Below are 57,671 nucleotides of genomic sequence, written 5' to 3' on the forward strand. Positions count from 1 at the left end.
CAGCAACACACGGGGGAAAGCACGGGGGATCACGGGGGAAGAAGCCGGTTGCTGCGGAGCCGTTCGCGGTGTCGCGGCGCCGGCGCCCCCTCACCCGCGCCTCCCGCCGTACGGGAGCCAGTCGGGACGGGGGCAGCATCGATGACCGAGTTCCTTTCCGCGGCCACCACCTTCCCGGCCGTCGTCCTCGGCGCCGCCCTGGTGGTCGTCGTCTGCTTCTGGCTGCTGGTGCTGGCCGGGGCAGCCGGGTCCGACTCCTTCGACACCGACCTCGACACCGAAGCGGTCGGCTTCGGCGGGGTGCCGGTCTCCGTCTCGGTGTCGCTGGTGGTCGTCCTCTCCTGGTTCACCTGCCTGACCGGCTCGGTCCTGGTGCTCCGCAGCGGAGCGACCGGCACCGCGCGGGCGTTGCTCCACCTCGCCGTCCTGGCGGGGGCACTTCTGATCGCCTGGGGGGTGGTCCGCATGCTGGTACACCGCTTCCGCCGGTTCTTCCCCGCGGAACCTCCACCATCCCTGCGGGACTTCGTGGGTCAGGTCTGCACGGTCCGCACGGGATCCGTCAGCGCCGACTTCGGTCAGGCCGAGGTCGCCGCCGCCGACGGGTCGACCGCGATCGTGCAGGTACGGCAGCCGCCGAGGCCGTCATCTCCGGGTGAGGTGCTCACCTCCGGCGCCACGGGGCTGCTCTACGCGTACGACGCCGAGGGCGAGTTCTTCTGGGTCTCGCCGTACGACGCGGCGCTCGCCCCCCGTCCTCTGCCGCGCAAGGCCGTCTGACCCGCCCTCCCTTCCTCCGGGCCCCCGGGCCCGTGGTTCCGCGTGCCGTCACACGGGCGCGCCTTCGACTCCGTACGTCCCACCAGCCGCCAAGGACTGTCATGGATGCCATCTCCTGGGGCATCGGCGTGCTCGTCGCCGTTGTCCTGCTCATCACCGTCGCTCTGCTCTTCGTCATCACCCGGCTCTTCCGCAAGGTCGAGCAGGGGAAGGCGCTGATCATCTCCAAGACCAAGAAGGTCGACGTCACCTTCACCGGCGCGGTGGTCCTGCCGGTACTGCACAAGGCCGAGACCATGGACATCTCGGTGAAGACCATCGAGATCCGCCGGACCGGGCGTGAGGGCCTGATCTGCCAGGACAACATCCGTGCCGACATCCACATCACCTTCTTCGTCCGCGTCAACAAGACCGTCGAGGACGTCATCAAGGTCGCCCAGGCGATCGGCACCGAGCGGGCGAGCGACAAGGCCGCCATCCAGGAGTTCTTCGCCGCCAAGTTCTCCGAGGCGCTGAAGACCGTGGGCAAGCAGCTCGACTTCGTCGACCTGTACACCAAGCGCGAGGAGTTCCGGGACCGGATCATCCGGGTCATCGGGACGGACCTGAACGGCTATCACCTCGACGACGCCGCGATCGACTTCCTCGAGCAGACGCCGATGGCCCAGCTCGACGGTGCCAACATCCTGGACGCCCAGGGCATCCGGAAGATCACCGAGCTGACGGCGATCGAGCACGTGCGGACCAACGAGTTCCAGCGCACCGAGCAGAAGGAGATCACCCGGCAGGACGTCGACGCCCGGGAGACCATCCTGGAGCTGGAGCGCCGGCAGGCCGAGGCCGAGATCAAGCAGCGCCGCGAGGTCGAGACGCTGCGGGCCCGCGAGGAGTCGGCCACCGCCCGGGTGCAGGAGGAGGAGCGGCTCGGCGCGCAGAGCGCGTTCATCCGTACCGAGGAGCAGCTCGGCATCCAGCGGGAGAACCAGGCCCGCGAGGTCGCCGTCGCGCAGAAGAACCGCGAGCGCGTCATCGCCGTGGAGAACGAGCGCATCGAGAAGGACCGGCTGCTGGAGGTCATCGGTCGCGAGCGTGAGACCGAGCTGAACCGGATCGCCGCGACGAAGGAGGTCGAGGCGGAGCGCCGTGAGGTCGCGGACGTGATCCGGGAGCGGATCGCGGTGGACCGCACGGTCGCCGAGCAGGAGGAGTCGATCCTGACGCTGCGGTCCGTCGAGGAGTCGGAGCGCACCCGCAGGTCCGTGATCATCGCGGCGGAGGCGGAGGCCCAGGAGAAGCTGGTCAAGGACATCAAGGCGGCGGAGGCCGCGGAAGCCGCGGCGGTCCACCTGGCGGCCGAGCAGCTGACGCTCGCGGACGCCCGGCTGAAGACGGCCGACCTCGACGCGCAGGCGAAGCTGCGGCTGGCGGAGGGCATCCAGGCGGAGAACGCGGCTGCCGGGCTCGCGGAGGTCCAGGTCCGGGAGGCGGAGGCCGAGGTCACCGAGAAGGCCGGTCTCGCGGAGGCGCAGGCCACGGAGGCACGGCTCAGGGCCGAGGCGGAGGGGGCGCGCCTGAAGGCCCTGGCGGTCGCGGAGGGCACGCAGGCCCAGGCCTCCGCGGACGCGGCGGTGATCGGCGAGAAGCTGAAGGCCGAGGCGGAAGGGCTCACCGAGAAGGCCGCGGCGATGGCGGCGCTCGACGACGCCTCGCGGGGCCACGAGGAGTACCGGCTCCGGCTGGACGCGGAGAAGGAGATCCGGCTCGCGGAGTTCGACGTGCGGCGCCAGGTCGCGGAGGCACAGGCGACCGTGCTGGCGACGGGGCTGGAGAACGCCGACATCGACATCGTCGGAGGCGACTCCGTCTTCTTCGACCGGCTGGTGTCCTCGGTCTCCCTGGGTCGGAGCGTGGACGGCTTCGTGGAGAACTCGAAGACCGTGCAGGCGCTCGCCGGGCCCTGGCTCGACGGCCGGGGGACGTTCACGGAGGACCTGACCCAGGTCCTGGGGTCCCTGAACTCCGGGGACGTGCAGAACTTGACGGTGTCCGCCCTGCTCACACGGCTGATGCGGTCGCCGGGCGCGGCCTCGGGGCAGGTGAAGCAGCTGCTCGCCGCGGCGGAGGAGCTGGGACTGGCGGGCATGACGGTCTCGTCACTGAGGGGGGCGCCCTCGGTGAACGGGACGGCACCGGCACCGCCCGCGCACAACGGGGCTGCCGCCGTGTAGGGCGGGTCCGTCCGGTGGCCGGGGGGTCCCCGGCCACCGAAGGGCCGGGGGCCGGGGGACCGGCCCCCGGGAAGGGGGCCGCCGACGCCGGGCGGGCGGCCCGGGTCGATGAACGTCATCTCGTAGGGAGCAGTGCGCATGGACCGCGACATCACCTTCACCGATGCCGACGCGGACGCCTACGAGGTGCTCAGGCGCAGGCTCCGGGAGCAGGCGGACGAGCTGGTGCGGCGGGCCGAGGCGCTCGACGCGCGGCGGACCGAGGAGTTCGGGTCCACCGGGCTGCACCTGCTCGCCACCGAGCAGGTGTCCACGGAACACGCCTCGGTGGCCCGTGACCTCGTCCCCGTGGGCGGGCGCCTGCTGTTCGGCTTCGAGCGCGGCCCCGGCGCACGCGGGGAGGCGGGCGTCGGCGACGTACTCGTCCTGCGTGAGCCCGGTCTGGAGGAGACGGACGCGGGGCTGCTGGACGACGAGGCCTTCGTACGCGAGTTCGCCGGCCTGCACCGTTACTACCGTGACGCCCGGCTGCTCCGGTTGCGACGGGTCAACGGCCGTCTGCTCGCCGTGTTCCGCACCGGGGAGACCGCCGAGGACATCCGCGTCCTGCGCTGGGCGCTCGGCCCGGACGGTGCGCCCGGGGCGTTCCTGGACGCCCGGGGCGAGCGCGACCACGTCTTCCCTCCCTCGCACGACTTCACGTGGACGCCGGTGGGCCGGGACGCCCACAGGCCCGGCCGGCATCCGCACATCGCCGTCCTGGACACCGTCTTCGTGGACACGCTGAGCGGCACCCTGACCGTCAAGGCGGTGGACGACACCGAGTCCCCCGAGGGGATCCACGAGGAGCCCGTCGACGAGCCGCTGCAGTCCCTGGCGGACGCCGCCGTCGAGTACGCCGTGGCGGGTCCGCTGATCCTGCTGCGGGTGCGCCCCTACAAGGAGGAGGCCTGGCGTCACCTGGTCTTCAACACCCTGCTGTCGACCGTGCTGCGGCTCGACGCGATCGGCCCGTCCTGCCTCCGGCTGCCCGAGGACCAGGGGATCATCTTTCCCGGCGGCTACCACCTCACCACCGGCAGGACCAAGACCTTCGACACCGCGGGGGAGTTCGGTGACCCCGTCCTCGAAGGCACCGTCCGCTCGCCCAACGGCGAGGACGTGCTCTACGTCTTCCGGTCCCGGGACGAGGACCGCACCCTGCTCCTCCCCTACAACCTGATCCGCCAGGAGGTCGCCACCCCGCTGCTCGGCCGGGGGCACGCCCTCCTCGACGACGGCACGCTGTTCCTGCTGAAGGACGGCGCCGACGGGCCGGCGCGGGTGCACCACCTGCAGCGCTGGCAGACCCCCTACGTCTCCGACACCTACGCCGCGTCCCGTCCCCCCGGCACGGGCCCGATCGCCCGGACCGGCAACGCCGACCTGGTGCGCGGGATCTCCGACTGCCTGGCCCTGGCGCACGGCGTACGGGACATGACCCCGACGACGGCGGTGTACAGCAGGCTCGTCGCCGACTGCACCCGCGCGGGGGACCGTTACCACTGGCTCGCCGATCCCGCACTGGGCGCGCTCACCGAGCCGTTGGAGGCCCTGGGGGCCACCGCCCGTCAGGTACTGGCCGAGTTCGAGACGGTCCAGGAGCTGACCGGGCAGGCCGCCGCCGCCCTCGACGAGGCCGTCGCCGGGCTCACCGCCCTGGTCCGCCGCATCCGGGGCGAGGCACCGCGCTCGGCGGCCGCGTGGGTCGAGGGGCTCACCGAACTGCGCAGGTCCCACGGACACCTGGCGACCCTGGCGGACATGCGGTACGCCGACACGGACCGCATCGCCGCGCTCCGCGAGGAGACCGGACGCGATCTGGAGACGGCCGCACAGCGGGCGGTCGCCTTCCTCGCCGGGGAGGACGCGTTCGCCGGGTACCACGAGGACCTCGGGCGGATCACCGCGGCCGCCGGCGAGTCGGAGACCGTCGCCGAGGCCACGGCAGCCGGGGACCGGCTCACGGAGATCACGGACGGCCTCGGGACGGTCACCGAGGTCGTCGCCGGGCTGGACATGGGCGACGCCACCGTCCGCACGTCGGTCCTGGAGCGGATCGCCGAGGTCCTGGGGGGCGCCAACCGCGCCCGGGCGACACTCGACGCCCGGCGCAGGGAACTGGTGGCCCGGGAGGGACAGGCCGAGTTCGCCGCGGAGTTCGCCCTGCTCGGCCAGGCCGTCACCGGGGCCCTCGCCTCGGCGGACTCCCCCGACTCGTGCGACGAACAGCTGGCCCGGGTCCTGCTCCAACTGGAGAACCTGGAGTCGCGCTTCGCCGAGTCCGGCGACTTCCTGGCGCGGCTCGCCGAGCGCCGAACGGAGGTGTACGAGGCGTTCTCGGGCCGGAAGCAGACGCTGCAGGAGGCCCGTGCCGGGCGTGCGGAACGGCTCGCGGAGTCCGCGGTCCGGGTCCTGGAGACCGTCTCGCGTCGGCTGGCCGGACTGGAGGACCTGGACGCCGTCCACACGTACTTCGCCTCCGACCCCATGGTCGCCAAGGTCCGCCGCACCGCGGACGAGCTCCGCTCCCTCGGCGACCCGGTGCGCGCCGACGAGCTGGACGGCCGGCTGAAGGCCGCCCGTCAGGAGGCGGGGCGCGCCCTGCGCGACCGGAGCGAGCTGTACGCGGACGGCGGTTCCGTGATCCGGCTGGGAAGCCACCGGTTCGCGGTGAACAGCAGGCCGTTCGACCTGACCCTGGTCCCGTCCGGGGACGGGATCTCCTTCGCGCTCACCGGCACGGACTACCGGGCTCCGGTCACCGACCCCGAGTTCGCGGCGACCCGCGCGCACTGGGGCCGACTGCTGCCCTCGGAGACGCCGGACGTCTACCGCGCCGAGCACCTGGCCGCCCGGCTCCTCGACGAGCACGGCGCGGACGCCCTGGCCGGCGCGGATCTCGCCACGCTCGTGCGGGAGGCGGCAGCGGCGGCGTACGACGAGGGCCATCAGCGGGGTGTCCACGACGAGGACGCCCTCGCCGTCCTGACCGTCCTGCTGCGGCTGCTCGCCGGCGCGGGCCTGCTGCGCTTCCCGTCGTCGGTGCGCGCGGCGGCCCAGCTGTTCTGGGCGCACGAGGCCGACGAGGACCTGCGGACGTCCTGGACACGGCAGGCCGCCTCACTGGCGCGCGCCCGCGACACCTTCGGCCTCGCTCCGGCCGTCGCCACCCTCCAGGCGGAGTGGGCGGCGGCGATGGGGGCGCCGCACGAGGTCGCCGCGTACCTCTTCGAGGAGCTGGCGTGCGGCCCCGCCGGTTTCGTCACGAGCGCGTCGGCCCGCACACTGCTGGACAAGTTCCGCCGCGCGGTCGGCACACCGGCGTACGACGAGGACCTGGCCGCACTCTCCGGGGACCTCCCGGCCAGGCGCGGACTGGTGGAGGGCTGGCTCACCTCCTACGCCGCGGCGAGCGGCCCGGACGTGGACGCCGGGGACCTCGCCGAGGCGGTCGCCGTGGAGCTCTGCCCGGAGCTGGAGCGGTACGACTGCGACGCGCCGCTCACCGCGACCGTGGAGGGGCTCCTCGGTGACCACCCGCGCGTGGAGCGGGGACGGCTGCCGGTCCGGCTGGACGAACTGCTCGCCCGGACGGCCGAGTTCCGCGCCCGTACCGTGCCGTCCTTCCGCGCCTACCAGCGACTGCGCACCACCCTGGTCGCGGCCGAACGCTCCCGGCTGCGGCTGGAAACCCTGCGGCCGCGCGCCATGGCGGCGTTCGTCCGCAACCGGCTGCTGGACGAGGTGTACCTCCCGCTCATCGGCGACAGCCTGGCCAAGCAGCTGGGCACCGTGGACGCGGACCGGCGCACCGACTCGCAGGGCCTGCTGCTGCTCATGTCGCCGCCCGGCTACGGCAAGACGACCCTCGTGGAGTACGTCGCGGAGCGGCTGGGGATGGTCCTGGTCAAGGTCAGCGGACCGAATCTCGGCCACGAGGTGACGTCGCTCGACCCGGCGCTCGCGCCCGGCGCGACCGCCCGCCAGGAGGTCGAGAAGATCAACTTCGCTTTCGAGGCGGGCGGCAACACGCTGCTCTACCTGGACGACATCCAGCACACCTCGCCGGAGCTGCTCCAGAAGTTCATCCCGCTCTGCGACGCCACCCGTCGCGTCGAAGGGGTGTGGGACGGGCAGCCCCGGAGCTACGACCTGCGGGGCAAGCGGTTCGCCGTGGTGATGGCGGGCAATCCGTACACCGAGTCCGGTGCCAGGTTCCGGATCCCGGACATGCTCGCCAACCGGGCGGACGTCTGGAACCTCGGCGACGTCCTGAGCGGCCGGGACGAGGTCTTCGCCCTGAGCTTCGTCGAGAACGCCCTGACCGCCAACCCGGTCCTCGCCCCGCTCGCCGCCCGCTCCCGGGGCGACCTCGACCTGCTGGTGCGGCTGGCCGCCGGCGGTGTCCCCGCCGCGGGGGCCGCACAGCTGGAGCATCCGTACGCTCCCGCCGAACTGGACCGGATCCTCTCCGTACTGCGTCACCTGCTGACCGCCCGGGAGACGGTGCTCGCGGTGAACGCGGCGTACATCGCCTCGGCCGGGCAGTCGGACGCCGGGCGTACCGAGCCGCCGTTCCGTCTGCAGGGCTCGTACCGCGACATGAACAAGATCGCGCAGCGGATCGTGCCCGTGATGAACGACGAGGAGCTCGCCGCCGTCATCGACGACCACTACGCCGGTGAGGCCCAGACACTCACCACGGGCGCCGAGTGGAACCTGCTCAAGCTGGCCGAGCTCCGGGGCACGTCGACCCCGGCCCAGGCGGAGCGCCGGCAGGCGGTCGTCTCCGCCTACCTGCGCGTCCAGGCCCTCGGCGGCCCGGAGGGCGATCCCGCCTCGCGCGCGGTCGGGGCGCTCGGGCTGCTGGCGGACCGGCTCGCTGCGGTCGAGGCCGCCATCGAGCGGGCCGCGGGCCCCCGCCGCCCGGACACGGGCCCACGTCCCCGTCACGCGATGATCACCGACACGCCCGACTGAACCGGAGGTGGCAAGGCATGCTGGGTTCCGTGTCATCACTTCCTCAACAGCCCCAACGTCCCCCGAGCAGCGGCCACATGGTGGTCTGCGGCGACGACACCCTCGCCCGCCGGCTCGCGGTCGAGCTGCGCTACGTGTACGGGGAGCGGGTCACGCTCCTCGTCCCGCCGGGACGCGACACCCGCAGGCCGGAGCTGCCGCTGACCCAACGGGCACGCGCGGGGGCCCTGTTCGGACGGATGTCGGCGGCGATGAGCCGTAACGGAGGCGGCGGGGACGGCGACACCAACGCCGGGGTCGAGGCTGTCCGCATCATGGAGGCGCACGAGCCCTCCGACGAGGTGCTGGAGGACGCGGGCGTGGACAGCGCCGCCGCGCTCGCGCTCGTCTACGACGACGACGAGCTGAACATACGGGCCGCCCTCACCGCACGCCGGCTCAATCCCCGTCTGCGCCTGGTTATCCGGCTCTACAACCGCAAGCTCGGCCAGCACCTGGAGACGCTCCTCGACCAGGCGGCCGCCGTCTCCGTGCCCGGCCTCGACGCCGCCGCGATGGACGCCTCCACCACCGTCCTGTCCGACGCCGACACCGCGGCGCCCGCGCTCGCCGCCACCGCGCTGACCGGGAGCAGCAAGGTGATCCAGGCCGAGGGCCTGCTCCTGCGCGCCGTCGAACGCACCCCGCCCCGCCCGGGCGAACTCGCCGACCCCGGACTGTGCACGCTGGCCCTGCTCTCCTCCACCAGCCAGGACCCGGCCGGCGCCGAGGGCTCCGACAGCAGCGGCGACGAGGGGCCCCAGCTGCTCCCGGACCGGGCGACGGTCAACGCCGCCACGGGCCGGGGCACGATCGTCCTGGAGGCCATCAGCCAGGCGGGGCCCGACCGGGCGCCGACCCGGATGGGAGGCAGGGGCGCACCGCTCGGCACGGTCTTCTCGCGACGGCTGAGGTGGTCGGCGCTCGGTGTCGCGGCGGCCGTCGTCGCGCTGGCCGTCGCCTCGGTGATCACCACGGGCGACAGCCCGGTGCACGCCGCCTATCTGACCCTGCTCGACCTGCTGGCGATGGGTGACCCCGCGGTCGAGGACACCGACACCGACTCCCGCCAGATCATCCAGCTCCTCTCCGGCATGGCCGGGCTCCTGCTGCTGCCCCTGCTGGTCGCCGCCGTCCTGGAGGCCTTCGGCTCGTTCCGCAACGCCTCCTCGCTGCGCCGCCCGCCGCGCGGTCTGTCGGGCCACGTGGTGCTGCTGGGGCTGGGCAAGATCGGCACGCGGGTCCTGGTCCGGCTCCGCGAGCTGGACATCCCGGTGGTGGTCGTCGAGGAGGACCCGGAGGCGCGCGGCATCCCGCTGGCCCGCAGCCTGCACGTCCCCACGGTCCTGGGTGACGTGACCCAGGAGGGTGTCCTGGAGGCGGCCAAGATCCGCCGGGCCCGCGCCCTGCTCGCCCTGACCAGCATCGACACGACGAACCTCGAAGCCGCCCTGTACGCACGCTCGTTGAAGCCCGACCTGCGGGTGGCCCTCCGGCTGTACGACGACGAGTTCGCCACCGCCGTCTACCGCACCCTGCGCACGGCCCACCCGGGGGCCCTGACCCGTTCCCGCTCCGTGTCGCATCTGGCCGCGCCGGCGTTCGCGGTCGCCATGATGGGCCGGCAGATCCTGGGAGCGGTACCGGTGGAGCGCAAGGTGATGCTGTTCGCCGCCCTGGAGGTGTCGGGGCATCCCCAGCTGGAGGGCCGGACCGTGGACCACGCGTTCCGGGCGGGTGCCTGGCGGGTCCTGGCCCTGGACGCCACCCCGCCCGCCGACCGGCTCCCGGACCTGGCCGCCGTGCCGCCGTACGACCCGCTCGGCCCCACCGGCCCGGGAGCCCCGGACCGGCCCTCCGGCCTGGTCTGGGACCTGCACCCGGGCTATGTGCTGCGTCCCGAGGACCGGGTGGTCATCGCCGCGACCCGGCGCGGCCTGGCGGAGCTGCTGCGCGGACAGCGCGCCGGGGCCCGCCGCTGAGCGACGGCGGCGGACCGGGACGGGAGCAGGGCCGGGAGGGAGGGGGGCCGGCCGCGGCCGGTCAGCGGAACATTCCCATCGCCTCCCGCACCTCCTCCAGGGTCGCCTCGGCCACGGCGTTCGCCCGCTCGTTCCCGGCGCGGAGCACGCCTCGTACGTACCCCATGTCCTGGGCGTACTCGGCGCGCCGGGCGCGGATCGGGGCCATCGCCGTGTTGACGGCCTCCGTCACGGTCCGCTTGAGACCGGCGGCTCCGCCGTCGCCGATCTCCTCGGCGACCGCGTGCGGGTCACGGTCCAGGCAGAGCGCCGCCAGCAGCACCAGGCTCGACACCCCCGGCCGCCGCTCGGGCTCGTAGGTGATGTGCCGTTCGGCGTCGGTGGTGGCGCCCCTGACCAGCCGGGCGGTCTCGTCGGCGTCGGCCCCGAGGGCGATGGAGTTGCCCCGGCTCTTGCTCATCTTGGTGGCGTCGGTGCCGAGCAGCAGGGGTGCGGCGGAGAGCAGCGCGTCGGGTTCGGGGAAGACGTTCCCGTAGCGCTCGTTGAAGCGTCTGGCCACGGTGCGGGTGAGCTCCAGGTGCGGCAGCTGGTCCTGGCCGACGGGCACGAGGTTGCCCTTGCAGAACAGGATGTCGGCGGCCTGGTGCACCGGGTAGGTGTACATCAGCCCGCTGACGGCGGACTGCCGGGAGTGGGCGATCTCGTCCTTCACGGTGGGGTTGCGGCCCAGCTCGGCCACGGAGACGAGGGACAGGAACGGCAGCAGCAGCTGGTTGAGCGCCGGGACCGCGCTGTGGTTGAAGACCGTCGCGCGGGCGGGGTCGATCCCGATGGCGAGGTAGTCCAGCAGCAGCCCCTCCACGTGCTCGGTGAGCCGCTCGGCGACGTCGCGGTCCGTGAGGACCTGGTAGTCGGCGATGAGCACGAAGACGTCCACGCCGAGGTCCTGGAGGCGCACCCGGTTGTGGAGGGTGCCGAAGTAGTGCCCGAGGTGCAGGGCCCCGGTGGGCCGGTCCCCGGTGAGGACACGGAAGCGGCCCGGGTCACGGGCGAGCTGCGCCTCCAGTTCGGCGCTGCGGCGCACGGCGGGGCTGACGGGCAGGTCGGTGGTCATGGTCACGGGGGTCTCCTCGCCGGTGGTGTACACGGGAAGGACGGCCCGCCGTGGGGCGCCGGGGCAACAGGAAGGGCCGTCCATGTCGAACGGCCCTGGTTCCGCGCAGATGAAGGTGGCCGCTCCTAGGAGGAGCGCCACCAGTTCCGGCACGGTACGGAGGTCATGCCGTCGAGTGTAACGGGCACCGGTCCCCCGCGCCCGGGTTTCCCCAGGGTGTGACGGGGTCGCGCGGGCCCTTCGGGGCGGGCGGAATAGGTGGAGGGGGTTCCCCGTTGTAGGGTGTGTTCACATAGTTCAACATTCAACCACTCTCGCTCAACGCTATTGGAGGCGGGCGCCATGCAGTTCGGGATCTTCACCGTCGGGGATGTCACCACCGACCCCACGACCGGTACGACACCGAGCGAGAACGAGCGGATCAAGGCGACCCTCGCGATCGCGCTCAAGGCCGAGGAAGTGGGCCTGGACGTCTTCGCGACCGGCGAGCACCACAACCCGCCGTTCGTCCCGTCCTCGCCGACGACCACGCTCGGCTACATCGCCGCCCGCACCGAGAACCTGATCCTCTCCACCTCCACCACGCTGATCACCACCAACGACCCGGTGAAGATCGCCGAGGACTACGCCACGCTCCAGCACCTCGCCGACGGGCGCGTCGACCTGATGATGGGCCGCGGCAACACCGGGCCGGTCTACCCCTGGTTCGGCAAGGACATCCGTCAGGGCATCCCGCTCGCGATCGAGAACTACGCGCTGCTCCACAAGCTGTGGCGCGAGGACGTCGTCGACTGGGAGGGGAAGTTCCGCACCCCGCTGCAGTCCTTCACCTCGACCCCGCGCCCGCTGGACGGCGTCCCGCCGTTCGTCTGGCACGGCTCCATCCGCTCGCCGGAGATCGCCGAGCAGGCCGCCTACTACGGTGACGGCTTCTTCCACAACAACATCTTCTGGCCCATGGAGCACACGAAGAAGATGGTCGACCTCTACCGGCGCCGCTACGCCCACTACGGGCACGGCACCGCGGAGCAGGCCGTCGTGGGCCTCGGCGGTCAGGTGTTCATGCGGAAGAACTCGCAGGACGCGGTGCGGGAGTTCCGCCCGTACTTCGACAACGCGCCGGTCTACGGCCACGGGCCCTCGCTGGAGGACTTCACCCAGCAGACCCCGCTGACCGTCGGCTCCCCGCAGGAGGTCATCGACCGGACGCTGTCCTTCCGTGAGGAGATCGGCGACTACCAGCGCCAGCTCTTCCTGATGGACCACGCGGGGCTGCCGCTGAAGACGGTCCTGGAGCAGCTCGACATCCTGGGCGAGGAGGTCGTGCCCGTACTGCGCAAGGAGTTCGCCCGTCTGCGCCCGGCCGGAGTGCCGGACGCCCCCGTCCACCCGGCGGTCGCCGCCGCCCGTGCCGCTGCCGCCGCCGACCCGGAGGAGATCCGATGACCATGCCCGCCACGGCCCCCCTGAGGATCGTCGCCGTCGCCGCCGGTCTCAGCAGCCCCTCGTCCACCCGGCTGCTGGCCGACCGGCTCGCCGAGGCCACTCGCGAGGCGCTGGAGTCCGGACAGGACCGCCGCGTCGAGGTCGAGGTCGTCGAGCTGCGCGACCTTGCCGTCGACATCGCCAACCACCTGGTCACCGGCTTCCCGCCGGCCGCCCTGAAGAAGGCGATCGACGCGGTGACCGGGGCGGACGGCCTGATCGCGGTGACGCCCGTGTTCACCGCCTCGTACAGCGGGCTGTTCAAGTCGTTCTTCGACCTGGTCGAGAACACCGCCCTGACCGGCAAGCCCGTCGTCGTCGCGGCGACCGGCGGGACCCCCCGGCACTCGCTGGTCCTGGAGCACGCGATGCGCCCGCTCTTCGCCTACCTGCGGGCCGTGGTCCTGCCGACCTCCGTGTACGCGGCGTCCGAGGACTGGGGTTCGCACGGGGACGAGTACACCGATGGGCTGCCCTCCCGGATCCGGCGCGCGGGCGGCGAGCTCGCCTCCGCCGTGACCGGACGGACCGTCTCCGGCGCCTCCCGGGCCCTCACCGTCGACGACGGTGAGGACGCGGTCGTCCCGTTCGCCCAGCAGCTCGCCGGTCTCCGCGTCGGCTGACCGGACGTCCGGTGGCCCTGCGGGGCCCCCGGACGTTCCGTTTGGCTAGAGTTGGAGACGTTATGCCGTAGATGTTCGAGCACTCCGGAGGCAGACATGGGCAGGATCGTCGTGGGCGTCGACGGGTCGGACGCATCGATCAAGGCGCTGCGCTGGGCCGTACGCCAGGCCGAGCTGACCGGCGACACCGTCGAGGCGGTCAACAGCTGGGAGTACCCCGCGACCAGCTGGGGCTCCCTGATGCCGGGCCTGCCGGAGGACTTCGACCCTCAGGCGGTGGCGACGGTGGCGCTCAACGAGGCGCTGGAGGAGGCCCTCGGCGCCGAGGGCGCGGCGGCGGTGGACAAGATCGTCGTGATCGGCAATCCCGCTCTGTCCCTGCTGGAACGCGCCAAGGGTGCGAACCTGCTGGTCGTCGGCGCGCGTGGGTACAGCGGGTTCAAGGCGACCCTGCTCGGCTCGGTCAGCCTCCACGTCACCCAGCACGCCACCTGCCCGGTCACCGTCGTACGCGACTGACCCCGCCGGGAGGCCCGGCCGCGCCACGTCGTGCTGCCGCCGGCCGGACGCCCGGAGGCCGCCGGACCCGGTCCGGCGGCCTCCCGACGCGCCCCGACGGGCCCGCGGGTCAGTCCTCGCGCGTGTAGTAGGCGTAGAACATGGTGCAGGTCATCCCGGCGGCCAGCACCAGTCCGAGCAGACCCGACGCCAGCACACTGTTGCCGTGCAGGCTGTAGAGGAAGCCGATCGCGCCCCCGGTCAGCACGCCGTACGCCGCGGCGCGCAGCTCACGCGGCAGGGACCAGCGGACCCGCACGAGTGCGTAGCAGAGCGCGGCGAAGGCCACCCCCGAGATCACACCGAGCCAGATCTGCCCGTCGGTGGTGGTTCCGCCGTCCCGCTTGATGAAGAAGGCCCAGAAGCCGAGGATCACGCCCAGGACGAGGGGCATCGCCCAGGAGAGCGCGGTCCTCCCGTGGTGCGCCGGGGTGGTCGGCCGCGTCCGTCGGCGCACCGGCATCGTTGCGTGTGTGGCCATGGCGCACAACTCCTTACGTCCGCCCCCCGACCCTGTGTCCCTCCAGCGCACACCCGGCCGGGGCGCCCGGCAACTCGAATGGCGTACGGCCCCCGGCGCTCCCGCTCCGCACGGGATTGGCTGGTGCCTGTGCGGACCTATCTCTCAGCGGCCCTGTCGGCGGTACTACTCGTCCTGCTCACCCTGCTGGTCCCGTTCGCCGCTCTCTCGGCCTGGGTCGACCTGGAACTCGACGACACCGACCGCTATCTCGCGGCCGTCTCCCCGCTGGCCTCCGACGCCGAGGTGCAGGACACCGTGGCCGCCCTGGTCACGGACGAGGCGATGAAGAAGATCGACCTCGGTCCCCTCCAGGACACGGCCGAGCAGTTCCTCCACGAAACCGCCCTGTCGTTCACCCGGACCGAGGCGTTCCGGCGCGCCTGGGACAGTGCGAACCGGACGGCGCACCAGGCGGTGACCGCCTCGCTGCACGGGGAGGACGGGCAGGCGGTCACCATCGAGCTGGCGCCGGTGATCGAGGAGGTCAAGAAGGAGCTGGTCGACGACGGGGTGCCGTTCGCCGATCAGATCCCGGTCGTGGAGACCTCGATCACCGTGCTCTCCGCCGACCGGGCCGACGAATTGCGGTCCTCGTTCCGGTGGCTGCGGTACTGCAGCGTCTGGCCGGCCGTCGGCACGGTGGTGCTGCTCGTCCTGGTGGCCGGTCTCGCGTTCGTGCGCGGGGGCCGCCGGGCGGGCCTGACGACCGTGGCCGTGGCGGGCGGCGGGCTGGTGCTCGGCGCCCTCCTGCTGCGGATCACCGTCGCCGTGGGGCGCGACCGGGTGCTGGACCAGGTACCGGGTACCGACCGGGGCGGAGCCGCCGCCGTGTACGACGCGCTGACCGCCTCCCTGCGGACGACCGTGTGGATCGTGCTCCTCGCGGGGGCGGTCCTGGCCGTCGTCGGCGTGGTCGGACGGGTCATGACGAGCAGGCGGGCGTAGCGGGGGCCCGCCCAGGACCCGAGGTGCGGGGGTGCGCGGGCCGGGCGACAGTGGGATGCAGTGAGAGCAGGGGGCGAGTGGAAGGTCTGCGGTATGCGAGCCATCGCCGTCAGCGCGTTCCGTGCGGAGCCAGGCCTCGTCGAACTGCCGAAGCCTGATCCCGGGGCGGGCGAGGTGCGCGTGAAGGTCGAGTACGCCGCACTCAACCCGCTCGACTGGCAGACCCTCGACCGAGGGACCCTCGACCAGCAGACCGCGGACGGTACCCCGCCGGGTGCGTCCCCCCACGTGTTCCCGTTCGTCCTGGGCACCGACTTCGCGGGCCGGGTCGACATGATCGGCAGCGGCGACAACCGCTTCCGGGTGGGTGACGCGGTCTTCGGCCGGGTGACGGCACCCCCGCCCGGCCGCTGCGGGGCGTACGCCGAATACCTGTGCGTCCCCCAGGACTCCCCGATCGCCCTGGTCCCGCGCGACATGCCGCTGCACGCCGCCGCAGCGCTCCCGTCGGCCGGGACGACCGCCGCGCAGATCCTGTCGAGCACGGCGGTGCGCAGCGGGCTGAGCCTGCTGGTCGTCGGGGCGACGGGCGGCGTCGGCAGCTTCCTGACCCAGCTCGCGGCGGCCCGTGGAACAGCGGTCGTGGCCGCCGTACGGGGCGACGAGGGGCGGCGCATGAAGGCGCTCGGCGCCATCGCGACCATCGACACGACCCACGGCCCCGACGCCTCGGCGTCCGCGGTGCGCGCCCTGTACCCGGAGGGGGTCGACGCACTGGTCGACCTCGTCTCCACGGACACCCGCTCGTTCGCCGCGTACGCCGCCCTGCTGCGGGACGGCGGGGTCGCGGTCACCACCCGGAGCGTGGCGGCGCCGCCGGGGGTCGCCTGGTCCGACTACCGGCTCGCCCCCACCGCCGCGTTGCTGGACGAACTGGCGTCGGCGGTGGCACGCGGCGAGCTGGAGGTGCCCATCGACATGGAGCTCCCCCTGGAGAAGGCGCCGCAGGCCCTCACCCAGAACCGCGCGGGCGGGGCCCGCGGCAAGACGGTCTTCGCCGTCTGAAGGACACCGGCGAAGATACGGCCGGCCGGTGAGGTGGAGGGCCACCGGAGTCAGGGGGCGTCGGGCTCGCGCCGGCCACGCGGGGCCTGGAGGCGTTCCATCTCGCGGCGGTCCCGCTTGGTCGGCCGGCCCGTGCCCCGGTCGCGGACCGGGACCTGGACCGCCGCCTCCCGGGGCGGCGGGGGCGGGCTGTTGTCGACGAAGCACTCGGCCGCCACCGGCGGGCCCACCCGCTTCTTCACGATCTTGGAGACGACCACGATCCGGTCCCGGCCCGCGTGCCTCAGCCGTACCTCGTCGCCCGCCCGCAGGGCCTGGGCGGGTTTCGCACGCTCGCCGTTGACCCGGACGTGACCCGCCCGGCAGGCGGCAGCCGCCTGCGACCGGGTCTTCGTCAGCCGGACCGCCCAGATCCAGGCGTCGACCCGGACGCTTCCCTCCGCCTGCGGCGCCTCACCGGAAACCATGCGTACGACTCTAGTGCGGTGAGGCGCCCCGGACGGGGTCAGGAACCGAAGTCGCCGATGACCTCGGACATGTTGTAGCTGTACATCTCACGCTTGCACCCGGGACACGTGGTGGTCGGGGCGTGCTCGCCGAGGGAGTAGAGCTGCGGGGCGAAGCCGTCGCCCCGGCCGTGCGCGAGGTAGAAGTCCTCCGGCCCGATCGACGACTGCAGCACCTTCGGGTTCGCGGCCAGCTGCGGCGTACCGCCCACCGTCTGCGGCGTGGCCTGGAGGAGCCGCCCGTTGCTGGACGCGTTGCTGCGGTGGAAGTACCACGTGCCCTCGTAGCGCGTGACGCCCTGGATCTTGTGCCACAGGTCCTCGCCGTTGAAGGCGGTGCCCGCCGGCAGCCCGTAGGCGAGGTCGGCACTCGCGGTCGTCCCCGCCGCACCCTCGACGGCGGCGGTCAGAGCCGTCATCGGGTAGGTGCCGACACGGCCGGTGCTGTCACCGCCGTTGTTGTGGTTGCAGTACTCGCCGAGCACCAGGTGATCCGTGTCCGTCCGGTCCAGCGAGATGTACGAGGCCTTCGGGCGACCGGTGGAGTAGCACTGGTTCCCCTTGGTGGACCCGCCGTTCTTCACCGTGGTGAACTTCAGCGTGGCGACCTGGGGCATCACGTACCGGTAGCCGTAGGAGTACCAGACGTTGCTCTGACGGCCCACCCGCTTCTTGTCCAGCACATCACTGACCAGGCCGTCCGGGGTCGGGTCGTTGACGTCGGCGTCGTTGTCCGGGTTGAGGTCCATGATCTTGCGCAGGTCGAAGACGCGCATGCCGTTGGCGGTGTCGGCCACGTACAGGTAGTTGCCGTACCAGACCATGCCGCCCGCGTGAATGCCCTGCTGCGCCGCGCAGGAGGCCGTCACGCCGGAGGTGCATGTGCCCTCGCGCGCGTGGAGCGCGTCGAAGGAGATGTGGTCCTTGGAGTTGACGTAGGGCCAGACCAGCAGTACATGGCGGTACATCTGGGTGGCCTGGTTGAAGAAGCTGACCCGGATGCCCTTCTCGTTGCAGGCGTCGGACACGGCGTCCTGGACGCAGTTGTCCCGGCCCGACGTGTAGTCGCTGCGGCCCGGGTTGGAGTCGTCGTAGCCGGCCACGGCGATCGGCTCGGCGTTCGACGAGCCCCAGTCCTCGTCCTCCTGCGCGTCCGAGACGCCGGTGATCGCCTGCGGGCTCCACTCCGTGGACGTGGCGTCGTCGTCCTTCCAGCAGATGCGGTGGTTCACGGCGAGGTCGGGGCCGTAGATGCTCTTGCTGCCGCAGGCGCCCTCCCAGCCCGCTGGGCGGTTGGCCTGCTCCATGAGCTCGGTCAGGCCCTGCTTGGGCAGCGCGGCGTCCAGGTCGTTCACCAGGCCGGTGAGGGAGGAACCCGCCGTCAGCTTGAAGTCCCCGGCACGGCCGGGGACCGGGGCCGGCAGCACGTCGGCGGGGGCCAGGCCGGAGACGGAGCCGTCGGGGCCCGTCAGGTCGTCCTGCTCGCCCTCGGGGGCGTCCTCGAAACCGTCGTCCGGCATGCCCTCGTGACCGGGTACGGGGTCGTCGGCGGCGACGGTGCCCGGGGCTCCGGCAGGCGTGGCGGCGGCGCCCGCCGCCGGCACGAATGCCGACAGCAGGGCACCCGCCGCCACGGCACAGGCCGCGAGACGTGTCCTGCGGGATGGTTGTCCCATGTGGGGGCCCTTCGTGAGTGCGGGTGGATCCGCCGGCGCACCTGATCCGTGATCAGGTGCGCCGGCCGGTCACGCTAGCCGCACGACTCGGCCCCTCGTAGGCACATTTGGACGACACCCATCAGGCGTGCACCGTACGGGCACAGGCCGTAGGGCCGCTTCCGCTTCGGACGCTTCAGACGCTTCAGACGCTTCAGACGCCGATGTCGCCGCCGTCCTTGCGCCAGACCGCGACGACCGACGGGCGGACGATCCGGCCCGGCCCGTCCGGCCAGGTGCTCGCCGGCTTCTCGACGGAGGCACCGTCGACCTCCCCCGGGTGCTGGACGGCGACGAGGACGCGCCGGTCCTGGATCACCGGCCCGCAGGTCTCCGCGCCGGTGGGGACGGTCAGGAACTGCTTCAGCTCACCGCGCCGTTCGCCCAGCGTCGCCACGCCGAACAGGCCGTCGTGCGAGCCGAGCTGGTTCCCGTCCGTCGAGATCCACAGGTTGCCGTGGTCGTCGAACGCCACGTTGTCCGGGCACGAGATGGGGCTGACCTTCTCCTTGGGGAAGCCGGAGAAGTACGTCGACGGGTCCCCCGGGTCGCCCGCGACGAGGAAGAGCCGCCAGGCGAAGCCGTCGCCCGCGGGGTCGTCCCAGTGCTCGGCGAGCTCCAGGATCTGGCCGTGCTTGTTGGCGTTGCGCGGGTTGGCCTCGTCTGCGCCCGCCTTGCCCGCCTTGCCGCGGTCGGTGTTGTTGGTCAGGGCGACGTACACCCGGCCGGTGCGCGGCGAGGGCTCGACGTCCTCGGGGCGGTCCATCTTCGTCGCACCGACCTTGTCACCGGCCAGACGGGTGAAGACGTACACCTCCTCGGCCGTCATGCCCGGGACGTGCGAGGTCGTGCCCGTGGCGAGCGGTATCCAGACGCCGCTCCCGTCGAACTCGCCGTCGGACGGCAGCTTGCCCGTGCCGTCGAACTCCGCGGCGGGCGAGTCCCCGGTCAGCTTGGCGACGTACAGCGTGCCCTCGTCGAGCAGCGTCAGGTTGTGCTCACGGGCGGCCCGCGAGTCGCCCTTCTTCATCCGCTTGCTGGAGACGAACTTGTAGAAGTAGTCGAACCGTTCGTCGTCGCCCATGTAGACCACGGGGCGGCCGTCCGCGGTCAGCCGGGGCTGCGCGGCCTCGTGCTTGAAACGGCCGAGCGCGGTCCGCTTGCGGGGCGTCGAGTCGGGGTCGTACGGGTCGAGCTCGACGACCCAGCCGAAGCGGTGCGCCTCGTTGGGCTCCTGCGCCAGGTCGAAGCGCTTGTCGAACCGCTCCCACTTGCGCTCCGTGGCGCCCGTGCCGATGCCGTACCGCTTGTCGGTGTCGCTGGAGCCGTTGGCGAAGTACTGGTTGAAGTTCTCCTCACCGTGCAGCGTGGTGCCCCACGGAGTGGTGCCGCCCGCGCAGTTGTTGAGGGTGCCGAGCACCTTGCGGCCGGTCCGGTCGGCGGAGGTGCGGAGCAGCGGGCTGCCGGCCGCCGGGCCGGTGACCCGGAACTCGCTGGTCGCGGTGAGACGGCGGTTCAGCGGGTGGCGGTTGACCGGCGCGAGCTTGCCGGTGCGGTTCTCCTCCTGGACGACGACCACGGAGAGTCCGTGCGCGGCCCAGGCGATCTCGACCTGCTCACGGGTCGGACTGGCCGGATCGTATCCACGGAACATCAGGATCTCGTCCGTGTACTCGTGGTTGGCGACCAGCACCTGACGGCCGCGCTCACCCCGGAGCGGGAGCAGGGAGAGGAAGTCGTTGTTGTAACCGAACTGGCCCGCCTGCGCCTTCGCGGACTGCTTGTCCGGGTCGAAGGCGGGAGCGCCGCGCAGGATCGGTTCGCCCCAGCGGATCACGACGTTCTGGCCGTAGCCGTCGGGGATCGTGACCCGGTCGTCCTTGTTGGGCGCCACGGCCGCGAAGCGCAGGCCCCGGGCGCCCGGAGCGGTGGGCTTGGGCTTGGGCTTGGAGCCCGGACGGCCCGTGAGCGGCGCGGCCTCGGCGACCGGAGCCGCCGGACCCGCGAGAGCGGCGGTGCCCGCGGCCGTGGCCACGGTGACCACGGCGGCGGCGCGCATCATCGAACGGCGGGACAGGGCACCGGCGATGATGTCGCCGGCGTACTCGTTGTCGCTGGTGTTCGGAATCTCCTGGAAGCAGGCGTCACCGCAGCGGTAGCGGCAGGTCAGCGCAGAGCGCCCGCCCGGGTGCGAGCCGATGAGCGGCAGCAGGTTGCGCACGTTTTCGTCCCTCCGTCTGTGTGTCACGCGTGACGGTAGGTGCGCGTCCACGCCATACGTGGGACTGCCGGTGAACGGAGGGTGAAGTCCGGGACACCGCTGGTCTCCCGGCGTCCGGGGCCTGCCCGATAATTCGGTGAGGACTCGTTCGGAGCTCGGTCGACGCAGGGGCGGGCCGCGCCACCGAACGGCCGGATCCGGCCGCTAACCTTACGTATCCGCCCTGGCCAGGGATCAATTCCCGCAGTACGGACATTTATCGCACCCAACTCATGCGAAAGGCCTCGCCCATGGGCATTCGGAGCTTGCTGCGCAAGGTGTTCGGCCGGACGGAGCAGGACGAGCCGACCACGGCCACCGTCCCGCCCCAGGCCGAGCGCACCCAGCCCACGGAGGCGGATCCGGGGACGGCCGCGACCTCGGCGGCCGAGCCCGCGAAGGCCTCGGTGCCGGCCCCGGCCTCCCCCTCGGACCGTTCGGCCGACACCGAGCACGACAGCGGCCAGGCGTCGGACCTGGTGGCCGCGGCCTTCGACAAGGCCGCCACGTCGTCGGCACCCACGACGACCTCCACCCCCGCACCGCGGGTCCCGGCCCAGGGCACGGACCCGGAGGCGAAGCCGGCTGAGGACGCCGCTGACGCCTCGAAGGACGCCACGGACGAGACGGAGGGCGCCGCGGCGGAGAAGACCGCCGCAGCCGAGCCGGTCGCCGTGGCACCGATCACGATCGACATGGACCCGGAGCCGGAGCCGGAGGCGGAGCCCCAGGCGACACGGCGGGAGGCTGAGCCGGAGACGGTGCAGCCGAAGGCGGAGACGGAGCCGGAGACGGTTCCCGCCGTGGCACCTGCCGAGCCCGCTTCGGAGACCCCGGCGCAGACGCGCCCGGAGGCCGAGGCGGAAGCCGTGGCCGAGGCGGCAGCCCTGCCCGAGGCGCCGAAGGCCGAACCGGCAACCGAGCCCGAGGCGCCGAAGGCCGAACCGGCCGCGGAGGCGGCCGCACAGCCGGTCGCCGAGCCGGTCGCGGAGATCGTCACCCCGGCCCAGCCCGTCGCCGAGCCCGAGCCCGTCGTGGCCGAGCCCGTCGTCAGCGCCCCGCCCGTCGCCGAAGCCGCGCCCGAGGTGGCACCCGTCACCGCCGAGCCGGTCGTGGCCGAGCCCGTAGACGCCTCCGAGCCCGTCGTGGCCGAGCCCGTCGCCGTATCCGAGCCCGAGCCGGTCGTGGCCGAGCCCGTCCAGCCGGAACCCGTCGCCGCCGCCGAGCCGGTCGTCGCACCCGCCCCCGTCGCCGCCGAGCCGGTCACCCCCGCCGAGCCCGTCGTCGTGCCGGAGCCCGTCGCCGCCGCCGGACCGGTCGTCGATCCCGTCGCCGAGCCCAGGGCCCTCGCCCCCGCCGGCAGGCCCGCCGTCTCTCTCGCCAGGGTCAAGACCTCGGCACCCGGGCTCGTCGCCCCGTACAAGGCGGCGCAGGCCGCGCTCAAGGCCCACGAGCTGACCGGGCTGCGGGCCACCGTGTACCTGGTCCTCGACCGCTCCGGCTCCATGCGGCCGTTCTACAAGGACGGCAGCGCCCAGCACCTGGGTGACCGCACCCTGGCGCTCGCCGCGCACCTCGACGCCGACGCCACCGTGCCCGTCGTCTTCTTCTCGACCGACATCGACGGCACCGGTGCGATCGACCTCACCACCCACGAGGGCCGGATCGACGAGCTGAACGCGGGTCTCGGCCGGCTGGGCCGCACGAACTACCACCGGGCCGTCGAGGAGGTCGTCGCGCACTACGAGAAGTCCGGAGCCACCGGCCCCGCGCTCGTGATCTTCCAGACGGACGGCGCCCCGGACGCCAAGGTGGCGGCCAAGCAGGCGCTGGCGGACGCGGCGCGGCTGCCGCTGTTCTTCCAGTTCGTCGCGTTCGGCGAGGAGGACTCGAAGGGCTTCGACTTCCTGCGCAGGCTGGACGTCCGGAACGCCGGGTTCTTCCACGCGGGCCCCGCCCCGCGCGAGGTGCCCGACGCCGCCTTCTACCGGGAGGTCCTCGCCGGGCTCCCCGCGTGGGCCGCCGCCCGCGGAGCCGTCGCGGAGGACTGATCCACCGGCAGCCGTACGGTCACGGCGAGCCCGCCCTCCGGGCCGGGCACCGCCGTGGCCGTACCGCCGTGGGCCACCGCGATGGAACGCACGATCGACAGCCCGAGCCCCGAGCCCTGGCCCATCCGGTCCCGTCCCTCCCCGCGCCGGAACGGCTGGAAGAACCCGGCGATGTCCCCTTCCGCCACCGCGGGGCCGGTGTTGCGGACCACCAGGGCCCCCTCCGCCGACAGTGACACCTCCACCCGGCCGCCGGACACGTTGTAGCGCACCGCGTTGGACAGCAGGTTCGCCACCAGCTGCGCGAGGAGCTGCGGGTTCCCGCGCACGACACAGGGCTCGGCCGCGACCGTGATCTCCGGGCGCGGCGCCGGTGGCCGCTCCGTGGCCGCGAAGGGCCGGGCGGCCTCCTCACCCACCACCTGCGCCAGGTCCACGGGTGCGCGCTCGCTCTTCGCGAGCCCCCGTTCGCTGCGCGCCAGCACCAGCAGGCCCTCGATGAGCCGCTCACTGCGCCGGTTGTTGTCCAGCAGCGTCTGCCGGGTGCGTACGAGGTCCTCCGGCGACGGATCGTCGAGTCCGATCTGGATCGCCGCCCGCTGGGTGGCCAGCGGGGTCCGCAGCTCGTGCGAGGCGTTGGCGATGAACCGCCGCTGGCTGTCGAAGGCCTTCTCCAGCCGGGCCAGCAGCGCATCGAGCGTCTCCCCCAGCTCCTTCAGTTCGTCGTCCGGACCACTGGACGCGATCCGCTCGTGCAGGGTGTGCTCGGAGAGACGTCGCGCCTTCGCGGTCATCGCGTGGACGGGCCGCAGCACCCGGCCCGCGGTCCACCAGCCCACCCCGACGGCACATCCCGTCATGACGAGCAGGGCGGCGGCCGACCAGTACAGGAGCTCCTTGCTCGCGGCGTCACTGACGTCGTCGGTGAGGTCGTAGACCGTGGGCGGTCCGAGCCGGCCCCGTGCGTGCAGGGGGCCGTTGACCGCGAACCCGGGCTGCGCGACCGCGGCCGAGGTGGCGATGGCGCGCGCCTGCGAGTCGGTGCCCGCGCGCGAGGCCAGGTTGACCGTGGTGAGCAGAGCCGTGCCCAGCACCAGGAAGACCCCGCCGTAGACGAGGGCGATCCGCATCCGGATCGTCGAGTGGCGCACCTGGGAGGCCCCGGTCGCTCTCACCAGGCTCAGCAGACGGCTCACAGGGCGTACCCGACGCCCTGCACCGTGCGGATCAGCGCCGGTTCCCCCAGCTTGGCGCGCAGCTTGCTCATGCAGACGCGTACGGCGCCGGTGAAGGGGTCCGCGTTGGCGTCCCAGGCCCGCTCCAGCAGTTCCTCCGCGCTGACGGTGGCTCCGTCGGCCTCCAGCAGCAGCTGCAGCACGGTGAACTCCTTCGGCGACAGGTCGAGGTCACGCCCGTCCCGGGTGGCGGCACGGCGCACGCTGTCGAGCCTGATGCCGTGTCTCTCCAGCTGCGGCGGGACCGGCCGGGCGCTGCGGCGCCGCAGGGCACGCACCCGTGACACCAGTTCGGGGAACTCGAAGGGCTTGCTCACGTAGTCGTCGGCACCGAGATCGAGCCCTTCCACCCGGTCCTCCATGGTCCCCGAGGCGGTGAGCATCAGGATCCTGGTGCGCGAGCCGGTCGACACGAGCCTGCGGGCGACGTCGTCGCCGTGCACGCGGGGGAGATCACGGTCCAGCACGACCACGTCGTAGTCGTGCAGTCCCAGATAGGCGAGCGCCGCGTCCCCGCTGTACACGGTGTCCACGGCGAATCCGGCACGCCGCAGCCCGGTCGCCACCAGCTCCGCCAGAATCTCCTCGTCCTCGGCGACCAGTACCCGCATCGTGTTGTCCCCTGCCTCGTGCACGCGTGTCCACTCCTCCCAGGATGCGTCTTTGGTACGGGAAAGGATGTTTCGCAAAGCTCTCCGCGTCCCGGGCGGCCGTCATCGATGTGAGTGGATCTTCCACGGGCCGTTAGGATTTCGACCATGGCGGCCACTGGATCCGAGAAGCAAGGGGGCGACGGCGTGAACAGTTTCTACGTATCGACCCCCATCTACTACGTCAACGACGCTCCTCACCTGGGCCACGCCTACACGACCGTCGCAGGCGACGTGCTCACCCGCTGGCACCGCCAGCGCGGCGAGAAGGTGTGGTACCTCACCGGCACGGACGAGCACGGTCAGAAGATCATGCGCACGGCCGAGGCGAACAACGTCACCCCCCAGGCCTGGTGCGACAAGCTCGTCGAGGAGGCCTGGAAGCCCCTCTGGGAGCACCTGAACATCGCGAACGACGACTTCATCCGTACGACGGAGAAGCGCCACACGGACCGTGTGCAGGAGTTCGTGCAGGACCTGTTCGACAAGGACCAGATCTACAAGGGCGGGTACGAAGGCCCGTACTGCGTGGGCTGCGAGGAGTACAAGCTCCCCGGGGACCTGATCGAGGCCGAGGACGGCACGAAGCTGTGCCCGATCCACAAGAAGCCGGTGGAGCTCCTCAAGGAGGAGAACTACTTCTTCAAGCTGAGCGAGTACGGCCCGAAGCTCATGGAGTTCTACGCGGCCAACCCGGACTTCATCCAGCCCGAGTCCGCCCGCAACGAGATCGTGAACTTCGTCAAGCAGGGTCTCCAGGACCTGTCGATCTCGCGCTCCACCTTCGACTGGGGAGTCCCGGTCCCGTGGGACCCGAAGCACGTGATCTACGTGTGGATCGACGCCCTGCTCAACTACGCCACGGCGGTCGGCTACGGAGCCAACCAGGAGAAGTTCGACGGCACCTTCCCGGCGAACGTCCACCTGATCGGCAAGGACATCCTGCGCTTCCACTCGGTCATCTGGCCGGCCATGCTGATGGCGCAGGGTCTTCCGCTGCCCGGCAAGGTCGTCGCCAACGGCTGGCTGATGGTCGGCGGCGAGAAGATGTCGAAGTCGAACCTGACGGGCATCAAGCCGCAGGACCTGACCTCGCACTTCGGCGTGGACGCCTACCGCTGGTACTTCCTGCGGGCCATCGCGTACGGCAGCGACGGCTCCTTCTCCTGGGAGGACTTCAGCGCCCGCTACACCTCCGAGCTGGCCAACGACTACGGCAACCTCGCCTCGCGCGTCGCGGCCATGGTCGGCAAGTACTTCGACGGCGCCCTCCCGGAGGCCACGGCCGCCGGTGACGCCGAGCGCGCGGTCCAGGAAGGGCTGGCCCGCGCGGTCGCCACGGCGGACGCGAGGATCGGCGAGGAGCTGGACTTCCAGGGCGGCATCCTGGCGATCTTCGACTTCGTGAAGCAGGTCAACGGCTACATCACCGAGCAGGAGCCCTGGAAGGTCGCCAAGGACACCTCGCCGGAGGGCCAGGCCCGTCTCGCGGCCATCCTGTACACGGCGGCCGAGTCGCTGCGCGGTGTCGCGGTCCTGCTGAACTCCGTGATGCCGGACACCTCGCAGAAGCTGTGGGACTCCCTGGGCGCCGAGGCGTCCCTGGGCGCCCTGGCCGACCAGCGGGTCCAGGACGCGGGCCGCTGGGGGCAGCTGCCCGCGGGCGCGACGGTGACGAAGGGCGCGGTGCTGTTCCCGCGCCTCGAGGAGAAGCCCGCGTAAGCGGCGTACGCGACGCAGGAGCCCGGGTCCCAGACGTGTTCGGGGCCCGGGCTCCTGTGCGTCGTGCGCCAGGGCGTCCGCGTCATCCGGCCAGCGACGCGGCGTCCCCCATCACGATCACGGGGGACTTCGCGGGGTCCAGGAGGAGCAGGAGCTCCCGCATCCTGTCCTCGGTCAGCGAGACACAGCCCTGGGTGGGGCCGCCGTGGTCCACATGGACCCAGATGCCGCCGCCCCTCTCCTCACCGAGGGGCCGTTCGCGGTCCAGCGGGGACGTGCCGGGGGTGCGGTTGTAGTTGATCGCCACGACGTAGTCGAAGGACCCTTCCAGGGGCTCTCCGAGGAAGCCCTCACCGCTCACCGCGAAGCGGGCCTCCTCGTCGTACGGGAGCAGGGCACCCGGGTCGGGCAGTCGGCCGCCCGCGTCCGTGAGGCCGAAGACCCCCACCGGCGATCTGAGGTCGTCGGCGAGGTGACGGTCCGTCCAGCCCTCCTTGCCGTTGTGGGCGGGCCAGGGCCCCGCCGCGGGTCTCCAGCCGAGAGCCGGGTCGTCGAGGCTGTAGAGCACGGCCTCGGAGCGGTTGGAGTCAGGGCCCTGCCCGGTCACCACCAGGGCCTGGCGGGCCGTGGCGGGGATGTGCGCCCGTGTCTCGGGCCCCAGGTCCGGAATCTCCGCCGGGCTGCGGGACGGCTCCGCGGAAAGGGTCCGCCCGGTCTCGGAGCCGGGCCCGGCGGCCCCGCCGGGCGCCTCGGGGTCGGAGCTCCGCACCGCTCCGGCGGAACAGCCGATGACCAGCAGGAACATGACGACGAGCAGAACATGAGGGCGGCGCGGGACGGACACGGTGCGGAACTCCTCGGTGAGGGGCGGACGGGCACTTCCCGTGCCCGTCCTTGCCGGGCCCGGCGGCACCGAATCGGAGCCGGGGCCATGCGGATGTACCCGGTTCGGGTACCCGAGGTCCGGGAAGTTCCACATGGTCCACCCGTACGCGGGCCAAAGAGCCCGGAACAGTCGCGGTCCGGGCTCCTCACCGGCGTTCCGTGGACGACGCCGCCGGCCCCGGGGGTGCTAGAGGTCGGTGCCGTCGTGGGTCTCGTCGGGGTCGACGCCCATCGTGATCGAACCGGTCACGCCGCGCACCATCCCGCCCTTGCGGTACGAGAGTTTCAGCAGCCCGCCCGCCACGCCGCTCCGGTCGTAGATGGTGTCCTCGGTCAGGGTCGTCCGGGTGGTGGTGCTCGTCGAGTACGGCTCCTCCTTCGCCGAGTCGAGGACCGCGGACTCGGCGAAGAAGAACTGACCGGTGTGGCAGGTGTGGCCGCCCTCGTACCCGGCGTCGGTCATCGTGCCGCCGACGTGCACCTTGGTGTGGATGTGCACGGCACGGCCCTGGTACCAGCCCGGGAAGATCGTCGTGAACTCCACGAAGCCGTGCCGGTCGGTGAGCTGGGTACCCCGCAGGTAGCGCTCGTCGTCGGTGGGCTCGCTGTGTCCGCCGCCACCGCCCGGGCCTCCGGACGGGGGCGTCCCGGTGGGCGTCCCGGTCGGTGCGTCGGTGGGGGCGTCGGTGGGGGCACCACTCGGCGGGGCGCCGCCGCCGGGGCCGCCCTGGCTCATGCTCTCGTAGCCGGAGTAGATCCCCAGCGCGTCGCAGTGCCAGATGTCGACGGCCGCCTTCCTCAGCGGCTTGCAGGTGTCGGAGTCGACCACCTTGAGGCGGAGGGTCAGGGGGATGCCCTCCTTGTCCTCGGTGATGTCCTTCCGGATCTTGTCGGCGTCGATGTAGTACGGGCCCTCGGTGGTCTCCGAGGTCAGCCGGTAACACACCTCGCCCTGTCCGGCCTTCGCGCCGGAGGCGGCGCCCTTCTCCTCACCGGCCGAGGCGGTCGCGACGACACCGGCGCCGACTCCGGCCGCGGCCACGACCGCTCCGCCGGCCATGATCACCCTGCGCCGGGTCATGTCCTTCTTGTGTGCGGGTCCCTGATTCTCTGTCATGGACCGGGAGACTAGGCAGCCCGGCTGGCAGGAACATGGGCGTCGGCTGTGTGTTCCTGTGCGCGTGCCGTGACCACGGACAGGACCGGGGGACGGCCGGCACCGGAGGCACGACGTGAAACAGTCCCCGGCCGGTTGGCCGGGGACTGTTTCACGTGGAACCGGAGCGGAACCGCCGACGCCTACTTCGCGCCGGTGTCCCTCGCCACGGAGTCCTTGGCCTCGGCCTTCTCCTTGGCCGAGGCGGCGGGCTTACGGAGCTGGATGTTCAGCTCGCGCAGCCGCGTCTCGTCCAGCACGGTCGGGGCACCCATCATCAGGTCCTGGGCGTTGCCGTTGAGCGGGAAGGCGATCGTCTCGCGGATGTTCGGCTCGTCGGCGAGCAGCATCACGATGCGGTCGACGCCCGGGGCGATGCCACCGTGCGGCGGGGCGCCGAGGCGGAAGGCGCGGAGCATGCCCGCGAACTCGTGCTCGACGGTCTCGCGGTCGTAGCCGGCGATCTCGAAGGCCTTGATCATCAGCTCGGGCTCGTGGTTGCGGATGGCGCCGGAGGACAGCTCGATGCCGTTGCAGACGATGTCGTACTGCCAGGCCAGGATGTCCAGCGGGTCCTTCGTCTCCAGGTCCTCCAGGCCGCCCTGCGGCATCGAGAAGGGGTTGTGCGAGAAGTCGATACGGCCCGTCTCCTCGTCCTTCTCGTACATCGGGAAGTCGACGACCCAGCAGAACCGGAAGACGCCCTCCTCGAAGTGCCCGGCACGCTTCGCTGCCTCGACACGGACGGCGGACATGATCTTGGAGACCTCGTCGAACTCGCCCGCGCCGAAGAAGACGGCGTGGCCGGGAACGAGGGAGAGCCGCTCGGTGAGCGTCTTGACGTCCGCCTCGGTGAGGAACTTGGCGATCGGGCCCGCCAGCGTGCCGTCCTCGCCGACGCGGACCCAGGCGAGGCCCTTGGCGCCGTGCTCGACGGCGTACTCGCCGAGGCCGTCGAAGAACTTCCGGGACTGACCCGCGGTGTCCGGCACCGGCAGGGCGCGGACGTGCTTGCCCGCGAACGCCTTGAAGCCGGAGTCGGCGAAGATGTCGGAGATGTCGACGAGCTCCAGCTTGGCCCGGAGGTCCGGCTTGTCGTTGCCGTACTTCAGCATCGACTCGCGGAACGGGATGCGCGGGAACGGCGAGGTTACGTGGCGGCCGTTGCCGAACTCCTCGAACAGTTCGGTCATGAGCTTCTCGATCGGCTGGAAGACGTCCTCCTGCTCGACGAACGACATCTCGACGTCGAGCTGGTAGAACTCGCCCGGCGAACGGTCGGCGCGGGCGTCCTCGTCACGGAAGCAGGGCGCGATCTGGAAGTACCGGTCGAAGCCGGAGATCATCAGCAGCTGCTTGAACTGCTGGGGCGCCTGCGGGAGGGCGTAGAACTTGCCCGGGTTCAGCCGGGACGGGACCACGAAGTCACGGGCGCCCTCGGGGGAGGTCGCGGTGAGGATCGGCGTCGCCATCTCGTTGAAGCCGAGGGCGACCATCTTGGAGCGGATGGACGCGATCACGGCCGAGCGCAACATGATGTTGCGGTGCATGCGCTCACGGCGCAGGTCGAGGAAGCGGTACTCCAGACGCCGCTCCTCGTTGACCCCGTCCTCGGTGTTGATCGTGAAGGGCAGCGGGCCGGCCTCGCCCAGCACCTCGACCTCGGTGACCTCGATCTCGATCTCACCGGTCGGGAGCTCCGGGTTGACGTTGTCGGCGCCGCGCGCGGAGACCTTTCCGTCGATCCGGACGACGGTCTCCTTGGTCAGCTTCGCCAGGGCGTCGTTGCCGGGGGTGCCGGGGCGGGCGACGAGCTGCACGAGACCGTAGTGGTCACGCAGATCGATGAAGAGGATGCCGCCCAGGTCTCGGCGATTGTGCAGCCAGCCGCTCAGCCGGACGTCGGTGCCGACGTCAGAGGCGCGGAGCTCGCCGCAGGTGTGGGACCTGTACCGATGCATCGTCGTTCATCCAGTCTTCGCGGTCGGGGTGGATTGACACCCCAGGCTACCGCCCGTGGACGCACCGCTTCATTGGCATTGTCGCCGCACGGCTGTACGGGACGCGCCTGGCGGGCCACCGCGCTCGCTGCCGGGCAGCCGCTCCTCGGTGGCGATCGCGTGAACATTCTTCCTAAAGTGGGGCAATGCGCACCGAGGAGATCCTGGCCGCGATCGGGACCGGTCTGTGGAGCTGGGACAGCTCATCGGGCACGGTCGCGTTCGACGCGGAGGCGGCACGGCTGGTGGGGCTGCCCGCCGAGGCCACCGTCCGCTCCGGCGAGGAGGTACGCCACCGCATCCACCCCGCCGACTGGAACGAGATCGACGGCATCGTGAACTTCGCGATCGCCGAGGGCACACTGGCCGAGGCCAGGATGCGCATCCTGGACGAGGATGGAGAGGTCGTCCGCACGGTCCGCACCCGGTCCAAGCCGGTTCCGCTGGACACCCCCGGCCGTCACACGTACGTCCTGATGGGCATCCTCCAGGAGGTGGCCCCGCCCCCGGACTCCGCGGCGGCGCAGACCCCCCTCACGGGCGACTGGCGACGGTCGCGCGAGGCGTTCCTGCTGGACGCCGGACGGGCGCTGGCCGAGGCGGGGTCCACGGAGGAAGTGCTCCGGGTCGCGGGCTCGCTGTCCATGCCCGGCTTCTCGCCGGACGGACTGGCCGTCTTCGGGGTCTCGGGCGAACGGCTGACCGTCATCGGCCACCACGGACACAACATCGGCGACGAGAAGCCGTTCACGGACATGCTCCTGGAGACCGACTACCCGGCCGCCGAGGTCGTCCGGACCGGGCAGGCGATCTACCTCGCGTCACCCGAGGAGTACCGGCGGCGCTTCCCCACCACCTGGCCCCTCGCCAGCGGCTTCGGCCGCCGGTCCTGGGCCTTTCTGCCGCTCATCTCCTCGGGCCACACCATGGGCGCCTGGATGGCCGGGTTCCGCCACACCGTGGCCTTCTCGCCGGACGAGCGGTCCGTGCTGAACACGGTGGCGCGGATGCTGGCCCAGGCGCTGACGCGCGCCGGCACCGCCGAGACCGAGCGCGAGCTGTCGCTGGGCCTCCAGAGGGCGATGAGACCCTCGCTCGGCCCGGGCGTTCCCGGCCTGTCGGTCGCGGCGCGCTACATCCCGACGGGAGGGGGCCTCCAGGTGGGCGGCGACTGGTACGACATGATCCCCCTCCCCAACGGCCGTATCGCCCTCGTCATCGGAGACGTCCAGGGGCACGACGTACGGGCGGCGGGGCTGATGGGCCAGCTGCGGATCGCCCTGCGCGCGTACGCCTCCGAGGGGCACCGCCCCGACGCGGTGCTCTCCCGGGCCTCACGCTTCCTGTCCGGCCTGACGGAGTCGTACGACCTCACCGACGGCGAGGACCGGTCCGACGCGACGCGCTTCGCGACCTGCCTGTACGCGGAGGCCGACCCCGAGGCCGGCACCCTCGACGTCGCCCGGGCGGGGCACCCCGACCCGGTGGTGATCAGCGTCGACGGCACCGCGGTGATCCGGCAGACCGCCGGAGGCCTGCCGCTGGGCGTCGAGAAGGACGCCGACTACCCGACCACCCGTGTCGTCCTGGGGCCGGGCGAGACGATCATGCTGTGCACGGACGGGCTCATCGAGACCGGCGGACACGACATGGCGACCGGGTGGACCAGGCTCAGGCCCGTCCTGGAGAAGCCCGTCGACGATCTGGAGGAGCTCGCCGAGGCCCTCGTCCAGGCCGTGCACGGCCCGGGCTCCCACTACACGACCGGACCGCTGGTGGACCGCCGCGAGGACGACATCGCGGTGCTGGTGCTGCGCCGCGAGGGTGCGCGTGCGCGCAGGGCCCCCTCACGGCGCTCGGCGATGACCGTCGCCCAGGCGGAGCCCGAGCGGATCGCGGTCGCCCGCCGGCAGCTGCGGGAGCTGCTGCACGACTGGGCGGACACGGAACAGGTCGACTCGGCCGAGCTGATGGTCTCCGAGATGGCCACGAACGTGCTCGTCCACACGGACGGGGACGCACTGCTCGTGGCGGAGGTGACGGGTGAGCCGGGCGAGCGGCGGCTGCGCGTCGAGGTGGCCGACGCCAGCGACGAGCTGCCGCACACGCGGCGTCCGGGGGAGATGGCGTCCAGCGGCCGCGGGCTGATGCTGATGGAGATGCTCGCCGACGCCTGGGGGGTGGACCCGAGGGGCGAGGGGAAGTCGATCTGGTTCGAGCTGTACGAGTCGGCGGAGCCGGCGGAACTGGCCGCCGGCGGATCATGAGCGATCGCTGACCTCCGGCCCTTCACCGCCGGCCGCGTACCCCTTGCGCAGCTCACCGATCACGCCGACCGCGGCGGCGCACAGGGGCACCGCCAGCAGCATGCCCAGCAGCCCCGCGACGCTCGCCCCCGCGGTCAGCGCGATCATGATCATGGCGGGGTGCATCTGGACGGTCCGGCTCTGGATGACGGGCTGGAGCACATGGCCCTCCAGCACCTGCACGGCGACCACCACACCCAGCACCCAGAGGGCGATCACGATGCCCCGGTCCGCGAGCGCGACCAGCACGGCGACGGCGCCGGAGATGAAGGCCCCCAGATAGGGGATGTAGGCGCCGACGAACACCAGGGCGCCCAGCCCCGCCGCGCCCGGCACCCGCAGGATCAGCAGGCCCACCGTGATGCACAGCGCGTCGATCAGGGCGATGAAGGTGGTGCCGCGCATGAACCCCTCGACGGCTTCGAAAGCCCTCCGGCCCATCGCCTCGACGAGGTCACCGGTGCCTCGGGGAGCGACGCTGTGGGCGAGGTGCGCGGCACGGTCGGAGTCGCGGAGGAAGAAGAAGGTCAGCAGGAGCGCCAGGACACTGGTGGTCACGAGCGACCCGATGAGGCTGATCCCGCTGAGCAGTCCGCCCGCCGCGCTCGCGCCGAACTTCTCGACGAGACCCTTGGCGTTGTCCGCCAGGTCGTCGACGTTCGCCACGCCCTCGATGTCGAAGTGGTCGATGACCCACTGAGCGGCGTCCTTGAGCGACTGCACGATCTGGTCGCCGCTGTCGACGAGCGCGGTGACGACGATGTACCCGGCGCCCCCGACCACCGCGACGAGCGCGGCACACGTGAGTCCGGCGGCCACCGACCGGTTCACGCCGTGGGCCGTCAGCCAGCGCTGGACGGGGCCGAGCAGCGCGGTGCCGAGAAGCGCCAGCAGGACCGGGGTCACCGCCGTCTTGAGCGTCACGCTCAGCCAGACGGCCACCGCCCCGACCCCTGCGACCAGGAGCAGGACGCCGCACCAGGCGGCCGTCCGCCGCGCGACGTCGGGCAGGAGGGGCTTCCGGGTAGACACGCTCCCACCCGATCACGGGCCGGGAGCGGTGTCCCTTCCGCGCGGGCGTACGGGTGACGGTCCGTCACCCGTACGTCGCGCGGGGCCGGTCACATGCCGTGGACGGCCGGGACCTTGCCGAGACGGCCGGCCTGGAAGTCCTCGAAGGCCTGCTTGAGCTCGTCCTGGGTGTTCATCACGAACGGCCCGTAGTGCGCCATCGGCTCACGGATCGGCCGTCCGCCGAGCAGCACGACCTCCAGGTCGGGCGTGTTGCCGTCCTGCGACTCGTCGGCGCGGACGGTCAGCGAGGACCCCTTGCCGAAGACGGCGGTCTGGCCGGTGTGGACGGGGCGGCGCTCCGCGCCGACGCTGCCGCGTCCGGCGAGGACGTACGCGAGGCCGTTGAAGTCCTCGCGCCAGGGCAGCGTCACCTCGGCACCCGGCCGGACCGTGGCGTGGACCATGGTGATCGGGGTGTGCGTGATGCCCGGGCCCTCGTGTCCGTCCAGTTCACCGGCGATGACGCGGAGCAGCGCGCCGCCGTCCGGGGAGGCGAGGAGCTGGACCTGGCCGCCGCGGATGTCCTGGTAGCGGGGCGCCATCATCTTGTCGGCCTTGGGCAGGTTCACCCAGAGCTGGAGGCCGTGGAAGAGCCCTCCGGACATGACGAGCGCCTCGGGCGGCGTCTCGATGTGGAGGAGTCCGGAGCCCGCCGTCATCCACTGGGTGTCGCCGTTCTCGATGGCTCCGCCACCGCCGTGGCTGTCCTGGTGGATGAAGCTCCCGTCGATGATGTACGTGACGGTCTCGAAGCCGCGGTGCGGGTGCCAGGGGGTTCCCTTCGGCTCGCCGGCGGCGTACTCCACCTCACCCATCTGGTCCATCATGATGAACGGGTCGAGGTGCCGGTAGTTGATCCCGGCGAAGGCGCGCCGCACCGGGAACCCCTCCCCCTCGAAACCGCTGGGCGCGGTCGTGACGGTCAGCACGGGGCGGGCCACGGCATCGGCCGGGGCGGCGACCTTGGGCAGGGTCAGCGGGTTTTCGACGGTCACTGCGGGCATGGGAGCCACCTCCGGGAGTCTTCTGATCCCAATTTAGTTGAACGGTGAACATCTCGCAAGGCGGCATTCATTCCCGCCCGCCGCACAGCAACGAGGACCCGCACCGGTCCGGTGCGGGTCCTCGGGTGTGATCGGGCTCGTGTACGCCGTCAGCCGTACATACGGCGCATCGCGAAGTCCACCATCTGCTCGACGGCCTTGGCGTCGAAGACCATGCGGTGGTCCCCCTCCATGTCCAGGACGAAGCCGTAGCCGGTCGGCAGCAGGTCGATCACCTCGGCACCGGTGATCACGAAGTACTTGGACTCCTTGCCCGCGTACCGCCGGAGCTCCTTCAGCGTGCTGAACATGGGGATCACCGGCTGCTGCGTGTTGTGGAGCGCCAGGAAGCCCGGGTTGTCACCGCGCGGGCAGTAGACCTTCGCCGTGGCGAAGATCTGCTGGAAGTCCTCCGCGGACAGTGATCCGGTCGTGAAGGCCCGTACCGCGTCGGCCAGGGACGGCGGCGAGGGCTCGGGGTACAACGGCTGCTCGCCGTAGCCGCCCATCTGCTGCTGTGCGCCCGGGTTCTGGTCGTAGCCATACATGCCCCAAAGAGTAATCGGACACATCTCCGGCTTGAGGGGTTGCGCCTTATTACTGACGGGTAGCATCATCGTACGGGCCAGGTGTTACACCTACGCCAGGCCGTCCGCCGCCCGACCCTCACTCCTCCACGGGGCGCTGCGCGCCACTGCTATTGATTACGGAGCCTTCCCATGGGGCACTACAAGTCGAATCTCCGCGACATCGAGTTCAACCTCTTCGAGGTGCTCGGGCGCGACAAGCTGTACGGCACCGGTCCGTTCGCGGAGATGGACGTCGACACCGCGAAGAGCATCCTGGACGAGGTCACCCGCCTCGCCGAGAACGAGCTCGCAGACTCGTACGCCGACGCCGACCGCAACCCGCCGGTCTTCGACCCCGAGACGAACACCGCACCCGTCCCGGGCTCCTTCAAGAAGTCGTACCAGGCGTTCATGGACTCCGAGTACTGGCGTCTGGGCCTTCCCGAGGAGATCGGCGGCACGACCTCCCCGCGCTCCCTGATCTGGGGCTACGCGGAGCTGCTGCTCGGTTCCAACCCGGCGGTCTGGATGTACTCCTCCGGCCCCGCGTTCGCCGGCATCCTCTTCGACGAGGGCAACGAGGCGCAGAAGAAGGTCGCCGAGATCGCCGTCGAGAAGCAGTGGGGCTCGACGATGGTGCTCACCGAGCCGGACGCCGGCTCGGACGTGGGCGCCGGCCGCACCAAGGCGGTCGAGCAGGAGGACGGCTCCTGGCACATCGAGGGTGTGAAGCGCTTCATCACCTCGGGCGAGCACGACATGTCCGAGAACATCCTCCACTACGTCCTGGCACGCCCCGAGGGCGCGGGCCCGGGCACCAAGGGGCTCTCCCTCTTCCTGGTCCCGAAGTTCCACTTCGACTGGACCACCGGCGAGCTCGGTGAGCGCAACGGCGTGTACGCCACGAACGTCGAGCACAAGATGGGCCTCAAGGCCTCGAACACCTGCGAGATGACCTTCGGCGACCAGCACCCCGCCAAGGGCTGGCTGATCGGCGACAAGCACGACGGCATCCGCCAGATGTTCCGCATCATCGAGTTCGCCCGCATGATGGTCGGCACGAAGGCCATCGCGGCGCTCTCCACGGGCTACCTCAACGCGCTGGAGTACGCCAAGGAGCGCGTCCAGGGCACCGACCTGTCGCAGTTCATGGACAAGACGGCCCCCAAGGTCACCATCACGCACCACCCCGACGTGCGCCGCTCGCTCATGACGCAGAAGGCGTACGCCGAGGGCATGCGCTCCCTGGTGCTGTACACCGCCTCCGTCCAGGACGCGATCCAGGTGAAGGAGGCCGCGGGCGAGGACGCCAAGGCGCTCAACGGCCTCAACGACCTGCTGCTCCCGATCGTGAAGGGCTACGGCTCCGAGAAGTCCTACGAGCAGCTCGCGCAGTCGCTCCAGACCTTCGGCGGCTCCGGCTACCTCCAGGAGTACCCGGTCGAGCAGTACATCCGTGACGCCAAGATCGACACCCTGTACGAGGGCACGACGGCGATCCAGGGCCAGGACTTCTTCTTCCGGAAGATCGTCCGCGACCAGGGCGCCTCGCTGAACGCCCTCTCCGAGGAGATCAAGAAGTTCCTCGCGGGTGCCCAGGGCGACGAGGAGCTGTCCGGCTCGCTGGACAACCTCGCCAAGGCCGCCGTGGACCTGGAGGCGATCGTCGGCACGATGATCACCGACCTCACCGCGACCGGTGAGGACGTCAAGAACATCTACAAGGTCGGCCTCAACACGACTCGCCTGCTGATGGCCTCCGGCGACGTCGTCGTCGGATACCTCCTGCTCAAGGGCGCGGTCGTGGCCTCCGAGAAGCTGCGCAACGCCTCCGCCAAGGACGCCGCCTTCTACCAGGGCAAGATCGCCGCGGCGAAGTTCTTCGCCACCAACATCCTGCCGGGCGTCTCCGCCGAGCGCGCGCTCGCCGAGACCGTCGACAACGCGCTGATGGAGCTGGACGAGGCCGCGTTCTAGTCCCCTCCGCGCGCTTCGCACAGCACCGGGTCCGGCCCGCCCCCTCCCGAGGGGGCGGGCCGGACCTGTCGGTACCCGCGGCCACCGGGCCCTGCTCCCCGGCCGATGCTTTCCGGTCGCCGGCCGGCGGCGTCCGGCGGACGGCGTGAACCGTTCCTCCCGACCGTCGTTACAGTGAAGAACATGAGCTCTCCCCTCCGCTTCGACCGCGGGCACACCGACGATCTGATGGCATTCCTGATGGCCAGCCCCTCCCCGTACCACGCCGTGGCCACCGCCGCCGCGAGGCTGGAGAAGGCCGGTTTCCGGCAGGTCGAGGAGACGGACGCGTGGGACGGCTCCAAGGGCGGGAAGTACGTCCTGCGGGGCGGCGCGATCATCGCGTGGTACGTGCCGGAGGGCGCCGGCGCCCACACCCCGTTCCGGATCGTGGGAGCCCACACCGACTCCCCCAACCTGCGGGTCAAGCCCCTGCCCGACACCGGCGTGCACGGCTGGCGCCAGGTCGCCGTCGAGATCTACGGCGGGACGCTCCTGAACACCTGGCTCGACCGGGACCTGGGGCTCGCCGGCCGGATCTCCCTCCGGGACGGCACGCACCGGCTGGTGAACATCGACCGGCCGCTGCTGCGGGTGCCCCAGCTCGCCGTGCACCTGGACCGGTCCGCCAACCCCGACGGACTCAAGCTCGACCGGCAGAAGCACATGCAGCCGATCTGGGGGCTCGGTGAGGTCGAGGAGGGCGACCTCATCCGTTTCGTCGCCGAGGAGGCGGACGTCGACCCGGCGGAGATCACCGGCTGGGACCTCATGCCGCACCCCGTCGAGGCACCGTCGTACCTGGGCCGCGACCGCGAGCTGCTCGCCGGACCGCGCATGGACAACCTGCTCTCGGTGCACGCCGCGACCGCCGCGCTCGCCGCCGTGGCCGGGCAGCCGGACGAGGAGCTCCCGTACATCCCCGTGCTGGCCGCCTTCGACCACGAGGAGAACGGCTCCCAGTCCGACACCGGCGCCGACGGCCCGCTGCTCGGCACGGTCCTGGAGCGTTCCGTGTTCGCCCGCGGCGGTTCCTACGAGGACCGCGCCAGGGCCTTCGCCGGGACCGTCTGCCTCTCCTCGGACACCGGTCACGCCGTCCACCCGAACTACGCCGAGCGGCACGACCCGACGCACCACCCGGTGGCCAACGGCGGGCCCATCCTCAAGGTCAACGTCAACATGCGCTACGCGACCGACGGCGGGGGCCGCGCGGTGTTCGCCGCGGCCTGCGAGAAGGCGGGCGTGCCCTGGCAGACGTTCGTCTCGAACAACTCGATGCCGTGCGGCACGACGATCGGCCCGATCACCGCGGCACGCCACGGCATCCGGACCGTCGACATCGGTGTGGCGATCCTGTCGATGCACAGCGCGCGCGAACTCTGCGGTGCCGACGACCCGTACCTCCTCGCCAACGCGCTCGCCGCGTTCCTCGCGGGCTGATTCCTCCACCGTCCCAACCGCCCTCACGGACATGCTTGTTGCCGGGCCGGGTACGCGACCCGTACACCGGCCCGGATTCACCGGGCCGTCGAGGAGGCGGAAATCATGGGGCTCGGAGGATGCATTCTCCTGATCGGTGCCGGGGCGATTCTGGCGTTCGCGACGGACTGGGAGATGGACACCGTCAACGTCGACCTGGTCGGCTGGATCATGATGCTCGTCGGCCTCGTCGGGGTCTTCGTCTACGTGAGCATCGCGCGTCGCCGCCGCATGGTGGTGCCGCCCACGACCACGGTCGTCGCGGACGACGAGCGCCGCTACCAGTGACCTGACGGCCGGACATCCGCCTCTTCGCGGGGTGTCCGTGACGGTGCGTCGGCCTGGTCGCGGCCCGATATTCTGGGCACCTGTCCGGGCCGTCACCCCGGGTGCGTCCTGCCCGGAAGGAATGCCGCTCGTGGAGTTCCGGCTGCTCGGCACGGTCTCCGTCGACACCCGCACGGGGCCCCTGCCGCTCGGGCCCGCGAAACGGCGCAGCCTGCTCGCCGCCCTGCTGCTGTCGGCCAACACCCCCGTGCCGGTCGCCCGGCTGACGGACTCCCTGTGGGGCGAGGAGCCACCTCCGCGCGCCCGTGGCGTCATCCAGGGCCATGTCTCACGCCTCCGCGCCCTTCTGACGGGTGCGGAGGCACAGGCGTACGGGGTGGAGCTGGTCACGCTCGGGGACGCCTACGTGCTCCGGGTCCCGGAGACCCTGCTGGACTACCAGCGGTTCGAGGAACTGCTGATGCTGGCCCGGCAGCAGCGCAGCGCCGCCGACACCGTACGCATGCTCGACGACGCCCTGTCCCTGTGGCAGGGCCCGGCACTCGGCGGAACCTCCACCGAAGGACCGCTCCAGGCCGCGGCGCACACGCTGGAGGAGTCACGGCTGGCCACGGTCGAGGAGCTGGCCCGGGCCTACGCGGACCTCGGCGAGCACCACCGCGCCGCCTCCGTACTGCGGGCGGAGGCGGTCGCCCATCCGATGCGGGAGTCGCTGGCGGCGGCCCTGATACTGGCGCTGTACCGGGCGGGGCGCCAGTCGGAGGCCCTGGACTGGTTCCACCGTACGAGGCGGCTGCTCGCCGACGAGCTGGGCATCGACCCCGGACACGAACTCGCCGACGCGTACGCGCTGATCCTGCGCGGCGGGCCCCGGCCCGGCGCGGCCCCGGCCGGCGGCACGGACGCGGCCGGAGCGTCGCGGGCCGCTACCGGTCCGGCGGAAGGGGCAGGCACCACGGCGCCTCCCGGACCGCTTGGCCCCGCCGCCCACAGCCCCTCCGTGGCCACGCACCCCACCGACCTGCTGCCCCGCGCCCCCCGTGGTTTCCACGGGCGCAACGCCGAGCTGGCGGCGCTCACCCGGGCGGCCGCGGGCGAGGCGCCCGTGTGCCTGGTCACCGGGCCCGCCGGGGTGGGCAAGACGTCGCTGGCCCTCCAGTGGGCACACCACAACCCCGCCGCCTTCCCGGACGGACGGCTCTTCGCCGATCTGCGCGGGTTCAGCGAGACGGGCGAACCCGCTCTCATCGACGTCCTGCGTGAGTTCCTGCTGGCCCTGGGCGTCGCCCCGCGCCGTGTCCCGGAGTCCGTCAGCGCCGCCGCCGCGCTCTTCCGGTCCCTGACGGACCGGCGCCGGCTGCTCGTGGTCCTCGACAACGCCCGTGACTCCGCCACCGTCCGGGCGCTGCTCCCGGGTGGCACGGACTGCGTCACCCTCGTCACCAGCCGCAACCGGCTGGAGGGCCTCATCGCCTCGGACGCGGCCCGGCCCGTCCCTCTCGGCATCCTCGAACCCCAGGACGGTACGGCTCTGCTGGCCGGCGTGCTCGGTGAGGAGAGGATCCTCGCGGAACCGGTGGCGGCCCGCAGGCTCGCCGAACTCTGCGGAGGGCTCCCGCTCGCCCTGCGTGTCACGGCGGCCCGGCTGGCCGGCCGCCCGCAGTGGACGCTCGCCGGTCTGGCGGACGAGCTGGCCGACGAGCGCGGCCGGCTGACGTTCCTCGACGTGGACGACACCGGTGTCTCGGCCGCTCTGCGGCTCACCGTCCAACAGCTTCCGGCGGACGCCGTCCGGCAGTTGGCCCGGCTCGGCCACCATCCCGGCGGTCACTTCGATCCGTACACGTGCGCCGCGCTGGCGGGGACCGACCCCGCCGCGGCCGCGGCGGCCCTGGAGCGCCTCGGCTCCGCCCACCTCGTCACCGAGACCGCGCCGGGACGCTGGGTGCTGCACGACCTGGTGCGCCTGTACGCCCGCGGCCTCGACCCGGCGTCCGGGGCCGAGGCGCTGGTCGACGTCCTCGACCACTACATCGCCACCGCGCTCGCCGCCGCCGACACGGCCGAACCAGGCGGCGAGCCCTGCTTCGTGCTGCCGGAGGGCTACCGGCCGGCCGCCGTGCGGGACTTCGCCGACCGCGCCGCGGCGATGCACTGGCTGGCCACCGAACGCGACGACCTGGCCCGGGCGGCTGTGGCGGCCCGGGGGGCCGGACTGCACGACAGGGCCTGGCGGATCATCCTGCTCCAGTGGCCGCAGGTGGTGTGGCGGGTACGGGACAGCTGGGCTCCCCTGCTGGAGCTGGCGCTCGACTCCGCCCGCGCGAAGCAGGACCTGTACGCCGAGTCGAGGGTGCTGAACCTGCTGGGCTGGGTGCTGACCGAGGAGGGCAGGACCGCCGAGGCGCTCACCCTCCTGGAACGCTCGCCAGGCCTCGCACAGCAGGCCGGTGACCGGCTCGGTGAGGCGACGGCCCTGATCAACCTGGCCGTCGTCCAGGCCGGGCAGGGAGAGCTCGACCGGGCGCTGGAGGGCTGCGGCCGGGCCGTCGTACTGGCTAGGGAGGAGGAGGACCGGCACACGGAGATGCTCGCCCTCCAGCACCTGGCCCGACTGCAGCTCTCCGCCCACCGCCCCGGGGACGCGCTCGGATCCGCGCGTACGGCACTGGCGCTGGGGCCGGAGCACGAGGAGGCGGCCCGCCGGTCCCTGCTGCTGGCCGTGTCCGGTGAGGCGCGGCTGGCGCTCGGCGAGGAGGACGAGGGGATCCTGCTGCTCGACCGGGCTGCCGAGGAGGCGGAACACGCCGGCTACGACGAGGGCGCCGTGCGGGCTCTGGAGGCCCTGCTGCGGGTCTCGGCGCGCGCGGAGTACCGGACACGGCACGCGCTGGCACTCCGTCGCCTGACAGACGGGGGCTGACCCGGCACGGCCGGTGGGCGGGCACCCTGCCGCCCGGACGGAGAAGGTCCGGAAGAACCTCGCGGAGACCGGGGAAGGGACATCGGCGGAGTCCTGCAGACGGACATCAGCAGGACGTCAGCGGAGCCCGGCAGACGGACATCAGCAGGACGTCAGCACGACGGCAGCGGAACGTGAGCGGCGCGCTCCAGACTCATGGATGTCAGCAGCTCACCGGCGCGTCGGTCCCGACCGGCCGACCGCCTCGTCCCACTCCGGGGGAGTCTCCATGTCCACTGTCCGCACCCGCACCACCGTCCTCGCCGCCGCGGCCACCGCCGTACTCGCCCTCTCCCTCACCGCCTGCGGTGAGGACGGCACCGGTACGAAGTCCGCCGGCCCGGCGGGGAGCGGCTCGGCGGCGGCCGCCGCCGTGAAGTCCGCGCAGAACGCGGGTTCCACGGAGAGCGACGGTGCGTCGCAGGCCACCGGCGACTCGGGCGACGCGAAGACCACCGGCGACTCGGGTAGCGCGAAGACCAACGGCGGGACGAAGACCTCGGGCGCCACGAGGACCGGGGACGGCGACGGTATGGCGGCCTGCACCACCAAGGGTCTGGCGATCAGCGCCGCGGTCCAGGACGGCCCGCCCACCACCCACATCGTCCTGACCGCGAAGAACACCTCGGGCCACAGCTGCCTGATGCAGGGCTTCCCCGAGATCCGGTTCCTGGAGAACGCCCGTGGCACCGTGCCGGCGGTCGGCAAGAGCAAGCCCGCCGGTCCGGTCGTCCTGGCCGCCGGTGCTCCCGCGTACGCCGTCGTGAGGCTGTCGGACGGCGGTATGGACGAGGACGTCGAGACCGTGAAGGACTTCTCCGTCACGCTGCCGGGCAACGCCGGCATGGCCATCGTGAAGGCTCCCGGCGCGGAGGGCATCGCCGTGGACCCGGCGAGGTGGGCGACCGGCTACTGGACGCCCGAACTGCGCAACGGCGCCGACGAGTTCTGACCGTCAGCCCTGCTCGTCCATCCCGGCCAGCACCAGCGGGAGCCTGGACGCCCCTGTGGCGGTGACGTTCACGGGGACGCCCCAGTCCTGCTGGTGCACATGGCAGGCCGGGTATTCGTTCGCCGGGTCGTCGTCGCAGGACGCCGCCATCGCGGACACGTGCAGGACACCGTCGGTGACCCCGTCCGCCAGGACCAGGTCGCGGCTCAGATCCGTACCCGGCCCCGAACCCTCGGCCAGCAGCTCCGGCGGGGTCGAGGAGACCAGCAGCCGCGTGGACGGACCGTACCGGGTGTCCAGCTTCTGTCCGGCGGGTGCCTGGAAGACCACGTCCAGCCGCAGCGTGCCGGCCGCGACCTCCGTGGCCGCGCGCTGGGTGCGGTGGGCTTGGCCCGCGACCCGCACGGCCTCCTCGGGAAGGCGCAGCCGGGTCAGCCGGTGCCGCGCGGACTCGACGACGACCAGGTCCCCGTCCACCAGGACGGCGTCGCTCGGCTCCCGCAGATCCGTGGCCAGTGTGGTGACCTCCCCGCTCCGCGGGTCGTACCGCCGCAGCGCGTGGTTGTAGGTGTCGCTCACGGCGACGGAGCCGTCCGGCAGGGCCGTCACACCCAGCGGGTGCTGGAGGAGCGCCTGGCCGGCGGGGCCGTCGCGGTGGCCGAAGTCGAAGAGACCCGTACCGACGGCCGTGCGCACGGCGCCCTCCAGGTCCACGTAGCGCAGCGCGGAGTTCTCGGAGTCGGCGACCCAGAGACGGTCACCGGCCGAGGCCAGACCCGACGGCTGCGCGAACCACGCCTCGTCGCCGGGCCCGTCGACCAGGCCCTCGTTGGTCGTTCCCGCGGCGACCCCGACCGTTCCCGTCCCGGGGTCGTACGTCCACAGCTGGTGCACGCCCGCCATCGCGATCCACAGCCGGTCGTCGAACCAGGCGATGTCCCAGGGGGACGACAGGTCCACCTCCGTGGCGGGGCCGTCGGTGGTGGAGCCCTGCCACCACTGGCGGCCGGTCCCGGCGAGCGTGGTCGTCACACCCGTCGTGAGGTCGAGTGCCCTGATCGCGTGGTTGACCGTGTCCGCGACGGCGATCCGGCCGTCGGGCAGGACGGCGAGGCCCTGCGGCTCGCTGAACCGGGCCTCCTCACGGCCTCCGTCCGCGAACCCACGCTCACCGGTGCCGAAGTGGCCGCGGACGGTCTCGCCGTCGGCCTCCAGCTCGACCAGGCGGTGCCGGGTGCTGTCCGAGACCAGGAAGCCGCCGTCGGGAAGGACGAGCGCCTTGCCGGGGAACCGCAGATGCGTGGCGACCGGCTCCGGCGCGACGTACGGGCCGTCGCCGCGGCGCAGGGTGCCTTTCGCGGCGTGCTCCGTCTCCAGCTCCTCGACCAGCTTCTCGATGGCGTGCGCGTGGCCCTCACCCGCGTGCTGGGCCACGACGTAGCCCTCGGGGTCCACCACGACGAGCGTGGGCCAGGCCCGGACGGCGTACTGCTTCCAGGTGGCGAGCTCGGGGTCGTCGAGAACCGGGTGGTGCACCTCGTACCGCTCGACCGCGTCGACCACGGCCTGGTGTTCGGCCTCGTGCACGAACTTCGGCGAGTGGACACCGATGATCACCACGGTGTCGCGGTGCTTCTCCTCCAGCTCGCGCAGCTCGTCGAGCACATGCAGGCAGTTCACACAGCAGAAGGTCCAGAAATCCAGGATGACGATGCGTCCCCGCAGGTCAGCCAGGGTGTACTGCCGGTCGCCTGTATTGAGCCAGCCGCCCTTGCCGATCAGTTCGGGGGCGCGGACACGTGCACGTGCTGTCATGCCACCAGTCAACAGCACCGTGGCCTGCGCGCATTCCGGCAGGGCGTCGGGGAACCTGTGATCCATGAGACTTCTCGTACGCGAGCGCGTGTTCGGCATCGGTGACGACTACTGGATCGAGGACGCGGACGGGCGGAAGCTCTTCCTCGTCGACGGCAAGGCCATGCGGCTCCGGGACACCTTCGAGCTGAAGGACACCGAGGGCCGGGTGCTGGTGGAGATCCGCCAGAAGCTGATCAGCATCCGCGACACCATGCTCATCGAACGCGACGGCGACGAGCTCGCCACGGTCAAGCGGAAGCGGCTCTCCCTGCTCCGCAACCACTACCGGGTGAACCTGGTGGACGGCACCGAGCTGGACGTGAGCGGCAAGATCCTGGACCGCGAGTTCGCCATCGACTACGACGGCGAACTCCTGGCCCAGATCTCCCGGCGCTGGCTGACGGTCCGCGACACGTACGGCGTCGACATCGTGCGGGAGGACGCCGATGTGCCCCTCCTCCTCGCGGTGGCCGTGTGTGTGATCGTCCTCGCGGACAAGGAGCACGGCGAGGACTGAGGGACAGCGCCCCGGGCCCTGAGGTGCAACGGATCGGGACCGCGGCGCACGGACGGCCCCGGTTTCACGTGAAACCGGGGCCGTCCGTGTGCGTGCGCGTGTCTCAGGCCAGGCGCCTCTGGGCGAGGCCCAGACGACGGTCCTTGAGCGCGGGGAACTGCTCCCGGGTGGTGGTGGCCCTGGCCGGGTCGAACTCCACGGTCAGCACCTCCTCGGCCGCGCCCGCCTCGGCGAGCACCTCGCCCCAGGGGTCGACCACGATGCTGTGACCGGCCTGCTCGACCCCCGCGTGGGTACCCGCCGACCCGACCGCCAGGACATACGCCTGGTTCTCCACGGCACGCGCCTGCGCCAGCAGGGTCCAGTGCGAGCGCCTGCGCTCCGGCCAGCCCGCCGACACCACCAGCGTCTCGGCCCCCGCGTCGACGAGCCCCCGGAACTGCTCGGGGAAGCGCAGGTCGTAGCAGGTGGCGAGGCCGAGGATCGTCTCCGGCAGAGCGACGGTGACGAGCTCCTCTCCGGCCCCCATCAGTACGGCCTCACCCTTGTCGAACCCGAAGCGATGGATCTTGCGGTAGGCGGCGGCCCGCTCGCCCTCGGGCGAGAACACGAGTGAGGTGTTGTAGAGGGTGCCGTCCTCCGCGCGCTCCACGAAGGACCCGGCGTGCAGCCAGACACCCGCCTCGGCGGCCGCCTTCGCCATGATCCGGTGCGTGGGCCCCTGGAGCGGTTCGGCCTCTTCGGCGAACGCGGTGTAGTCGAAAGCGCCGACCGGCCAGAGCTCGGGGAGGAGGACGAGGTCCGCTCCCCGCTGGGCCGCGACCAGTGAAGCCGCGCGCTCTCTACGGGAATTGACCGATTCATCCGGGTTTACTGCCATCTGGATGAGGGAGGCGTGCACACTACCACCGTCCTGGCATGGGAGCCGTCAACGCGGGCCTACGATCGTCACACGAAAGCACTGCCGGGGTGCCTGCTCGCAGCGTAACTTAGCGAGCGAACCTCCCACGCAGCCCGCAGACAGCACCGTCGGTGCCGGCTCTCCCGTCGGCACTCCCTGCTCTCCAGCCCATGCACCGCAGAACCGCACGAGGGGTCCCGTGACCGTCCATCCCAGCCTCCAGACCTATGCCGATGCCTGGACCCACTCCGTCGAGTCGATAGCCGAGCTGGTCAAGCCACTCGTCGAGGGGGAGTGGAACCGCCGGACGCCCTGCCCGGGCTGGTCGGTGCGCGACATCGTCTCGCACGTCATCGGCATGGAGTGCGAGCAGCTCGGCGATCCCCGCCCCATCCACACGCTGCCGCGCGACCTCTACCACGTGCAGAACGACCACCAGCGCTACATGGAGATGCAGGTCGACGTACGGCGCCACCACACCGCGCCGGAGATGACGTCCGAGCTGGAGTACACGCTGATCCGGCGCATGCGTCAGCTGCGCAACGAGTCGCGGGCCCCCGAGACGATGGTGCGGGCGCCCCTCGGCGCCGAGCAGACGCTGGAACTGGCCCTGCGCATGCGGGCCTTCGACGTGTGGGTGCACGAGCAGGACCTGCGCATGACGCTGGGACAGCCCGGAAACCTGGATTCGCCCGGCGCCCTGATCGTCCGGGACACGCTGCTGGTCGGACTGGCGAAGGTGGTCGCCAAGGACGCGGGCGCGCCGCACAACTCGGCCGTGGTCTTCGACGTGCACGGCCCGCTGGAGTTCCTGCGCACGGTCAGGGTCGACGGCGAGGGCCACGGTTCGGTCGACGGAGCTCCGTCACTGGGCCCCGTGGCGACCTTGGCGATGGACTGGGAGACGTACTACCGGCTCGCCTGCGGGCGGGTGCGGGCGCAGGCCGTGGAGGACCGGATCAAGGTCGACGGCGACCAGGAGCTCGCGGCCGAGATCCTGCGCCACTTCGCCGTGACCCCGTAGCGGCACCCCCGGCGGCGCCCGTCCGGCGGCGGACCGGGACGGACGCCGCCGGACGGGCGGGCCGGAACGACGGCCGTCAGGCGGGCACGTGTACCGCTTCGACCCGGCTGACGACGTGGTGGTCGCGTTCCCGGTGCGTGGCGCGGGAGTGCAGCCTCAGGATCTGCACGACGCCGAGGGCCTCCAGGACGAAGACCGAGGCGAACGCGACACGGTAGTTGTCGCCGGTCGCGTCCAGCAGGACGCCCACCGCGAACAGCGTCGTCATCGAGGCCACGAAGCCGCCCATGTTGACGATGCCGGAGGCGGTGCCCTGCCGCTCCGGCGGGTTGGCCGGCCGCCCGAAGTCGAATCCGATCATCGAGGCCGGGCCGCAGGCGCCGAGCACCACGCACAACGTGATCAGCAGCCACATCGGCGCGTGGTCGCCGGGGTAGAAGATCGTGGACGCCCAGAGCAGAGCCGTCAGCGCGACCGTACCCAGCGCCAGCGGTGCGCGCGCCGCGTGGTGACGGGCGATGATCTGCCCGTAGACGAGCCCCACCACCATGTTCGAGAGCACCACCAGGGTGAGCAGTTCACCCGCGGTCCCCCTGCTGAGACCCTGCGCCTCGACCAGGAACGGCATGCCCCACAGCAGCAGGAAGACCATGGCGGGGAACTGCGTGGTGAAGTGCACCCACATGCCGAGGCGGGTACCCGGCTCCCGCCAGGAGGCCGCGATCTGCTTCCGCACGTACGCCGCTCCGGCGTGCTCGGCCGGAGGCGGCTCATGGCCCTCGGGGTGGTCCTTGAGGAAGAGCAGCAGCAGGACCAGCACCACCACACCCGCCATCGAGCTGCCGACGAAGGTCGTGGTCCAGCCGAGGCCGTGCAGCGCGCGGGCGATGAGCAGGGTGGAGACCAGGTTGCCGGCCATACCGAAGAGCGCGGCCACCTGGCCGATCAGCGGGCCGCGGCGGGCCGGGAACCACCGGGCACCGAGCCGCAGCACGCTGATGAACGTCATGGCGTCGCCGCAGCCGAGCAGCGCGCGGGAGGCGAGAGCGGTGCCGTACGAGGGCGAGAGCGCGAAGCCCAGCTGCCCCACCGTGAAGAGCACCACCCCGATGGTGAGGACCTTCTTGGTGCCGAGCCGGTCGACCATGAGGCCGACGGGTATCTGCATGCCGGCGTAGACCAGCAGCTGAAGGATGGAGAACGTCGACAGGGCCGAGGCGTTGACGTCGAACCGGTCGGCGGCGTCCAGTCCGGCGACGCCCAGGCTCGTACGGAAGATGATCGCGACGAAGTAGACCGCGACGCCGATGCCCCAGACCCATGCGGCACGCCGGCCGCCGGGCGGATCTCCGGGCAGGGACAGGGTGGGGGAGGCGGAGCTCACCGGTCGTCCCCCCGCACCAGCACCTTGACCCGGCTGACGTGGCGCCGCACGACCTGTGCGGCACCCTCGGCGTCGCCGGCCCTGATGGCGTCGAGCAGTTCGCCGTGCTCGGTGATGTTGGCGGCGATGCGGCCGGGGTGCGCCTCCATCACCGCGACACCCATCCGCAGCTGCCGGTCGCGGAGCTGGTCGTAGAGGCGCGACAGGATCTCGTTGCCCGCGTTCTTCACGATCTCGGCGTGGAAGCAGCGGTCCTTGACGGACACCGCGGCCAGGTCGCCCACCTCGGCGAGCTCCCGCTGCTCCTCCAGGAGCTGTTCGAGCCGAGCGATCAGCTGCGCCGACGCGGGCACGGCCTTGCGTGCGGCGAACTCCTCGACGAGCAGCCGGGTCTCCACGACGTCGGAGATCTCCTGCGCGGAGACCGCGAGCACCAGCGCGCCCTTCTTCGGGTAGAGCTTGATCAGCCCTTCGACCTCAAGGCGGAGCAGTGCTTCCCGCACCGGGGTCCGGGACACGCCGACCGCCTCGGCCAGATCGCCTTCGGTGAGGAGCGTGCCGCCCTCGTAACGGCGGTCCAGGACCGCCTCCTTGATGTGGGCGTACACCCGCTCGGCTGCTGGCGGCGGCTTGGGATCCGCCTTGCGGACCGTGGGTGAGGCAGGGGGCGCGACAGGCATGCACACAGCATAGATACAAGATGCGTGCGTCCGCCGCCCCGTCCGCGATCCGGACCGATGTGACGCGGACCCGCCATGGAAAAATGACGCGACTCACTCGTTCGGGCGTACAGCCATTCAGCGCCCTCGCGAGTCTCATGTCAGGGCGGCACTCCCGTGCGATCGCCCTTTCAGGACATTTGGGAGCGTCTCCTTTGACATACGGAATTTCGGGCACACGCCGCGCCTCCGTCGCGTCCGTCGTGGCCCTGACAGCGGGAGCCGTCCTCGCGACCGGAGCGTTCGCCTCCACAGCTCAGGCGGCCGCGCCGCCGACGCCCACGATCACCGCCAAGGGCGGCTTCGTGATGAACAACGGCACCGCGAAGACGCTCTACGGCAAGAGCGCGGACACCCGCCGCTCCACCGGCTCGACGACGAAGATCATGACCGCCAAGGTCGTACTGGCGCAGAAGAACCTGAACCTCGACGCCAAGGTCACCGTCCAGAAGGCGTACAGCGACTACATCGTCAAGAACACCGCCTCGTCCGCCCGGCTGATCGTCGGCGACAAGGTCACGGTCCGGCAGCTGCTGTACGGCCTGATGCTGCCGTCCGGCTGCGACGCCGCCTACGCCCTGGCCGACAAGTTCGGCACCGGCTCCACTCGGGCCGCGCGGGTGAAGTCCTTCATCGGCAAGATGAACGCCTCCGCCAAGAGCCTCGGTCTGAAGAACACCCACTTCGACTCGTTCGACGGCATCGGCGGCGGCTCGAACTACTCCACCCCGCGCGACCTGACGAAGATCGCCAGCAGCGCGATGAAGAACTCCACGTTCCGCGCGATCGTGAAGACGAAGTCGACGAAGCAGAAGGTCACCACCAAGACCGGTGGCTACCGCTACATGTCCTGGGCCAACACCAACGCCATGCTGGGCAGCTACTCCGGCATGATCGGCGTGAAGACCGGCTCCGGACCGACGGCCAAGTACTGCCTGGTCTTCGCCGCGACCCGGAACGGCAAGACGGTCATCGGGACCGTCCTCACGTCGACGTCCGCGACGACCCGGACGGCCGACGCGAAGAAGCTCCTGGACTACGGTTTCAAGAAGTGACCCGCGTGCGCGGGCTGTGACCCGCGCACGAGGAAGGGGGCCCGCCGCGAGATGCGGCGGGCCCCCTTCCGTGCGTACGTGCCGGTCAGGCCCAGGTGATCAGCCGCTTGGGCTGCTCCAGGACGGCCGCGACGTCCGCGAGCACCCTGGAGCCCAGCTCGCCGTCGACCAGCCTGTGGTCGAAGGAGAGTGCCAGCGTGGTGACCTGGCGGGGCTTCACCTTGCCCTTGTGGACCCAGGGCTGGAGCTTGATCGCCCCGACCGCGAGGATCGCGGACTCGCCCGGGTTCAGGATCGGCGTACCCGTGTCGACGCCGAAGACGCCGACGTTGGTGATGGTCACCGTGCCGCCGGCCATGGCCGCCGGGGAGGTCTTCCCCTCGCGTGCCGTGGACACCAGTTCACCCAGCGCCTCGCCCAGCTGCGGCAGGGTCTTCTCGTGCGCGTCCTTGATGTTCGGCACGATCAGGCCGCGCGGGGTCGCGGCGGCGATACCCAGGTTGACGTAGTGCTTCTGCACGATCTCCTGGTTGGCCTCGTCCCAGGCGGCGTTGACCGCCGGGTTGCGCCGGATCGCGACCAGGAGGGCCTTGGCGATGATCAGGAGCGGGTTGACCCGGACCCCCGCCATGTCCTTGTCCTCCTTGAGCTCCGCCACGAGCTTCATCGTGCGCGTCACGTCGACGGTCACGAACTCGGTCACGTGCGGCGCGGTGAAGGCGCTGCCGACCATGGCCTGGGCGATGGCCTTGCGTACGCCCTTGACCGGAACACGCGTCTCCCGGCCCGCCGGGTCCGCGACCACGGCGACCGGTGCGGGTACCGCTGCGGCCTCCTCCGCACGCGCGGGGGCCACGGCGGGAGCCGGTGCGGCAGCCGCGTGGACGTCCTCCCGGGTGATGACGCCGCCCTCGCCGGTCGGGGTGACCGCAGCGAGGTCGACGCCCAGGTCCTTCGCCAGCTTGCGCACCGGCGGCTTGGCCAGCGGGCGGCTCTCCGGGAGCTTCGCCCCGTGGCCGTTGAGCTCGGCCTGGACCGCGGCGGCCGCCGGACCCGGGATCTGCGCGCCCTTGCGGGCACGGCGCTTGGTGGAGGTCTCGGCGACGCCGTACCCCACGAGCACCGGCTGGCGCCCCTTGGGCGCCTCCGGCTCCGCTTCGGGCGCGGCCTCGGCGACGGGCTGCTGTACGGCCTCCGCGGCGGCGGGCACGTCACCGCTGCCCGGTGCCACGTCCACCGCGATGATCACCTCGCCGACGTCGACGGTCGTGCCCTCGGGGAAGCGCAGCTCGTGCACCACCCCGTCGAACGGGATCGGCAGCTCCACGGCGGCCTTGGCCGTCTCGACCTCGCACACGACCTGCCCGTCGGTGACGGTGTCGCCGGGCTGGACGAACCACTTGAGGATTTCCGCCTCGGTCAGTCCCTCGCCCACGTCGGGCATCTTGAACTCACGGAAACGAGCGGACGTTTCGGTCATCGTCGTCACGACCCTCTCCTCAGTACGCCAGTGAGCGGTCGACGGCGTCGAGCACCCGGTCGAGACCCGGCAGGTATTCGTCCTCGAGCCGGGCCGGCGGGTAGGGGGCGTGGTAGCCGCCGACCCTCAGCACCGGCGCTTCGAGGTGGTAGAAACAGCGCTCGGTGATCCGGGCCGCGATCTCGGCACCGGAGCCGTAGAACACCGGCGCCTCGTGGACCACCACGAGCCGGCCGGTCTTCTCGACGGAGGTCTGTACGGCGTCGAAGTCGATGGGGGACATCGACCGCAGGTCCAGGACCTCGACCGACTTGCCCTCCTCCTGGGCCGCGGCGGCCGCCTCCAGGCAGACCTTCACCATCGGGCCGTACGCGACGAGCGTGAGGTCGGATCCCTCACGGGCCACGGCCGCCTTGTGGAGCGGGCCGGGGATGGACTCGGTGTCGAGCTCCCCCTTGTCCCAGTAGCGCCGCTTGGGCTCGAAGAAGATGATCGGGTCGTCGCTCTGGACGGCCTGCTGCATCATCCAGTAGGCGTCGCTCGCGTTGGACGGCGAGACGACCTTCAGGCCGGCCACGTGCGCGAACAGCGCCTCGGGCGACTCGCTGTGGTGCTCCACGGCACCGATGCCCCCGCCGTAGGGGATGCGGATGACGACCGGCATCTTGATCTTGCCGAGGGCACGGGCGTGCATCTTGGCGAGCTGCGTGACGATCTGGTCGTACGCGGGGAAGACGAAGCCGTCGAACTGGATCTCGACGACCGGGCGGTACCCGCGCAGGGCCAGGCCGATCGCCGTGCCGACGATGCCGGACTCCGCGAGCGGGGTGTCGATGACCCGGTCCTCGCCGAAGTCCTTCTGGAGGCCGTCCGTGATGCGGAAGACGCCGCCGAGCTTGCCGACGTCCTCACCCATGATGAGGACCTTGGGGTCGGTCTCGAGCGCCTTGCGCAGCGACTCGTTGAGCGCCTTCGCGATGGACATCTTCTCGGTGGCCATGGCTAGTTGCCCTCCTCGGCGAACGATGCCTGGTAGGCGGCGAACTGGGCGCGCTCCTCGTCGACGAGCGGATTCCCGTCGGCGTAGGCGTGGTCGAAGATCGCCAGCCGGTCCGGGTCGGGCATCGCCCGCACCGCTTCGCGCACCCGCTTGCCGAGGGTCTCGCTCTCCTCCTCCAGCGCGGTGAAGAACGCCGCGTCGGCGAGCTCCTGCTTCTCCAGGTACGTACGCAGCCGCAGGATCGGGTCCTTCGCCTCCCAGGCCGCCCGCTCCTCGTCCGCCCGGTACTTGGTCGGGTCGTCGGAGGTGGTGTGGGCGCCCATGCGGTAGGTGAACGCCTCGACGAGGGTGGGTCCCTCGCCCCGCCGGGCACGCTCCAGCGCCGACCTGGTCACGGCCAGGCACGCGAGGACGTCGTTGCCGTCGACCCGGACGCCGGGGAATCCGAAGCCCTGCGCGCGCTGGTAGAGCGGCACCCGCGTCTGCTTCTCGGTCGGCTCGGAGATCGCCCACTGGTTGTTCTGGCAGAAGAACACGACGGGGGCGTTGTAGACGGCGGAGAAGGTGAACGCCTCGGCGACGTCGCCCTGGCTGGAGGCACCGTCACCGAAGTACGCGATCACGGCCGAGTCCGCACCGTCCTTGGCGACGCCCATGGCGTAGCCGGTGGCGTGCAGGGTCTGCGAGCCGATGACGATCGTGTAGAGGTGGAAGTTGTTGGTGTTCGGGTCCCAGCCGCCGTGGTTCACGCCGCGGAACATGCCGAGCAGATTGGTCGGGTCGACGCCCCGGCACCAGGCGACACCGTGCTCCCGGTAGGTCGGGAAGACGTAGTCGTCGTCGCGCAGTGCGCGGCCGGAGCCGATCTGCGCGGCCTCCTGGCCCAGCAGCGAGGCCCACAGGCCCAGCTCGCCCTGGCGCTGCAGCGCGGTGGCCTCGGCGTCGAACCGGCGGGTCAGGACCATGTCCCGGTAGAGCCCGCGGAGCTCCTCCGCGCTGAGGTCGATCTCGAAGTCCGGGTGCTCGACGCGCTCGCCCTCGGGCGTCAGCAGCTGTACCAGCTGGGGGCCGGAGCCCTCCTGCGTCTTCGCGGGCGTCTTCGCGGCGCTGGTCCGCTTACTGCTGCGTCGCGGTTTGCGCGCGGCAGTGCTCTCCACGGTCACGTGCGTGCTCCTCCGTCGGTCCGGCCCCCGGGATGGCCGGGAAGCCAGTGCGGCTCGCCTGTGTCCGGACCCGTGCACGGGGTGGGTGCCGCTCGGCCGGGAACAGGCGTGACAGGTGCCCCGGCGAGCGTCCTGTCATAAGCACGTTACCCAGTGCATCGCATAACTGCGAAACACCTTGTGACCTGCGATTTTGCTTGGATTTCCAAGTAAATCGCGAAAATCGCGAACTCCCGCTGGTCACAGCATCGGTAACAGCCTGGCAGGCGGCCGGAACAACGGCACGTTATCCCGGCCGGCAGGCGCAGGGAAGGGCATAGGACAGGGGAGTGTGTGAGACTGCGAATGTGCGCGAAGAAGGAAAAATCACTGTATTCCTGCTCGATGATCACGAAGTCGTCCGGCGCGGAGTCCACGAGCTGCTGGCAGCCGAGGCCGACATCGAGGTCGTCGGCGAGGCCGGCACGGCCGCGGACGCCCTCGCACGGATTCCCGCCACCCGCCCGGACGTCGCCGTCCTGGACGTACGCCTGCCGGACGGCAGCGGGGTGGAGGTCTGCCGCGAGGTCCGCTCGCGGGACGAGGACATCAAGTGCCTGATGCTCACCTCGTACGCCGACGACGAGGCCCTGTTCGACGCGATCATGGCCGGTGCCTCGGGATACGTACTGAAGGCCATTCGCGGTAACGAGCTGCTGAGCGCCGTACGCGACGTCGCCGCCGGCAAGTCGCTGCTGGACCCGGCGGCCACCGCCCGCGTGCTGGAGCGGCTGCGCGAGGGGAAGGAGGGCAAGGGCGACGACCGGCTGGCGGGGCTGACCGACCAGGAGCGCAAGATCCTCGACCTGATCGGCGAGGGGCTGACGAACCGGGTGATCGGCGAGCGGCTGCACCTCGCCGAGAAGACCATCAAGAACTACGTCTCCAGCCTGCTCTCCAAGCTGGGCATGGAGCGTCGCTCGCAGGCCGCGGCGTACGTGGCGAGACTGCAGGCCGAGAGGCGCTGAGCGCCGAAGGGCGGCAGGCAGGGCCCGGCCCCGCCGACGGGAGGCGGGACTTTGGTCCCGCGCCGTCGGGGGCGGCGGACCCTTACACGGCCCCTACCCGTGCGGGAACAGTGGGAGCCATGCTTTTCTCCCGCCCCTCCGACACCGGAACCGCGAAGGATCACGGAACCGGCACCCCCGGCACCCCCGGTGCCCGTGACGCCTCCGGCACCGCGGCCTCCGCCGGCTCCTCCGGCGCGGACCGGCTCCGCGCCATCGAACTGCTCGGCAGCGTCCGCTACGGCCGGCTGGCGATCAGCATGCGGGCCCTGCCCTTCCTCGCCGTCGCCCGGCATCTGGTGATCGAGGACCGCGTGGTCCTGCGGATGCACAGGGGGCTCGGATTCCACGAGTCCTGCGACGGAAGCGTCGTCGCCTACGGGGCGGACAACTTCAACACCCCGGCCCCCGGTGGCACGGAGGACCTCTGGTCCGTGCAGTTCACCGGACCCGTCGAGATCATGGATCCGGGCCCCGGCCAGCGTGAGCGCTTCGGGACCGGCCCGGCCGAGGTGAACGGCGAACACTTCGATCCGGTGTACCTCCGGCTCGACCCTCGCCTTGCGCACATGCACACTCTGGCCTTCGACGCAAGTCCGTCAGGCCGGACACGTAGCGTCACCTAACATGTGTCGGGTGCTGCGCTCATCTGTGACCCTTCCGCCTGTCCCTCCGGTCGGCGAGGTGCTGCGCCGCTATCCGGACGCGGGTGAACCCCTTGCCTGCGAACCTCTCAACAAGGGCCTGCTCAACCATGGTTACCGCGTGTCGACCACCCGCGGCTCGTACTTCCTCAAGCACCACCTCGACAAGCACCACCTCGACGACGCCAGCGGTGATCACGCCACGATCGTCCGGCAGCACCGCGCGACCCAGCAGTTGCACTCCCTCGGTGTCCCGGTGGTGCCGCCGCTCACGGACACAGAGGGTGACACGGTCACGGTCATTGACGGGGAGCACTACGCCCTGCACCGGTGGGTGGACGGCCTCCACCGGGACGGCGCCCAGCTGACGACCGCCCAGTCGCGTCGGCTCGGGGCACTCCTCGGAGCCGTGCACATGGGGTTGGAGCAGGTCATGGAGGCGGACCCGCCTCCCCCGGCGCGGGGCCAGAGCTCCGACCCCGCCGACACGTTCACGCTGATCGACGAGCTGCTGACGGCCGCACGGCGCCTCGGTCCCCGGGACGCGTTCGACGAACTGGCCGTGCACCGTCTCGTGGAGCGCCGTGCCCTGCTGGAGCAGCACGCCCACCGTCGCCCGCCCACACCCGAGGGCTCCGCGCGGGGATGGGTGCACGGGGACTTCCACCCGCTGAACCTGCTCTACAAGGGAGCCGACCCCGTCGCGATCGTCGACTGGGACCGTCTCGACGTCCAACCGCGCGCGGAGGAGGCCGTCAGGGCTGCGGCGATCTTCTTCGTACGGCCGGACGGCAAGCTGGCGCTGGAGAAGGTGAAGGCGTACGCGCGCGCCTACCGGCGGTCGGCGGGCGCCGGGGCCGCCGAGCTGGCGGCCGCGGTGCACCGGGTGTGGTGGGAACGCCTCAACGACTTCTGGATACTGCGCTGGCGCTACAGCCTGCACGACCGCAGGGCCGACCCGCAGTTCCCTGCGGTGTCGGCCCTGGCGGTGTGGTGGACGCGGGAGTACGAGGCGGTCGCCGACGCCTTCACGGGGTGAGCCGGGGGCGGTCCCGGAAGCCTTGACCGCGGGGGACACGGGGTGGCCCCCGAAGCCCCGTCCGCGTGGGACGCGGGCCCCCGAAGCCTCCGGAGCGTGCCCTGCGGGGCCACCTGCGGCACTGGCTGCGGGGCCTTCACGGCGTGAAGGCCCCGTCACTCCGTGGTGGCGCCCGTCCTCACCCGGCGGTGGTGCCGGCCGCTCCGGCGGCGGTGCCGGCCGCGGCTCCGGCCGAGGTACCGGCCGTGGTCCCCTCCGTCGTCGTACCGCCCGTGTCGTCGCCGGTGCCGCCGTCGTCCGCACCACCGTCGGTGGTCCCGCCGTCGGTGGTCGTCCCGCCGTCGGTGGTCGTCCCGCCGTCGGTCGTGCCCGGGTCGGGCGACGAGGTGGTCTCCGAGGGCTTGTCCGTCGGCTTGGTCGGCTCCTCCGTCGGGGTCCTCCACGTCGGATTGCTGGGCTGCCAGGTCTGGCCGCCCGTGGAGTTGTCCGGTTCCTCGGTCTCCTCGGTCTCCTCGTCCGTCGGCTCCGGCGAGGACGGGGTCGGCGAGGGGGAGACCGACGTGGTGGGCGACGTCGGGGTCTTCTTGTCGCCCTCGTCGCCGTTCG

At 71.6% G+C, this 57,671-nt stretch carries 44 protein-coding genes (1 of these 44 only partly in view); 23 read left to right on the forward strand and 21 right to left on the reverse strand.

All coding sequences use genetic code 11. The features are described from left to right. Positions 1–141 precede the first annotated feature (141 nt). The 4 genes from IA22_RS0106795 (at position 142) to IA22_RS0106810 (ending at position 10,051) form a co-directional block, all read left to right on the forward strand. Positions 142–780, forward strand: coding sequence for a hypothetical protein (locus IA22_RS0106795; protein WP_015577842.1), 639 nt, complete (start codon positions 142–144; stop codon positions 778–780). Between the two features lie 101 nt (positions 781–881). Continuing rightward, the gene (locus IA22_RS0106800) at positions 882–3,008 is read left to right on the forward strand and encodes a hypothetical protein (RefSeq protein WP_030123018.1); all 2,127 of its coding nucleotides are present in this window, start codon (positions 882–884) and stop codon (positions 3,006–3,008) included. 138 nt (positions 3,009–3,146) lie between these two features. Continuing rightward, positions 3,147–8,030 carry a DNA repair ATPase gene (locus tag IA22_RS0106805; protein WP_030123019.1) on the forward strand — a complete coding sequence of 1,628 codons (4,884 nt, stop codon included), beginning with the start codon at positions 3,147–3,149 and terminating at the stop codon, positions 8,028–8,030. Positions 8,031–8,047: 17 nt separating this feature from the next. Further along, on the forward strand, positions 8,048–10,051 hold the full coding sequence (locus tag IA22_RS0106810) for an NAD-binding protein (RefSeq protein ID WP_015577845.1): 2,004 nt from the start codon (positions 8,048–8,050) through the stop codon (positions 10,049–10,051). Between the two features lie 61 nt (positions 10,052–10,112). Here the strand turns inward: IA22_RS0106810 and trpS are convergent, their stop codons facing one another. Beyond that, positions 10,113–11,165 (reverse strand): tryptophan--tRNA ligase, encoded by a 1,053-nt coding sequence (trpS, locus tag IA22_RS0106815; RefSeq protein WP_245229551.1) that lies wholly within the window; start codon positions 11,163–11,165, stop codon positions 10,113–10,115. Positions 11,166–11,507: 342 nt separating this feature from the next. On the opposite strand from trpS, the gene IA22_RS0106820 reads away from it, so the two are divergent. The 3 genes from IA22_RS0106820 to IA22_RS0106830 all read left to right on the forward strand — a co-directional run bounded on the left by IA22_RS0106820 (position 11,508) and on the right by IA22_RS0106830 (position 13,792). Then, positions 11,508–12,611: an LLM class flavin-dependent oxidoreductase gene (locus tag IA22_RS0106820; RefSeq protein ID WP_014155318.1), complete on the forward strand. Its 1,104-nt coding sequence runs from the start codon at positions 11,508–11,510 to the stop codon at positions 12,609–12,611. A 2-nt stretch (positions 12,612–12,613) separates the two neighbouring features. Further along, complete coding sequence (locus tag IA22_RS0106825) at positions 12,614–13,273, forward strand: FMN reductase (protein WP_030123021.1); 660 nt, start codon at positions 12,614–12,616, stop codon at positions 13,271–13,273. 96 nt (positions 13,274–13,369) lie between these two features. Continuing rightward, entirely contained in the window at positions 13,370–13,792 is a 423-nt protein-coding gene (locus IA22_RS0106830) for a universal stress protein (protein ID WP_014155316.1), read from the forward strand. A 109-nt stretch (positions 13,793–13,901) separates the two neighbouring features. Here IA22_RS0106830 and IA22_RS0106835 read toward each other — a convergent pair whose 3' ends face one another. Then, positions 13,902–14,312, reverse strand: a complete 411-nt coding sequence (locus tag IA22_RS0106835; protein ID WP_014155315.1) for a hypothetical protein — start codon at positions 14,310–14,312, stop codon at positions 13,902–13,904. Positions 14,313–14,441: 129 nt separating this feature from the next. Here IA22_RS0106835 and IA22_RS0106840 point away from each other — a divergent pair, with 129 nt between their 5' ends. Together IA22_RS0106840 and IA22_RS0106845 are read left to right on the forward strand one after the other, a co-directional pair. Continuing rightward, positions 14,442–15,299, forward strand: a complete 858-nt coding sequence (locus IA22_RS0106840) for a hypothetical protein (RefSeq protein ID WP_030123022.1) — start codon at positions 14,442–14,444, stop codon at positions 15,297–15,299. A 93-nt stretch (positions 15,300–15,392) separates the two neighbouring features. Continuing rightward, entirely contained in the window at positions 15,393–16,364 is a 972-nt protein-coding gene (locus IA22_RS0106845) for an NADP-dependent oxidoreductase (RefSeq protein ID WP_030123023.1), read from the forward strand. 50 nt (positions 16,365–16,414) lie between these two features. Here IA22_RS0106845 and IA22_RS0106850 read toward each other — a convergent pair whose 3' ends face one another. The 3 genes from IA22_RS0106850 to IA22_RS0106860 form a co-directional block, all read right to left on the reverse strand. Continuing rightward, complete coding sequence (locus tag IA22_RS0106850) at positions 16,415–16,831, reverse strand: RNA-binding S4 domain-containing protein (protein WP_015577850.1); 417 nt, start codon at positions 16,829–16,831, stop codon at positions 16,415–16,417. Between the two features lie 38 nt (positions 16,832–16,869). Next, complete coding sequence (locus tag IA22_RS0106855; protein ID WP_157840921.1) at positions 16,870–18,546, reverse strand: hypothetical protein; 1,677 nt, start codon at positions 18,544–18,546, stop codon at positions 16,870–16,872. A 193-nt stretch (positions 18,547–18,739) separates the two neighbouring features. Then, positions 18,740–20,806: a PhoX family protein gene (locus IA22_RS0106860; RefSeq protein ID WP_030123025.1), complete on the reverse strand. Its 2,067-nt coding sequence runs from the start codon at positions 20,804–20,806 to the stop codon at positions 18,740–18,742. Positions 20,807–21,096: 290 nt separating this feature from the next. Here IA22_RS0106860 and IA22_RS37065 point away from each other — a divergent pair, with 290 nt between their 5' ends. Continuing rightward, complete coding sequence (locus tag IA22_RS37065; protein WP_015577855.1) at positions 21,097–22,896, forward strand: VWA domain-containing protein; 1,800 nt, start codon at positions 21,097–21,099, stop codon at positions 22,894–22,896. On the opposite strand, the gene IA22_RS0106870 is transcribed toward IA22_RS37065, so the two are convergent. Next, positions 22,830–24,026, reverse strand: a complete 1,197-nt coding sequence (locus tag IA22_RS0106870) for a sensor histidine kinase (RefSeq protein ID WP_234435352.1) — start codon at positions 24,024–24,026, stop codon at positions 22,830–22,832. The two genes, IA22_RS37065 and IA22_RS0106870, sit on opposite strands and share 67 nt — an antisense overlap. A gap of 62 nt (positions 24,027–24,088) precedes the next feature. Then, positions 24,089–24,742, reverse strand: coding sequence for a response regulator transcription factor (locus tag IA22_RS0106875; RefSeq protein ID WP_030123027.1), 654 nt, complete (start codon positions 24,740–24,742; stop codon positions 24,089–24,091). A gap of 147 nt (positions 24,743–24,889) precedes the next feature. Here IA22_RS0106875 and metG point away from each other — a divergent pair, with 147 nt between their 5' ends. Next, positions 24,890–26,503, forward strand: coding sequence for a methionine--tRNA ligase (gene metG / locus IA22_RS0106880; RefSeq protein WP_014155305.1), 1,614 nt, complete (start codon positions 24,890–24,892; stop codon positions 26,501–26,503). 82 nt (positions 26,504–26,585) lie between these two features. Here the strand turns inward: metG and IA22_RS0106885 are convergent, their stop codons facing one another. The 3 genes from IA22_RS0106885 to aspS form a co-directional block, all read right to left on the reverse strand. Continuing rightward, positions 26,586–27,347 (reverse strand): lipoprotein, encoded by a 762-nt coding sequence (locus IA22_RS0106885; protein ID WP_015577857.1) that lies wholly within the window; start codon positions 27,345–27,347, stop codon positions 26,586–26,588. A 228-nt stretch (positions 27,348–27,575) separates the two neighbouring features. Then, positions 27,576–28,505 (reverse strand): intradiol ring-cleavage dioxygenase, encoded by a 930-nt coding sequence (locus IA22_RS0106890; RefSeq protein ID WP_030123028.1) that lies wholly within the window; start codon positions 28,503–28,505, stop codon positions 27,576–27,578. A 182-nt stretch (positions 28,506–28,687) separates the two neighbouring features. After that, positions 28,688–30,505 carry an aspartate--tRNA ligase gene (gene aspS, locus IA22_RS0106895; RefSeq protein ID WP_014155302.1) on the reverse strand — a complete coding sequence of 606 codons (1,818 nt, stop codon included), beginning with the start codon at positions 30,503–30,505 and terminating at the stop codon, positions 28,688–28,690. A 185-nt stretch (positions 30,506–30,690) separates the two neighbouring features. On the opposite strand from aspS, the gene IA22_RS0106900 reads away from it, so the two are divergent. Then, the gene (locus IA22_RS0106900; RefSeq protein WP_014155301.1) at positions 30,691–32,811 is read left to right on the forward strand and encodes a SpoIIE family protein phosphatase; all 2,121 of its coding nucleotides are present in this window, start codon (positions 30,691–30,693) and stop codon (positions 32,809–32,811) included. On the opposite strand, the gene IA22_RS0106905 is transcribed toward IA22_RS0106900, so the two are convergent. The 3 genes from IA22_RS0106905 to IA22_RS0106915 form a co-directional block, all read right to left on the reverse strand. Further along, complete coding sequence (locus tag IA22_RS0106905; protein WP_014155300.1) at positions 32,806–33,882, reverse strand: AI-2E family transporter; 1,077 nt, start codon at positions 33,880–33,882, stop codon at positions 32,806–32,808. The two genes, IA22_RS0106900 and IA22_RS0106905, sit on opposite strands and share 6 nt — an antisense overlap. Positions 33,883–33,971: 89 nt before the next feature. Beyond that, a complete protein-coding gene (locus IA22_RS0106910; RefSeq protein WP_030123029.1) occupies positions 33,972–34,928 on the reverse strand; it encodes a pirin family protein in 957 nt (318 codons plus the stop codon). A gap of 149 nt (positions 34,929–35,077) precedes the next feature. Next, positions 35,078–35,515, reverse strand: a complete 438-nt coding sequence (locus tag IA22_RS0106915; protein ID WP_015577861.1) for an SseB family protein — start codon at positions 35,513–35,515, stop codon at positions 35,078–35,080. 171 nt (positions 35,516–35,686) lie between these two features. Here IA22_RS0106915 and IA22_RS0106920 point away from each other — a divergent pair, with 171 nt between their 5' ends. From IA22_RS0106920 to IA22_RS0106940, 5 genes are all read left to right on the forward strand, one after another. Then, complete coding sequence (locus tag IA22_RS0106920; protein WP_015577862.1) at positions 35,687–37,513, forward strand: acyl-CoA dehydrogenase; 1,827 nt, start codon at positions 35,687–35,689, stop codon at positions 37,511–37,513. Between the two features lie 183 nt (positions 37,514–37,696). After that, positions 37,697–38,995 (forward strand): M18 family aminopeptidase, encoded by a 1,299-nt coding sequence (locus IA22_RS0106925; protein ID WP_030123030.1) that lies wholly within the window; start codon positions 37,697–37,699, stop codon positions 38,993–38,995. A 105-nt stretch (positions 38,996–39,100) separates the two neighbouring features. Next, positions 39,101–39,322 carry a DUF6458 family protein gene (locus tag IA22_RS0106930; protein WP_014155295.1) on the forward strand — a complete coding sequence of 74 codons (222 nt, stop codon included), beginning with the start codon at positions 39,101–39,103 and terminating at the stop codon, positions 39,320–39,322. 130 nt (positions 39,323–39,452) lie between these two features. Continuing rightward, on the forward strand, positions 39,453–42,245 hold the full coding sequence (locus IA22_RS0106935) for an AfsR/SARP family transcriptional regulator (RefSeq protein WP_030123031.1): 2,793 nt from the start codon (positions 39,453–39,455) through the stop codon (positions 42,243–42,245). 268 nt (positions 42,246–42,513) lie between these two features. Beyond that, the gene (locus IA22_RS0106940; RefSeq protein ID WP_030123032.1) at positions 42,514–43,236 is read left to right on the forward strand and encodes a DUF4232 domain-containing protein; all 723 of its coding nucleotides are present in this window, start codon (positions 42,514–42,516) and stop codon (positions 43,234–43,236) included. Positions 43,237–43,239: 3 nt separating this feature from the next. On the opposite strand, the gene IA22_RS0106945 is transcribed toward IA22_RS0106940, so the two are convergent. Continuing rightward, the gene (locus IA22_RS0106945) at positions 43,240–45,051 is read right to left on the reverse strand and encodes an NHL domain-containing thioredoxin family protein (protein ID WP_030123033.1); all 1,812 of its coding nucleotides are present in this window, start codon (positions 45,049–45,051) and stop codon (positions 43,240–43,242) included. Positions 45,052–45,115: 64 nt separating this feature from the next. Here IA22_RS0106945 and IA22_RS0106950 point away from each other — a divergent pair, with 64 nt between their 5' ends. Continuing rightward, complete coding sequence (locus IA22_RS0106950; protein ID WP_014155291.1) at positions 45,116–45,610, forward strand: LURP-one-related/scramblase family protein; 495 nt, start codon at positions 45,116–45,118, stop codon at positions 45,608–45,610. A 103-nt stretch (positions 45,611–45,713) separates the two neighbouring features. Here IA22_RS0106950 and IA22_RS0106955 read toward each other — a convergent pair whose 3' ends face one another. Continuing rightward, positions 45,714–46,511 (reverse strand): carbon-nitrogen family hydrolase, encoded by a 798-nt coding sequence (locus IA22_RS0106955; RefSeq protein ID WP_014155290.1) that lies wholly within the window; start codon positions 46,509–46,511, stop codon positions 45,714–45,716. Positions 46,512–46,710: 199 nt separating this feature from the next. On the opposite strand from IA22_RS0106955, the gene IA22_RS0106960 reads away from it, so the two are divergent. Further along, the gene (locus tag IA22_RS0106960; RefSeq protein ID WP_014155289.1) at positions 46,711–47,535 is read left to right on the forward strand and encodes a maleylpyruvate isomerase family mycothiol-dependent enzyme; all 825 of its coding nucleotides are present in this window, start codon (positions 46,711–46,713) and stop codon (positions 47,533–47,535) included. 76 nt (positions 47,536–47,611) lie between these two features. On the opposite strand, the gene IA22_RS0106965 is transcribed toward IA22_RS0106960, so the two are convergent. Both IA22_RS0106965 and IA22_RS0106970 read right to left on the reverse strand, forming a co-directional pair. Further along, positions 47,612–48,919: an MFS transporter gene (locus tag IA22_RS0106965; RefSeq protein ID WP_014155288.1), complete on the reverse strand. Its 1,308-nt coding sequence runs from the start codon at positions 48,917–48,919 to the stop codon at positions 47,612–47,614. Continuing rightward, positions 48,916–49,599, reverse strand: a complete 684-nt coding sequence (locus IA22_RS0106970) for a GntR family transcriptional regulator (RefSeq protein WP_014155287.1) — start codon at positions 49,597–49,599, stop codon at positions 48,916–48,918. Before IA22_RS0106970 ends, IA22_RS0106965 begins: the two co-directional genes overlap by 4 nt. Before the next feature lie 194 nt (positions 49,600–49,793). Between IA22_RS0106970 and IA22_RS0106975 the strand changes: the two genes are divergently transcribed. After that, positions 49,794–50,693: a D-alanyl-D-alanine carboxypeptidase family protein gene (locus tag IA22_RS0106975; protein WP_014155286.1), complete on the forward strand. Its 900-nt coding sequence runs from the start codon at positions 49,794–49,796 to the stop codon at positions 50,691–50,693. Between the two features lie 85 nt (positions 50,694–50,778). Here IA22_RS0106975 and IA22_RS0106980 read toward each other — a convergent pair whose 3' ends face one another. Genes IA22_RS0106980 through pdhA form a run of 3 tightly spaced genes read right to left on the reverse strand, consistent with a single transcriptional unit; the run spans position 50,779 to position 54,336 of the window. After that, positions 50,779–52,182 carry a dihydrolipoamide acetyltransferase family protein gene (locus IA22_RS0106980; RefSeq protein WP_014155285.1) on the reverse strand — a complete coding sequence of 468 codons (1,404 nt, stop codon included), beginning with the start codon at positions 52,180–52,182 and terminating at the stop codon, positions 50,779–50,781. Positions 52,183–52,192: 10 nt separating this feature from the next. Continuing rightward, on the reverse strand, positions 52,193–53,173 hold the full coding sequence (locus tag IA22_RS0106985) for an alpha-ketoacid dehydrogenase subunit beta (protein ID WP_014155284.1): 981 nt from the start codon (positions 53,171–53,173) through the stop codon (positions 52,193–52,195). A 2-nt stretch (positions 53,174–53,175) separates the two neighbouring features. Next, complete coding sequence (gene pdhA / locus IA22_RS0106990; RefSeq protein ID WP_014155283.1) at positions 53,176–54,336, reverse strand: pyruvate dehydrogenase (acetyl-transferring) E1 component subunit alpha; 1,161 nt, start codon at positions 54,334–54,336, stop codon at positions 53,176–53,178. Positions 54,337–54,683: 347 nt separating this feature from the next. Here pdhA and IA22_RS0106995 point away from each other — a divergent pair, with 347 nt between their 5' ends. From IA22_RS0106995 to IA22_RS0107005, 3 genes are all read left to right on the forward strand, one after another. Beyond that, positions 54,684–55,343 (forward strand): response regulator, encoded by a 660-nt coding sequence (locus IA22_RS0106995; protein ID WP_030123034.1) that lies wholly within the window; start codon positions 54,684–54,686, stop codon positions 55,341–55,343. Positions 55,344–55,462: 119 nt separating this feature from the next. Further along, the gene (locus IA22_RS0107000; RefSeq protein ID WP_209443732.1) at positions 55,463–56,008 is read left to right on the forward strand and encodes a pyridoxamine 5'-phosphate oxidase family protein; all 546 of its coding nucleotides are present in this window, start codon (positions 55,463–55,465) and stop codon (positions 56,006–56,008) included. Positions 56,009–56,066: 58 nt separating this feature from the next. Continuing rightward, positions 56,067–57,065: a phosphotransferase gene (locus IA22_RS0107005; RefSeq protein ID WP_030123036.1), complete on the forward strand. Its 999-nt coding sequence runs from the start codon at positions 56,067–56,069 to the stop codon at positions 57,063–57,065. Between the two features lie 178 nt (positions 57,066–57,243). Here IA22_RS0107005 and IA22_RS0107010 read toward each other — a convergent pair whose 3' ends face one another. Continuing rightward, positions 57,244–57,671, reverse strand: the final stretch of a protein-coding gene (locus tag IA22_RS0107010) for a protein kinase domain-containing protein (protein ID WP_014155279.1). 1,180 nt of this gene lie beyond the right edge of the window; the window shows 428 of its 1,608 coding nt (coding positions 1,181–1,608); its start codon lies beyond the right edge, outside the window — the gene reads right to left on this strand; it ends in the stop codon at positions 57,244–57,246.

Origin of the sequence: Kitasatospora papulosa (assembly GCF_000717245.1) — a bacterium.
GTDB lineage: Bacteria > Actinomycetota > Actinomycetes > Streptomycetales > Streptomycetaceae > Streptomyces > Streptomyces papulosus.

Excerpts from the sequence above, each read along its gene's own strand:
- IA22_RS0106795 (WP_015577842.1), top strand. The coding sequence starts at position 142 with ATGACCGAGTTCCTTTCCGCGGCCACCACCTTCCCGGCCGTCGTCCTC.
- IA22_RS0106800 (WP_030123018.1), top strand. The coding sequence starts at position 882 with ATGGATGCCATCTCCTGGGGCATCGGCGTGCTCGTCGCCGTTGTCCTG.
- IA22_RS0106805 (WP_030123019.1), top strand. The coding sequence starts at position 3,147 with ATGGACCGCGACATCACCTTCACCGATGCCGACGCGGACGCCTACGAG.
- IA22_RS0106810 (WP_015577845.1), top strand. The coding sequence starts at position 8,048 with ATGCTGGGTTCCGTGTCATCACTTCCTCAACAGCCCCAACGTCCCCCG.
- trpS (WP_245229551.1), bottom strand. The coding sequence starts at position 11,165 with ATGACCACCGACCTGCCCGTCAGCCCCGCCGTGCGCCGCAGCGCCGAA.
- IA22_RS0106820 (WP_014155318.1), top strand. The coding sequence starts at position 11,508 with ATGCAGTTCGGGATCTTCACCGTCGGGGATGTCACCACCGACCCCACG.
- IA22_RS0106825 (WP_030123021.1), top strand. The coding sequence starts at position 12,614 with ATGCCCGCCACGGCCCCCCTGAGGATCGTCGCCGTCGCCGCCGGTCTC.
- IA22_RS0106830 (WP_014155316.1), top strand. The coding sequence starts at position 13,370 with ATGGGCAGGATCGTCGTGGGCGTCGACGGGTCGGACGCATCGATCAAG.
- IA22_RS0106835 (WP_014155315.1), bottom strand. The coding sequence starts at position 14,312 with ATGGCCACACACGCAACGATGCCGGTGCGCCGACGGACGCGGCCGACC.
- IA22_RS0106845 (WP_030123023.1), top strand. The coding sequence starts at position 15,393 with ATGCGAGCCATCGCCGTCAGCGCGTTCCGTGCGGAGCCAGGCCTCGTC.
- IA22_RS0106850 (WP_015577850.1), bottom strand. The coding sequence starts at position 16,831 with ATGGTTTCCGGTGAGGCGCCGCAGGCGGAGGGAAGCGTCCGGGTCGAC.
- IA22_RS0106855 (WP_157840921.1), bottom strand. The coding sequence starts at position 18,546 with ATGGGACAACCATCCCGCAGGACACGTCTCGCGGCCTGTGCCGTGGCG.
- IA22_RS37065 (WP_015577855.1), top strand. The coding sequence starts at position 21,097 with ATGGGCATTCGGAGCTTGCTGCGCAAGGTGTTCGGCCGGACGGAGCAG.
- IA22_RS0106870 (WP_234435352.1), bottom strand. The coding sequence starts at position 24,026 with ATGCGGATCGCCCTCGTCTACGGCGGGGTCTTCCTGGTGCTGGGCACG.
- IA22_RS0106875 (WP_030123027.1), bottom strand. The coding sequence starts at position 24,742 with ATGCGGGTACTGGTCGCCGAGGACGAGGAGATTCTGGCGGAGCTGGTG.
- metG (WP_014155305.1), top strand. The coding sequence starts at position 24,890 with ATGGCGGCCACTGGATCCGAGAAGCAAGGGGGCGACGGCGTGAACAGT.
- IA22_RS0106890 (WP_030123028.1), bottom strand. The coding sequence starts at position 28,505 with ATGACAGAGAATCAGGGACCCGCACACAAGAAGGACATGACCCGGCGC.
- aspS (WP_014155302.1), bottom strand. The coding sequence starts at position 30,505 with ATGCATCGGTACAGGTCCCACACCTGCGGCGAGCTCCGCGCCTCTGAC.
- IA22_RS0106900 (WP_014155301.1), top strand. The coding sequence starts at position 30,691 with ATGCGCACCGAGGAGATCCTGGCCGCGATCGGGACCGGTCTGTGGAGC.
- IA22_RS0106910 (WP_030123029.1), bottom strand. The coding sequence starts at position 34,928 with ATGCCCGCAGTGACCGTCGAAAACCCGCTGACCCTGCCCAAGGTCGCC.
- IA22_RS0106915 (WP_015577861.1), bottom strand. The coding sequence starts at position 35,515 with ATGTATGGCTACGACCAGAACCCGGGCGCACAGCAGCAGATGGGCGGC.
- IA22_RS0106920 (WP_015577862.1), top strand. The coding sequence starts at position 35,687 with ATGGGGCACTACAAGTCGAATCTCCGCGACATCGAGTTCAACCTCTTC.
- IA22_RS0106925 (WP_030123030.1), top strand. The coding sequence starts at position 37,697 with ATGAGCTCTCCCCTCCGCTTCGACCGCGGGCACACCGACGATCTGATG.
- IA22_RS0106930 (WP_014155295.1), top strand. The coding sequence starts at position 39,101 with ATGGGGCTCGGAGGATGCATTCTCCTGATCGGTGCCGGGGCGATTCTG.
- IA22_RS0106940 (WP_030123032.1), top strand. The coding sequence starts at position 42,514 with ATGTCCACTGTCCGCACCCGCACCACCGTCCTCGCCGCCGCGGCCACC.
- IA22_RS0106945 (WP_030123033.1), bottom strand. The coding sequence starts at position 45,051 with ATGACAGCACGTGCACGTGTCCGCGCCCCCGAACTGATCGGCAAGGGC.
- IA22_RS0106950 (WP_014155291.1), top strand. The coding sequence starts at position 45,116 with ATGAGACTTCTCGTACGCGAGCGCGTGTTCGGCATCGGTGACGACTAC.
- IA22_RS0106970 (WP_014155287.1), bottom strand. The coding sequence starts at position 49,599 with ATGCCTGTCGCGCCCCCTGCCTCACCCACGGTCCGCAAGGCGGATCCC.
- IA22_RS0106985 (WP_014155284.1), bottom strand. The coding sequence starts at position 53,173 with ATGGCCACCGAGAAGATGTCCATCGCGAAGGCGCTCAACGAGTCGCTG.
- IA22_RS0107000 (WP_209443732.1), top strand. The coding sequence starts at position 55,463 with ATGCTTTTCTCCCGCCCCTCCGACACCGGAACCGCGAAGGATCACGGA.